Origin of the sequence: Vibrio zhanjiangensis (genome assembly GCF_030161235.1) — a bacterium.
In the GTDB taxonomy this organism is placed as follows: domain Bacteria; phylum Pseudomonadota; class Gammaproteobacteria; order Enterobacterales; family Vibrionaceae; genus Vibrio; species Vibrio zhanjiangensis.
The window spans coordinates 1-44,041 of sequence record NZ_BSPW01000090.1 but is presented as its reverse complement, the minus strand read 5'-3'; the positions used below and the strand labels follow the sequence as shown (position 1 = coordinate 44,041).

General features: G+C 42.1%; 44 protein-coding genes, 4 tRNA genes and 2 pseudogenes. 25 read left to right on the top strand and 25 right to left on the bottom strand.

The window, feature by feature from the left end:
* Positions 1–433: 433 nt before the first annotated feature.
* The 4 genes from QQK21_RS19605 to QQK21_RS19590 form a co-directional block, all read right to left on the bottom strand.
* Positions 434–1,141, bottom strand: a complete 708-nt coding sequence (locus QQK21_RS19605) for a class I SAM-dependent methyltransferase (protein ID WP_284193857.1) — start codon at positions 1,139–1,141, stop codon at positions 434–436.
* Complete coding sequence (locus QQK21_RS19600; protein ID WP_284193856.1) at positions 1,131–1,769, bottom strand: hypothetical protein; 639 nt, start codon at positions 1,767–1,769, stop codon at positions 1,131–1,133. Before QQK21_RS19600 ends, QQK21_RS19605 begins: the two co-directional genes overlap by 11 nt.
* A 120-nt stretch (positions 1,770–1,889) precedes the next feature.
* On the bottom strand, positions 1,890–2,825 hold the full coding sequence (locus tag QQK21_RS19595; RefSeq protein WP_284193855.1) for a 5'-nucleotidase: 936 nt from the start codon (positions 2,823–2,825) through the stop codon (positions 1,890–1,892).
* A gap of 545 nt (positions 2,826–3,370) precedes the next feature.
* Positions 3,371–4,234 (bottom strand): DMT family transporter, encoded by an 864-nt coding sequence (locus QQK21_RS19590; RefSeq protein ID WP_284193854.1) that lies wholly within the window; start codon positions 4,232–4,234, stop codon positions 3,371–3,373.
* A 103-nt stretch (positions 4,235–4,337) separates the two neighbouring features.
* Between QQK21_RS19590 and QQK21_RS19585 the strand changes: the two genes are divergently transcribed.
* Both QQK21_RS19585 and QQK21_RS19580 read left to right on the top strand, forming a co-directional pair.
* On the top strand, positions 4,338–5,231 hold the full coding sequence (locus QQK21_RS19585; protein WP_284193853.1) for a LysR family transcriptional regulator: 894 nt from the start codon (positions 4,338–4,340) through the stop codon (positions 5,229–5,231).
* Positions 5,232–5,710: 479 nt separating this feature from the next.
* Entirely contained in the window at positions 5,711–6,946 is a 1,236-nt protein-coding gene (locus QQK21_RS19580; protein ID WP_284193852.1) for a hypothetical protein, read from the top strand.
* A gap of 118 nt (positions 6,947–7,064) precedes the next feature.
* Here QQK21_RS19580 and QQK21_RS19575 read toward each other — a convergent pair whose 3' ends face one another.
* A complete protein-coding gene (locus QQK21_RS19575; RefSeq protein ID WP_284193851.1) occupies positions 7,065–7,688 on the bottom strand; it encodes a bifunctional 4-hydroxy-2-oxoglutarate aldolase/2-dehydro-3-deoxy-phosphogluconate aldolase in 624 nt (207 codons plus the stop codon).
* Positions 7,689–7,844: 156 nt separating this feature from the next.
* Complete coding sequence (locus QQK21_RS19570) at positions 7,845–8,387, bottom strand: outer membrane beta-barrel protein (RefSeq protein WP_284193850.1); 543 nt, start codon at positions 8,385–8,387, stop codon at positions 7,845–7,847.
* A 431-nt stretch (positions 8,388–8,818) separates the two neighbouring features.
* Here QQK21_RS19570 and dld point away from each other — a divergent pair, with 431 nt between their 5' ends.
* Positions 8,819–10,525, top strand: a complete 1,707-nt coding sequence (dld, locus tag QQK21_RS19565) for a D-lactate dehydrogenase (RefSeq protein ID WP_284193849.1) — start codon at positions 8,819–8,821, stop codon at positions 10,523–10,525.
* Here the strand turns inward: dld and QQK21_RS19560 are convergent.
* Positions 10,522–11,484, bottom strand: a complete 963-nt coding sequence (locus QQK21_RS19560; RefSeq protein ID WP_284193848.1) for a LysR family transcriptional regulator — start codon at positions 11,482–11,484, stop codon at positions 10,522–10,524. The genes dld and QQK21_RS19560 overlap by 4 nt on opposite strands.
* A gap of 103 nt (positions 11,485–11,587) precedes the next feature.
* Here QQK21_RS19560 and QQK21_RS19555 point away from each other — a divergent pair, with 103 nt between their 5' ends.
* Positions 11,588–12,937 carry an MATE family efflux transporter gene (locus tag QQK21_RS19555; RefSeq protein WP_284193847.1) on the top strand — a complete coding sequence of 450 codons (1,350 nt, stop codon included), beginning with the start codon at positions 11,588–11,590 and terminating at the stop codon, positions 12,935–12,937.
* Between the two features lie 23 nt (positions 12,938–12,960).
* Positions 12,961–13,425 carry a hypothetical protein gene (locus tag QQK21_RS19550; RefSeq protein WP_284193846.1) on the top strand — a complete coding sequence of 155 codons (465 nt, stop codon included), beginning with the start codon at positions 12,961–12,963 and terminating at the stop codon, positions 13,423–13,425.
* 9 nt (positions 13,426–13,434) lie between these two features.
* Here QQK21_RS19550 and QQK21_RS19545 read toward each other — a convergent pair whose 3' ends face one another.
* A complete protein-coding gene (locus tag QQK21_RS19545) occupies positions 13,435–13,938 on the bottom strand; it encodes a GyrI-like domain-containing protein (RefSeq protein ID WP_284193845.1) in 504 nt (167 codons plus the stop codon).
* 337 nt (positions 13,939–14,275) lie between these two features.
* Here QQK21_RS19545 and QQK21_RS19540 point away from each other — a divergent pair, with 337 nt between their 5' ends.
* The 3 genes from QQK21_RS19540 to QQK21_RS19530 are packed head-to-tail and all read left to right on the top strand — an operon-like array spanning position 14,276 to position 15,737.
* On the top strand, positions 14,276–14,782 hold the full coding sequence (locus QQK21_RS19540; RefSeq protein WP_284193844.1) for a helix-turn-helix domain-containing protein: 507 nt from the start codon (positions 14,276–14,278) through the stop codon (positions 14,780–14,782).
* Positions 14,769–15,089 carry a hypothetical protein gene (locus QQK21_RS19535; protein WP_284193843.1) on the top strand — a complete coding sequence of 107 codons (321 nt, stop codon included), beginning with the start codon at positions 14,769–14,771 and terminating at the stop codon, positions 15,087–15,089. Before QQK21_RS19540 ends, QQK21_RS19535 begins: the two co-directional genes overlap by 14 nt.
* A 3-nt stretch (positions 15,090–15,092) precedes the next feature.
* The gene (locus QQK21_RS19530) at positions 15,093–15,737 is read left to right on the top strand and encodes a queuosine precursor transporter (RefSeq protein ID WP_284193842.1); all 645 of its coding nucleotides are present in this window, start codon (positions 15,093–15,095) and stop codon (positions 15,735–15,737) included.
* 216 nt (positions 15,738–15,953) lie between these two features.
* On the opposite strand, the gene QQK21_RS19525 is transcribed toward QQK21_RS19530, so the two are convergent.
* The 4 genes and pseudogenes from QQK21_RS19525 to QQK21_RS19510 form a co-directional block, all read right to left on the bottom strand.
* The gene (locus QQK21_RS19525) at positions 15,954–16,745 is read right to left on the bottom strand and encodes a hypothetical protein (protein WP_284193841.1); all 792 of its coding nucleotides are present in this window, start codon (positions 16,743–16,745) and stop codon (positions 15,954–15,956) included.
* A gap of 152 nt (positions 16,746–16,897) precedes the next feature.
* A complete protein-coding gene (pheT, locus tag QQK21_RS19520) occupies positions 16,898–19,285 on the bottom strand; it encodes a phenylalanine--tRNA ligase subunit beta (RefSeq protein WP_284193840.1) in 2,388 nt (795 codons plus the stop codon).
* Between the two features lie 18 nt (positions 19,286–19,303).
* On the bottom strand, positions 19,304–20,287 hold the full coding sequence (gene pheS, locus QQK21_RS19515; protein ID WP_284193859.1) for a phenylalanine--tRNA ligase subunit alpha: 984 nt from the start codon (positions 20,285–20,287) through the stop codon (positions 19,304–19,306).
* Between the two features lie 344 nt (positions 20,288–20,631).
* A pseudogene (locus QQK21_RS19510) lies at positions 20,632–20,908 on the bottom strand (IS110 family transposase); the annotation flags it as partial.
* Between the two features lie 307 nt (positions 20,909–21,215).
* On the opposite strand from QQK21_RS19510, the gene QQK21_RS19505 reads away from it, so the two are divergent.
* The 3 genes and pseudogenes from QQK21_RS19505 to QQK21_RS19495 all read left to right on the top strand — a co-directional run.
* A complete protein-coding gene (locus QQK21_RS19505; RefSeq protein ID WP_284193839.1) occupies positions 21,216–22,631 on the top strand; it encodes a coniferyl aldehyde dehydrogenase in 1,416 nt (471 codons plus the stop codon).
* 34 nt (positions 22,632–22,665) lie between these two features.
* Positions 22,666–23,109, top strand: coding sequence for a hypothetical protein (locus tag QQK21_RS19500; RefSeq protein ID WP_284193838.1), 444 nt, complete (start codon positions 22,666–22,668; stop codon positions 23,107–23,109).
* Between the two features lie 68 nt (positions 23,110–23,177).
* Positions 23,178–24,158 (top strand): annotated as a pseudogene (locus QQK21_RS19495) (sulfatase-like hydrolase/transferase); the annotation flags it as partial.
* A gap of 58 nt (positions 24,159–24,216) precedes the next feature.
* Here QQK21_RS19495 and QQK21_RS19490 read toward each other — a convergent pair.
* From QQK21_RS19490 to QQK21_RS19480, 3 genes are all read right to left on the bottom strand, one after another.
* Complete coding sequence (locus tag QQK21_RS19490) at positions 24,217–24,786, bottom strand: TetR/AcrR family transcriptional regulator (protein ID WP_284193837.1); 570 nt, start codon at positions 24,784–24,786, stop codon at positions 24,217–24,219.
* Positions 24,783–25,139 carry a hypothetical protein gene (locus tag QQK21_RS19485; RefSeq protein WP_284193836.1) on the bottom strand — a complete coding sequence of 119 codons (357 nt, stop codon included), beginning with the start codon at positions 25,137–25,139 and terminating at the stop codon, positions 24,783–24,785. Before QQK21_RS19485 ends, QQK21_RS19490 begins: the two co-directional genes overlap by 4 nt.
* A 390-nt stretch (positions 25,140–25,529) precedes the next feature.
* Entirely contained in the window at positions 25,530–26,108 is a 579-nt protein-coding gene (locus QQK21_RS19480; RefSeq protein ID WP_284193858.1) for a TetR/AcrR family transcriptional regulator, read from the bottom strand.
* Positions 26,109–26,241: 133 nt separating this feature from the next.
* Here QQK21_RS19480 and QQK21_RS19475 point away from each other — a divergent pair, with 133 nt between their 5' ends.
* Positions 26,242–27,282 (top strand): alkene reductase, encoded by a 1,041-nt coding sequence (locus QQK21_RS19475; RefSeq protein WP_284193835.1) that lies wholly within the window; start codon positions 26,242–26,244, stop codon positions 27,280–27,282.
* A gap of 164 nt (positions 27,283–27,446) precedes the next feature.
* Positions 27,447–28,265, top strand: coding sequence for a substrate-binding periplasmic protein (locus QQK21_RS19470; protein ID WP_284193834.1), 819 nt, complete (start codon positions 27,447–27,449; stop codon positions 28,263–28,265).
* Positions 28,266–28,318: 53 nt separating this feature from the next.
* On the opposite strand, the gene QQK21_RS19465 is transcribed toward QQK21_RS19470, so the two are convergent.
* The 7 genes from QQK21_RS19465 to uvrY form a co-directional block, all read right to left on the bottom strand.
* Positions 28,319–28,394: transfer RNA gene (locus QQK21_RS19465), tRNA-Gly, on the bottom strand.
* Between the two features lie 13 nt (positions 28,395–28,407).
* Positions 28,408–28,494, bottom strand: a tRNA-Leu gene (locus QQK21_RS19460).
* Positions 28,495–28,564: 70 nt separating this feature from the next.
* Positions 28,565–28,640 (bottom strand) — tRNA-Gly (locus QQK21_RS19455).
* 3 nt (positions 28,641–28,643) lie between these two features.
* Positions 28,644–28,717 (bottom strand) — tRNA-Cys (locus QQK21_RS19450).
* A 233-nt stretch (positions 28,718–28,950) separates the two neighbouring features.
* Positions 28,951–29,508 (bottom strand): CDP-diacylglycerol--glycerol-3-phosphate 3-phosphatidyltransferase, encoded by a 558-nt coding sequence (pgsA, locus tag QQK21_RS19445; protein WP_160927001.1) that lies wholly within the window; start codon positions 29,506–29,508, stop codon positions 28,951–28,953.
* A 77-nt stretch (positions 29,509–29,585) separates the two neighbouring features.
* A complete protein-coding gene (gene uvrC, locus QQK21_RS19440) occupies positions 29,586–31,418 on the bottom strand; it encodes an excinuclease ABC subunit UvrC (protein WP_284193833.1) in 1,833 nt (610 codons plus the stop codon).
* Positions 31,418–32,062 carry a UvrY/SirA/GacA family response regulator transcription factor gene (gene uvrY / locus QQK21_RS19435; protein ID WP_284193832.1) on the bottom strand — a complete coding sequence of 215 codons (645 nt, stop codon included), beginning with the start codon at positions 32,060–32,062 and terminating at the stop codon, positions 31,418–31,420. The genes uvrC and uvrY overlap by 1 nt, the downstream gene beginning before the upstream one ends.
* A gap of 350 nt (positions 32,063–32,412) precedes the next feature.
* Between uvrY and QQK21_RS19430 the strand changes: the two genes are divergently transcribed.
* From QQK21_RS19430 to QQK21_RS19420, 3 genes are all read left to right on the top strand, one after another.
* The gene (locus tag QQK21_RS19430) at positions 32,413–32,898 is read left to right on the top strand and encodes a DUF3015 domain-containing protein (protein WP_284193831.1); all 486 of its coding nucleotides are present in this window, start codon (positions 32,413–32,415) and stop codon (positions 32,896–32,898) included.
* A gap of 108 nt (positions 32,899–33,006) precedes the next feature.
* Complete coding sequence (locus tag QQK21_RS19425; RefSeq protein ID WP_284193830.1) at positions 33,007–34,857, top strand: Lnb N-terminal periplasmic domain-containing protein; 1,851 nt, start codon at positions 33,007–33,009, stop codon at positions 34,855–34,857.
* A 53-nt stretch (positions 34,858–34,910) separates the two neighbouring features.
* Positions 34,911–37,274, top strand: coding sequence for a DNA polymerase II (locus QQK21_RS19420; protein ID WP_284193829.1), 2,364 nt, complete (start codon positions 34,911–34,913; stop codon positions 37,272–37,274).
* Between the two features lie 11 nt (positions 37,275–37,285).
* Here QQK21_RS19420 and QQK21_RS19415 read toward each other — a convergent pair whose 3' ends face one another.
* Positions 37,286–38,053, bottom strand: a complete 768-nt coding sequence (locus QQK21_RS19415; protein WP_284193828.1) for a nucleotidyltransferase domain-containing protein — start codon at positions 38,051–38,053, stop codon at positions 37,286–37,288.
* A 136-nt stretch (positions 38,054–38,189) separates the two neighbouring features.
* Here QQK21_RS19415 and efpL point away from each other — a divergent pair, with 136 nt between their 5' ends.
* Positions 38,190–38,756: an elongation factor P-like protein YeiP gene (gene efpL / locus QQK21_RS19410; protein ID WP_284193827.1), complete on the top strand. Its 567-nt coding sequence runs from the start codon at positions 38,190–38,192 to the stop codon at positions 38,754–38,756.
* 3 nt (positions 38,757–38,759) lie between these two features.
* On the top strand, positions 38,760–39,074 hold the full coding sequence (locus tag QQK21_RS19405; RefSeq protein ID WP_284193826.1) for an HI1450 family dsDNA-mimic protein: 315 nt from the start codon (positions 38,760–38,762) through the stop codon (positions 39,072–39,074).
* 96 nt (positions 39,075–39,170) lie between these two features.
* Here QQK21_RS19405 and ihfA read toward each other — a convergent pair whose 3' ends face one another.
* Positions 39,171–39,467, bottom strand: coding sequence for an integration host factor subunit alpha (gene ihfA, locus QQK21_RS19400; protein ID WP_114785549.1), 297 nt, complete (start codon positions 39,465–39,467; stop codon positions 39,171–39,173).
* Between the two features lie 566 nt (positions 39,468–40,033).
* Between ihfA and QQK21_RS19395 the strand changes: the two genes are divergently transcribed.
* From QQK21_RS19395 to QQK21_RS19370, 6 genes are all read left to right on the top strand, one after another.
* The gene (locus QQK21_RS19395; RefSeq protein ID WP_284193825.1) at positions 40,034–40,276 is read left to right on the top strand and encodes a hypothetical protein; all 243 of its coding nucleotides are present in this window, start codon (positions 40,034–40,036) and stop codon (positions 40,274–40,276) included.
* 182 nt (positions 40,277–40,458) lie between these two features.
* Entirely contained in the window at positions 40,459–40,992 is a 534-nt protein-coding gene (locus QQK21_RS19390) for a septation protein A (RefSeq protein ID WP_284193824.1), read from the top strand.
* Positions 40,993–41,155: 163 nt separating this feature from the next.
* The gene (yciA, locus tag QQK21_RS19385; protein ID WP_284193823.1) at positions 41,156–41,554 is read left to right on the top strand and encodes an acyl-CoA thioester hydrolase YciA; all 399 of its coding nucleotides are present in this window, start codon (positions 41,156–41,158) and stop codon (positions 41,552–41,554) included.
* A gap of 111 nt (positions 41,555–41,665) precedes the next feature.
* Positions 41,666–41,962, top strand: a complete 297-nt coding sequence (locus QQK21_RS19380) for a YciI family protein (protein WP_284193822.1) — start codon at positions 41,666–41,668, stop codon at positions 41,960–41,962.
* A gap of 1 nt (position 41,963) precedes the next feature.
* The gene (locus tag QQK21_RS19375) at positions 41,964–42,356 is read left to right on the top strand and encodes a GspS/AspS pilotin family protein (protein ID WP_284193821.1); all 393 of its coding nucleotides are present in this window, start codon (positions 41,964–41,966) and stop codon (positions 42,354–42,356) included.
* A 302-nt stretch (positions 42,357–42,658) separates the two neighbouring features.
* The gene (locus QQK21_RS19370) at positions 42,659–42,874 is read left to right on the top strand and encodes a hypothetical protein (protein WP_284193820.1); all 216 of its coding nucleotides are present in this window, start codon (positions 42,659–42,661) and stop codon (positions 42,872–42,874) included.
* 58 nt (positions 42,875–42,932) lie between these two features.
* Here QQK21_RS19370 and QQK21_RS19365 read toward each other — a convergent pair whose 3' ends face one another.
* Positions 42,933–43,184, bottom strand: a complete 252-nt coding sequence (locus tag QQK21_RS19365) for a DUF1289 domain-containing protein (RefSeq protein WP_284193819.1) — start codon at positions 43,182–43,184, stop codon at positions 42,933–42,935.
* Between the two features lie 186 nt (positions 43,185–43,370).
* On the opposite strand from QQK21_RS19365, the gene QQK21_RS19360 reads away from it, so the two are divergent.
* A complete protein-coding gene (locus QQK21_RS19360; RefSeq protein WP_284193818.1) occupies positions 43,371–43,817 on the top strand; it encodes an META domain-containing protein in 447 nt (148 codons plus the stop codon).
* Positions 43,818–44,041 lie beyond the last annotated feature (224 nt).

Below are 44,041 nucleotides of genomic sequence, written 5' to 3'. Positions count from 1 at the left end.
CATAAGCTGGATCAACCACTTAAGGAATTAGTTTATGTGTCCAACCATTGGGGTCCACTTCTGGGGTCAGGTCTTGCCTTTTGCCAATCATTAGCTTTTATATATCAAATCTAACCGATGATCTTTGCTCAAACTTCGACCTGTAACCCACTTCGGGGCATTTCTATGTTGTATGCCTCTTCAGAACATATCTGGACAATTCCACGTTACGATTTCTGGTGAATGTCGGACTTTCGGATAAATTTGGTTAGGGCAAAATGAAAGACCTGACCCCAAACATTCGTTCGGCTTATAACCAATTTTTCGATACTCAATATGAGCTTTAGAAGTCACTTCATCGTCCAAATATCGCCGAAACTGACCAGCAACATAACGCCCGCATTTACGGCTGTTTTGGAGCGCAGCTGAAAATCAGTCTGACAACATGTGTTTATTAGAGTTTTTTGCAAGTAAACACACAGTATCGTGGGAACTCCCATCTAGCACCATATTTTATTTGTATATCATCTTCTGGATAAATTTCATCAAAGCCATCAATAGCGAAATCAGACTTAACAAGCTTATTGAAGTACTCTGATAACGGCCTGTGATGATATGGCACTCCACTGATCGTATTTTGTGGATCTTTAGTGATTGTAAATGACACATTCTTGAACATTGGTGTCATATAGTTATACTCATCTCCGAAAAAACCCTTATATTCATTATAAAAACAGGGGTGCGGGATTGAAAAAATAAAATGACTGTTAGTTTTCAGGTGTTTCCCGATTGATTCAAAAAACTTAGTAAGGTCATCAACAACATGTGCAACAAGGTGGGTAAAAGCGAGCTCATATAAAGCATTTTTCTCTAATTCGAATGAAGCACAGTTCAACAACCTCACACCCGTTAAAGACAATACGTCTTTTGCTACCCTATACATTTCGGCAGAAGGCTCTATTGCTGTAACAGAAAATCCTAATTTAAATAATTCTTTGGAAATATGGCCAGTACCAGCGCCCACTTCCAGCACATTTCTAGGTGAAAGACTCTTAATTCGACTTACTAAAAGTGGCTTAAAGACTTCATTGAATGTTAAGTCTGCTCCTGACTCAATTTGCTCTCGACGTATCTGCGCTGAATTGCACCACCTATGCGGCATTAGACAACTCCTTGGATTTTCTAATTATGTCTTTCGCCATTGCAATTATTTGGGGGCCAGAATTGTTGTCAAAAATTGTAATCTCGTGGTCAGGATGAACACCACGAGCAATGGCGAGCTTTTCAGCGCCGCTACGGTCTCCGTTCACTAATGTAAACCTAGCTTCAGGTGATACACTTTCTCCTGTGACAATAAATGATGCACCTTTCAGGTTTTCTCTAAGTACCTCTGGGACTTCATTTGGCGTGATAATTTCAATGCGAGTACCGTTTTCAATTTTTGATTGAAAAATTGATATCAGTTTATTATCACCTACTAGCCAAGAGACTCTGTTACTCACAACCGTTGCGCTAGTGCCCGCAGAGATAAAACTTTCCATGAACTTAAGGGTATCTTTTGGTTCGTTATCAGTTTGTGTGTCCGGAAGATACTTCATCCCTTTTTTGGCAAGCATGACGATCACGGCAACTACCTCTATAAGTACAGACCCTATTAGCCACTCTAAATGGGGGAGTTCTTTCGCTTCAGAGAAAAACCAAGTATAACCGACACCTGCTAGCGTGATAACAGCGGTTAGACCTGTAATCCCTAGAAAAAGATAAAGCGTATGCCTTACGAGGTTTTGCATTTCATTCCTTTAATGATATTGGTACTCAAACGTAAAGTTTAGTTGAAAAAGATATGGCGCCATATTTGGGGGGACAAAATTCGTAACATATATTTTATCGACTGAAGCGCGTTGTCTGTGCTAACTGTCACCATTATTGGCTACACCAAATGGAATATGAACCATTGGGATATCACCAGCTCGTGATTTAAGGTGGCTTTTTTGATCATCAAAAAACATGTGAGGCTTCAACCTAGACAAAATGCGATCTTTCTCCATACCACCAAGGAAAAATATCTCATTTGCTTCGACTCCCCAATGTACCAAAGTTGTAATAACTCGCTCATGTGACGGTGCATTACGCGCTGTCACTATTGAAATTCTTAAAATACGTTGATAACCACTATCTTTTTCGACCTCTCTATCTTCGAGTTTTTGCATAAAAGACAATTTTTTGAATAGGTCAGCCAAGGGGCCTGGCTGATGAGGTATGTGTGAATTAGCTACCTCATATGCATGAAAGTCATCTAGTTTACCGTCTTTTTTAAAAACACGTTCAGATGCATCATCAGCAATCACAGCATCGAAGTCAAAAGCGACCCTCAGCTCATCCTCACCTTCATCATTTATATTTTCATTGGGTAAGACCACTCCAGCGGGGTAACCCGCATCAATAGCATTCTTTACATCTTCTTCATTTGCGGACAGGAATAGAGACGCATTGAATGCTGGAACGTATTCAAATGGAGATTTCCCTTCCATAAACGCAGCTCTAGTTATATTTAAGCCATAATGCTGTATTGAACGAAAAACTCTTTTCCCTGTCGCTGCTGAGTTTCTTGATAGGAGCACCACTTCTACTGGTTGCTGTTTTTCAAAATGGTTATTGATATTTAAAAAACGCTTGATAAACGGAAAAGCTACTCCTTTGTGTAGGACCTCATTTAAATGAGACTCTTGGTACTCTTTGTAAGCCTTTGCACCGTCATTAACGAAAACAGAATGTGACTCAGACAAATCAAACAGAGCACTAGATGAAACCGCTATTACTAACTTTCTTTCTATTGGATATGGCATATAGTCTCCTTTGCGCACAGCAGTATCTTTTAACCAGACACATTCCATACAAAACTGACAATATATTCAGTTATTAGGAAATATAGGTCAAATGATGACAAAGAAATGTGCAACAAATCTGAGGCTGGCTCATTTTGGGGCAAAAGCCAGTTAGCGCAGAACTGGTTTCGTGAGTTAAAACTATAAAAGACTTCATTTTATCAAGGTTTTGCGGGGCTATTCGGTATACATATGGTGATTGACTAGTCCTCCCCTCATCATTAGCGATCAAAGCCCCTGCCTATTCGACCTTTCACGGAACAAAGCCAGTATTAAGTGTGAGTTTTACCTCGATACCAATAGGTGTCAGCTAGACCAAATCCGCACCAAACTGTTAAATTGATTAATAGAAACCTAAACTATTGATAAACACACAAACTGAATTTGCATACTCATGCTGCTGTACTTTGTGCTGGAGGTTAATATGAAGATGAATCTACTCACAAAATGAAAGACCTGACCCCGAGCACTTTTTACAAAAGGTTTGGAATACTTATATTCCTGATTTACGTTGCTCTGACGGGAGAGCTCTTTTTGTTTATATTTGCCAAAAAGAATAGGGGAAGAATGATGATGGTAGATCCAATAATAGTCATCAAATCCGGTACCTCGTTGAACATAACGATCCCAACAATAATAGCACTCACCAACCCGCTGTATTCTGCAGCGGCAATCTTATGGCTTTCAACAGCACGATAGGCCAAAATACCAAAGCCAGCGTACACAAGAATAAAAGTTGTCGATGCTGCTGCTGGCCAGAATAAGTCAAATTGAATCGTAGCGTTTTCCCATGTTGTGGCTATCAGAGCACTGGGTATTCCAACTAAATTGGTCATAAATAGTGTTTGGGTTACAGATTGCTCCTTTGGCAATTTTCTGATCAACAGATTATTAATCGCGAGATAAAATGCGACAAGCAACGCCGATATCGCCGCCCAACTGAGCTCTGTTGGGCGTATTACAATGAGTACACCGATAAAACCCATGATGACGGAAACTATAGAGAAACGAGAGATCGTTTCTTGAAAGAAAAGTGATGCGAACATCAACATGATCAAAGGTGCTGCATAAAAAATGGCACTGGCCGTCGCCAGCGGTAAGGATGTTAGAGCAATCACGGTAAAGAACATGCCTATTAGCCAGACATGCCCTCTAAGTATATGCCACCATATCCCAACCTTGAAATTCTTAGCTGGTGAGCCATAACACCAAGGGAGTAATATTACTACTGCGGTTATTTGTCGAAATAGAATAAACTGAAAAATAGAATCATTGTTTCCGATAGTTTTTACCATTGCTTCAGAGAAAATTGAGCTTAGGTTACCGGCAACTAATAGCATTAGTGCTAACCCCGTTGAAATCTTACGCATTCACTTACCTCTAGGTTGATTTTTGAACGTTAGATTGAAGTCTATGGCTATCTGTTTATGATGTATAATGATAAATATTTCATTAGTATGAGATTTTTTTATAATGAAGCTACCACCAATGCGAGCCATTCAATATTTTGAATCTGTTGCTCGCTTAAACAGTTTCTCAAAAGCTGCCGAACACTTAAACGTTACCCAAAGTGCTGTTAGTCACCAGATAAAATTACTAGAGGATTACCTTGATGACCCCTTGTTTGAACGCCAAGGTAGAAAACTGTCACTGACAGAAAAGGGACAACGGTATTATGAGGAAGTGGGCGATGCTTTGATGAACATAGCACGCGCTAGTCATTGGTTCAAAGAAGGTGATCGGGGGCAAGTAAAACTAGCTGTGTATAGTTCACTAGCCGTGAAATGGCTTATGCCGAATATCGGGGCATTCCGTCAATCGCACCCCAACATTGAATTGACGTTAGAAATGTTTTCTGATCACCCGAATTTATCCGATGACGTTGCCGATTGTTTTATTTTAGCCTACGAAGCAGGAAAAAATTATCATTCAGAAAAACTCTACAATGAAGTAATCTACCCAGTGTGCTGCCATAAAATATGGCAGCAGCTCGAAAGCCTTCCTTTGCCTGAAGGTTTATGGCAATTTCCCTTGCTCTCTGTACAAAGCATGATGCCGAGTAAGAAAAAAGGGGAAGATTGGAAACAATGGTGTGACCTGGGAGGTTTTTCTTTACCTAACACGGCTCGTCTACACCACTTTAGTCATATGATTCTGGCATCGGAAGCAGCGAGGTATGAGCAAGGTATCACTTTTATAAACCCTTATTATATGAATGAAATTGATCGGCAGTTTTTAATACGAATACCTATGCATGAACTACCAACTGGGGATAGTATCTATTTTGTCTGCAAAAAAAAACGTGTGAGACAACCAGAAATATTAGCTCTTAGTCGCTGGTTAAAGAGGTTGTGTGTTGGGCACTGATCTCTTGTTAACGATTTGAAGTCCAATGGAACAAAAACGTACACTAAAAAATGTGAGGGGCGAACCATATATTGCCTTTTGCCAATCATTAGCTTTTCTATATCCAATCTAACCGATGATCTTTGCTCAAACTTCGACCTGTAACCCACTTCGGGGCAATAGTTAGCCAGCGCAGAACTGGTTTCGTGAGTTAAAGCTATAAAAGACTTCATTTTATCAGGGTTTTGCGTGGCTATTCGGAATACATATGGTGATTGACTAGTCCTCCCCTCATCATTAGCGATCAAAACCCCTGCCTACTCGACCTTTCACGGAACAAAGCCAGTATTAAGTGTGAGTTTTACCTCGATACCAATAGGTGTCAGCTAGACCAAATCCGCACCAAACTGTTAAATTGATTAATAGAAACCTAAACTATTGATACACACACAAACTGAATTTGCATACTCATGCTGCTGTACTTTGTGCTGGAGGTTAATATGAAGATGAATCTACTCAAGCGGTTCATTAAAGATAAAATTTTTGGAAAGACGTCCCAATCTGCTAGAGGGGTTCAAATTGCTGAAATGGCCGATGCTCGAATGGGCGCTATGTACATGCTGGCCAGTACAGAAATAACCAAAGTCGCCACCATATCCAACGCCCACTTTTTTAGTGCTTTTGTCGTGGGTACAGAACCCTTGTCAGATTTTAAGCAAGCGGCAGAAAGCCTCATAAGCAACACAGAAACAATGGCAAAGTTGAAGAAATCCAAAGCCGCAAAAAAGCTATCTAAAGCGGTCAAAAAAGCATCTGAAGTAACCACTGCGATGAAAAATAGCTTAAAGGAGCTGTTTGCCGATTTTTTCCGTACCTTACTTGATAAAGTAAAACATATTTATGGCGACTTGCTTCATGGGATAGAATGGCTATCCGAAATGGGCGCTTTTTTGATCAGTAAATTCGCCGGAACCTTAGCGAGTGTTGTTCCTGGATGGGGGCACGTGCGAGGCGCATCGGCTCTCTATTCTGACGTCAAAAAATCAGTCTTAAAATCGCGAGATCTCATCAGCCAAATCTATCAAGGACGAGGCGTTGAACTCTTGGGTGGTCATCCTAGTATTATATCGAGAACCCTCGCCCGCCACTCGGCAGCTGGTGCTCTTGGTGGCATCAAAGACTTTACATTAAGTGTTGCTGGAATTGCAGGTGCAACGGCTGTGGGTGTTGGTTCGCTGGTCAGTTTTATCATCAGTGTATTAGAGCGCATTATTAAATTGGTCGACTTTTTTGTCCAACGTTCACTACTGCAAAATACTTTAAGTCGCGCCAAAAAAGAATGGCTAAATCGCACATCTAATGCCAGTATGCTCAATGATCACAAGATGTTTTCAGAGTGGTTCCAAAGCGCGGTGGTAACAACCCCCATTATTGCTGCACTTGTTATGGGCAGTGGATTTGTCGGCCATCCCTACCGATTTGCTCAGCTCCTTACCCCGAAACTTGAAGCCGTCTCACAGGGCGAATTTGATAAAGCGGTCGTCTATATAGACAAGTTGAAATCGCTATCAACCAAATACGTACAAGAATATGTCGGCAGCTATAAGATCGATTTTTCCAGTACCGATGGCGTAGTAAACGCACGATTAAATGAACTCAAAAAGGGCAAAGGGTTACTCGATGGGCGCGAGTTCGCAGTACAAGCATCGCCTCAGTATCAGACCACCTCTGTCTAATTTTTAAAGCGAGCAACGTGGCCTTATGCGTAAGCGTAACCAATGAGACTACAAAGTTAGTATCAGTAGAGATATTTGCTCTTTAACTAAACTTCATTTTGTAGTGCGTTTTTTATAGTCAGCGGGTTACCGTGGACGCTTGCTTAACAAGATCTCCAATTTCGTGCCAGTCCCCTTGGTCAATTAGATTAGGTGGAACCATCCATGTCCCGCCACAGGCCAGCACAGAATCGATAGCAAGATAAGCATCAACATTGTCGATACCTATCCCACCGGTCGGCATAAACTTAACTGGGTAAACCGCTGACAGTGCCTTGAGCATAGCGGTGCCACCAGAGGGTTCGGCTGGAAAGAACTTCAACGTTTTAAGCCCAAAATCCATCGCCTGCTCGACTAAACTAGGATTGTTGACCCCAGGGATGACAGTGACATTGTTATCCAAACAGTACTGCACCGTTTTGGGGTTAAAACCAGGGCTAACGATAAAGTCAGCGCCCGCCTCTACTGCGTCATCCACTTGCTTTATGGTCAACACGGTACCCGCCCCAATTAACATATCCGGATAGGTCATTCGAAGCTGATGGATCGCTTGCGCAGCACAATCTGTACGAAATGTGATTTCTGCACATGGCAAACCATGCTCAATAAGTGTCCGCCCCAGAGGAATCACATCGTCTAGGTTGTTGATGGCAATAACAGGAATGATTTTCAGCTTAGCAAGTTGCTGCTCTATGGATGTCATAGACGGACTCTCACACTAATAGACAGGGTGTTAACAGTTTAACTCATAGTGTGAGTTGAAGTCTTGAGTGAAAGCAAACTCGATTTCCATTGCTATTAAAATGCTAAAGGCGTCGTGTTAGGTCATACCCAACAACTTTTGATGTAACCGGCTAGGTCAAAACCTAACGTTTATCCCTGTAAACACCACATCTGATTCAAAGTCATTAGCCAAAAAGAACTTTCGGTATTCCAAATTTAATCCCACATGGCTAAAAAATATTAAATCCGCACCAACGCCGTAGTAAGGATGAGTACCTGTGTGGGAATCGGTACGTTTTGCACCACCCGCTGGCGTATACGTTTTTTTGACTTCTGAATAATTCGCCCCACCTACCGCATAAAAATCAAGGAATGACATGGGAGATATCACCGCTTTCAATCCGGCAAAACCCGTCGAATAGCTAACTTCTTGTTCCGTTGTCCCAAACACGGCAGATACCAAATTACTTGTCATACCTTCAACACCTGCATAGCCAATCTCAGCGGCAAAATTGGGATGAAATTGATAGGCATAATCGATTTTGGCCGCAAAACCTGAATCACTCCAATTATCTGGCCCCTCAGTCCCACCGTACCCGACTGCTAAACCAAGTTGATGATTGGCAGCATAAACCGTCGAAGATAATAGTAAAGGTAATAGAAACAATGATTTTTTCATCTTGATGCTTTCTCATAAAACGCTAGTGGCCAAACACATTACATTAATCAACCATGAACTGGTATGACTTCTTTGTATGACTTTGTCAGCACTCTGTATAGAAATATGGTTCATATTTGCGGTAAGCAACTTGGGCCTATTACTTCACGCCTTTATATGAAGTGGCACAACAAAAACCATTGTTCAACAAGAAACTTAGGCCCGTTACCTAGAAGATTACATTCATTTAGGAAAAAAACATTGTCATTAGGTTGACTAATTTTCTGAACAAACTCGATATAATTCATTGATATTGAAGAAATTAGAAAATAATTTCCGGTCTTATCCACAAAACCATTCATTATTGCTCTAAGTATTGCGGTGGTGTGGTTTAAATTTCAACTTTAGACTGTCAAAAACTAAAACGTCTAAACTGCAAGTTAAGGAAACCTATGGATAAAATAGCGTTAATTCAGCAATTTATCGATATTGTTGGGAAACAACACGTATTAACCGGTGAAAAAAAAACCGAGTACTATCGTTCCGGTTTCCGGTCAGGTAGAGGGAAAGCGCTTGCGATAGTTTTTCCAGCTTCTCTTATTGAGCAATGGCAGCTATTACAAGCGGCCGTTCAATCCAACTGCATCATCATCATGCAGGCGGCCAAGACAGGACTCACTGAAGGCTCTGCACCCAGTGGCGAAGACTATGATCGTGAGGTCGTTGTGATCAACATCATGCGCATCAATACCCTTCACCTGATCGACAATGGCAAACAAGTAGTGAGCTTACCCGGAGTGAGCCTTCACCAATTGGAAAAGAAACTCAAATCAGTCAATCGAGCCCCTCATTCAGTGATAGGTTCTTCGTCTATTGGCGCGACTGTGGTCGGCGGCATCGCGAACAATTCCGGAGGCGCTCTTGTAAAACGAGGACCAGCTTACACTGAACTTGCTCTCTTTGCTCAAGTAACACAAGAAGGCAAATTGGAGCTGGTCAATCATCTAGGGATAGAGGGTCTAGGCGACTCGCCAGAGGAAATTCTGACCAATCTTGAACAAGGCAATTTTACCTCTGAAAATGTAAAACACACTAATGCAATGGCCTCAGATAAAGAATATGAAGCTAGAGTTCGTGATGTGGATTCGGACATTCCATCTCGTTTCAATGCAGACTCAAGGCGCCTATTTGAAGCCAGCGGATGCGCTGGAAAACTCGCTGTATTCGCCGTGCGTGTGGATACGAATCCTGTGCCTGAAAAGGAACAGGTCTTTTATATCGGCTGTAATGATCCAAACAGGCTAAGCAAGCTTAGACGCGATATGCTGAGTCAATTTGAACATCTCCCTGAAATGGGTGAGTATCTGCACCGAGATATATTTGACCTTGCTGCGAGCTATGGTAAAGATGTATTTCTGTCTATTCACCATTTGGGTACTGAACGACTGCCAAAATTCTTCTCTCTCAAGGCCAAGATAGAAGCCATCCTCAAGCGAATTCCCTTTGTTTCTGAAAAACTACCAGACCTTGCTATGTATTGGCTGAGTAAGTTATTTCCTCAGCATCTACCACAACGCATGTTGCAATTTAGGGACAAGTACGAGCACCATTTGATTCTTAAAATGAGTGATGGCGGGATTGAAGAAGCCAAAACCTATTTAGAAGAGAAGTGGTCGAGTTACACAGGTTGTGACTTTTTTATCTGCAGTGATGAAGAAGGCAAAAAGGCTCTGCTTCATCGCTTTGCCGCAGCGGGCGCTGCCATGCGCTATGAAACCGTACATTCAAATGATGTCGAGGACATCCTTGCACTCGATATCGCACTGCGTCGCAATGACATTCATTGGGTTGAGCAGCTACCTGAAGAAATAACAAAAGACTTAGTTGTTGCCCTCTACTATGGGCATTTTATGTGTCACGTCTTTCACCAAGACTATATTTTCAAAAAAGGGGCTAACACCAAAAAGATTAAACAAAAAATGCTCGAACTACTGACTCAAAAAGGCGCTAAATATCCGGCTGAGCATAATGTGGGGCATCTCTATGAGGCTGAAAAACAGTTGCAAAAGTTTTATCATTCATTAGATCCGACCAATACATTTAACCCAGGTATTGGAAAAATGAGCAAATATAAACGTAACTGTAGTTGTTGCAATTAACAATAAGGCAACTCTACTTTGGTACTATCCCAACCAAAACTTTTGCACATTGCTTTGAGTTGACCCAATTCACTTTGGGTTTGCTCAACCAACCAATCGTGAATTTCATCGATGACAGAACTTCGGTTAGGTTGGTAGCAGAAATACTGCCACTGGCTGTGCTGCAAAACCACATCGTCGGGACATTTAAGAAACTCCCTATTGAGCTCCGGTAACACCAATAAGAGGTCAGTCACTGTGACTCCTTGACCAGCTAAACACGCACTCAGCGCCAAATCTAAGCTATAGAAAACCGTATCTCTACGTCTCTTGGTTCCTTGAAGATTTGCTTTCGTTAACCAATATTTCCAATCTTGATGATCGAGCGTCGAATGCAAATGAGGTAAGGTGAGCACATCTTGCAGCGGAATATTATGTTCAGATAGCGATTTTGCGTAAACCGGTGCCATATATTCTTCACGCAAAAACGTCACCCCTTTCTTACCTATGTATCGCTCTCTTTGGCAGGTATTTACTATCAGCAAATCGCAGTCTTCTGTCTCCAGATCGGGGCTTTCCTCGATGGAGGGTATAATAACAATCTCGTACTCAGGGTACCTTTCATTTAATCGGACAACTTGCGGCATCAACGTTCTAGTGGCATAACTGAGCGCACTTTTTATTACGATTCTTTGCTTGTGCGTGGTAGACCATTCTCTAAACAGCGCATCAAGTTCACGATAGTGACTATTTAACCTTTGATACAGATCTCGCCCTTTCTCTGTTAAGGCTATCGCTCTATGTCTACGCACCACCAATAAAACGTTCAAATCATTTTCCAGCTGCCTCACCTGCCGACTCACAGCACTTTGAGTTACGTTTAATTCTTCCGCAGCCTTAGTGAAGCTCATCAAACGCGCAACACATTCAAAAACTTTAAGCCCATTGTGTGAATAGGGAAGATATTGATAACCAGACATTGCTTTCTCACATGATCTCAACTTATGCAAGGATGACATAAATATCATTTGAACGCCAGACAGTAAAAGCATACCTTATGTACATTCAGACACGAGGCATACAATGAAAAAAATTCTCTCCTTGGCATTACCACTAATCATTTCACAGCTGATCACCATGGCGTTGGTTCTAACTGATGTTTGGATGATGTCGCAGCTAAGTGTCTCTGCGCTAGCCGCGGGTGGATTGGGAGCCTCAGTGTATAGTTTTGTCTTTATCATCGCGAGCAGTTGCGTGGGTTGCGTTGCAAACCTGATTGCTATTGCATACGGCCAACGAATAGCAAGACCAGTGTTTGGCAACCAGCAAATTCGCTTTGCGATCAAGGGAGCAGTCATGCTGTCGTTTATTCTTACGTTGGCGCTCACATTCAGTTTTGGCTACTTTCCTAACTTACTGCTTGTGGCAAATCAGCCTGAACCGTTGATTGAGCCAGCAATGAGCTATCTCAATACGTTAAAATGGGCCATGTTACCCTCACTCATTTTGCTTGTACTTCGTGGTCTAACCAGCGCTCTAGGTAGCACTCGATCTATTATGGTTATGTCCCTTTCGACAGTTTTACTCAACATTCCTCTGAGCTATTTGTTCGCGTTCACCTTTGAGCAAGGCCTTGCGGGCCTCGGTGCGGGTACTGCGCTTTCGTCTTTTCTCGTAATGCTAGGTTATGGTTACTGGGTATTTAAACGGGCAGAATATCGTTCATTTTCTCCATGGCTGAACATAGAAGAGTACTCTTTATCTTTGCTCAAGCCTCTATTGTCACTTGGCATACCCATTATGATTGCCTCATTGCTTGAGCACGGACTCATCTATGGCGGCACTCTAATGGCTGGAGCGATCAGCATCGCAGCACTAGCCCTGCATCAGATCCTTATTCAATGCCTAAGCTTTACTTGGAATATAAATTTTGGATTCTCTCAAGCTGCAGCCATTCTGGTTGGCCGAGATTTTGGCTCAAGTAACTTTGATGGCATTAAACATACGGTAAAGCGCAGCTTCTTTATTACGACGATACTCAGCGCTCTACTAGCTGGGCTTTTCATTGCTTGGCCAGAGGTCATCACTGTACTATTCAATCTCGATACACAATTATCCATACTTTTAATTAGCGTGCTTTGGGTCGTGGCGTTATCATTCGTTGTTGATGCATGGCAGTTGCTGGCAATCAACCTACTTCGCGGGATGAAAATAGTCGTAGGTCCCACTTTTGTTACTGCTGTAGGTTATTGGCTATTTGGTTTACCTGCGGCTTGGTTACTGCTTCATGATCACGGTTTAGCGGGAGTTTGGGGTGGTATAGGTATTGGGCTTGGTGTTTCTGGTGTACTATTGCTCGTGCAACTTCTTTGTGCAATCCATAAATATAGAAGCATACATTCTAATGCTAACAACCCAAGTTATGTATCCTAGCTATAGAACTGATAAGATTAATCGTGACAGATATTGACATTGAACTTGACCACATTTTTCTCGAAGCCCAAGCGCAGCGATGGACGTGTATAGAGCGCTTCCTTTTCAGTTACTTTTGCTTTCGAGAAAACTACCTGACAAGCAAAGGTAAACCCGACTGGGAAAGCGCACGCCATAATTGTATGCGTTCTTCTCGAGTGACGACTATCGAAAATGGCGTATTAGAGCCCTTCGTACCTCATAGTGTAATTATCGGTGAAATAAAACGACATTGTCGCGATGGCTCACTGACAAGGCAAGCTCTCAAACGTATTCTTAACCAGTTACTAGATTATGCTTTAATTGCCCCGCAGGACAAAGCGGCTCTAAAGGCCGCTAGGTTAAATGAAGCTATGCCTACAGATTGGTACCATAGCGCTAGCAGGCCTGTTTTTCAGCGGCTTGACACTGTGAATATTACATTAGTGCCATCCAGAGAAACACGGTGAAACGAGACTTCAGAATCCGTTGATGGCAATACAAATTTCAACCGATTGCTCGTCAAGGTAACGTTCATAATCGTACGTGTATGCCCGCTCATGCGGACAGTCACTATTGCCAAAATACGACCAAATTTCTCCCCACAAGCCAATGACCGTTTTGGGCATTTCTCCTTTAGCGGTGAATACTAAGTACTGCCCAGCAGGAATATGCACATGTTTTGCCCCTTCTAAACGGTCAGCGGAGAGCTCTGTTGCTCCTACGCTAATGTCATATTGGCCTTCAGCATCCGACTCATAGTTGCTGTATACCCCATAGACACATGACTGCTCACCCAAGCTTGGTACTGCATGTTGATAAAAGTGCTGCCAAAGGGGGGCTATTTTCGCCGTAGTCGGTTCTAGCTCATCTGCATTACAAGTTCGAGCAGTAAAGCCTGTTACTGTAAATTCTTCCAAAGAACGAGCTTCCATTGTGATGAAATCCTCAGTTAATATTTTAATCGCTATATTTTCAATCATTATGAAAATACCAGCAATGCCACTGTGAAGCTACTAAATAAATTTATACCGTTTTCTACAAGGATAAAGGAACTATATACTTATACGCCCCAATCCTATTGATGATAGACAAAATTAACTATATCTATGCTCATTGGGTGCACATACTTACAAGCTATATTGACAAAAATTATCATTAATAAAACAAACCGTTTATATGATAAATTATTACTGGATAATTTGTAAGAAAACATTAGAATCCAATAAAAATTATAAGATCACATAATGTTAGAAATAGATTAATAATCGTTCTGACAAACTTTAAACATGAATGTTATCACACTTTGGCTAGATTAGAATGATAGATAAAATAATAAGACTTATAACAGATAGTAAACATGATACTGGCGGTGTAAAATTTCTCGCTCAAGAAATGGGAATAAAGTACAGCACCTTGTATAGCCTGTATTCAGGAAAAAATAGTAATCCAACCATTGAAACGTTAGGGAAAATTTGTAATTACTATAACATTACTTTTTCTGATCTTTCGGATGATACCGCCCCTCCATACCATTTTGAGCGCCTGAATAGTGACATCGTAACTCTGTCTGAACAGACAGATACTGATATATACATCAAAAACAATTCACTGATAGACAGTTTGCCCAAAAGTAGCCAATTAATTTTTGAAAAATTTGTGCCTCCGCTAAAAAATAAAAATCACTATATCTGCACTACTCAGTCTGGAGATGTAGTCCTTAGAAAAGTGATAGAAGAAGACCATAGGCTTATTTTCATATCTTCTAATGGAGTCATTCACGAAGATAGTTATCCAATTATGCAACTGAAAAATGTCAAAATTTAACGTATTTAAAATAAGGAAAAAACGTTCCAATTTATATTCCATTGACGGATTAGTGGGGTTTATAGGTAAAGAAATGTTCCATCATGCCTACATTGATAGGCATGATGTTGGACTTCACAAAGGAAGGTACTCGATTTCTGACAAGCGTATCAAAGCCGTTAATATACAAGATAAAACCGTAGAAATGGTGATTTCTGATATTCCTGTGAGCGTATCAATCAACAGTTTACTGAGGCCGTCTATCAGGAAAAAGCTCAAGATAAATAACGAAGATTTCATTGCGATTTATCATATTATGGAGCGATAATACGTGAAAATCACTGAAGCTGCGACTTTGCTCGCTACTCTTGGTCTTTCCTGCTTTCTTACCGCTTCGAACCTTTCAGCAATGAAAGTGGTGGAAGTATATAATATTCATTTAACCGCTGGTTTTTTTACCTATCCATTTGTCTACTTTTTCTCAGCTATAATTATTGCAATTCGCTCACCAAGAGCCTATTACCAATGTATCATTATTGCTTATATTGGCTATCTTACTTTTATTAGTTTAATGTATTTGTCTTCAATAGCGCCTGGATTAGAAATAGAGTCAAACTTAAATCAAAGCTTTAACTCAATATACAGTTTAAGCAATTATCGAGTCTACTTATCATCGCTTTGTGCTTACTTTATTTCTATGTTTCTTTTTGGAGTATTATTTTCATCTTTGAAAATAAAAAGTATTGCATATAGAATAACGGTATCAACATTTATAGTCGCTTTAGTCGATGTGAAATTATTTCTAACTTTAGCTTTCTTTGGTGTCAAAGAAAATAACTTATTATTCAGTATAATGCTATGGTCTAGTATTACTAAACTAGTAGCACAGCTAATTTTTATCCCCCCAACCATTTTTGTTATTAATGCTATTAGAAATAGGAGTGAGTACTACGTAGGAAAAAATGAATATAGGTAGAACTATAATAGTCCCAGTTGTAGTCCTGGGGTTGTTTTCTGCCCTATATTCCGTATGAGTTGGCCAACCTATATTTTCTGAAAAATAATCTTTCAAATTAGTTGACAGTATACTGGTGATAAATGATTAAATTCGCTCTTCCAGCAAAAACAGCGAAAGCTTAGAAACTAATCCAGCTCTTAGAGCCAGATTAGATTACTTTCAATGAGGAAATAATTACTGAGGACTTAAAGAAAGTTGGACACTAGAAATATCCACCCATTGTTCTGTTCCAGTATAGTCGTTGGGGTTATCATCGATTTTTCCATCGACTTTCTGACTGAACCCTCCATCTGGGGCTGTGTCTAGGTTATCTTTATCATGTACCGCATAAGCCTTCATAGGAGTAGATAAGTTAATCGATTTTAATATTCGTTTGAGTTCATTAACAATCTCTAATTCCTCTGAACTAATATTTCCTTCAATCGAAAAATTCCTATTAACACGTAGAATTAGCGATCTTTCCGGGGTTTGCCCACTTACTGATTTTTTATAAGACCAAACTCCACCAAGATCTTTGGAAAAAATAGTTCCTTCATCTTCTTCCTCGAAAAAACTTGCATTCGAATGAATGACATAATTTTGGCCACCTTTGTGGTAATAAATAACAAAATCAGCACCATTTTCCCAACTGGTAAGACTTTCATTTTCTGAAAGATTAGCTGCTCCTATGGAAAATTGGTCCTTATCACCAAGTCCGAGACTCGTTGGCTCAAAATCGACACCTAAGTATGAGTGACCAATGGTTTCCTTCCAAGGATTGTTAAAGCTCATTCGTACATCAATATAATCGGTCAAAGAAGAGGTACTTTCCGACTGATAAGTTTGAGTAGATTGACTATCATTAGAACTATCTGAACCACCACACCCAAATAACATTAAAGAGGCTATTGCAAGAGCCACACTTGATTTTTTATACATATTAAATTTTTCTATTATTTTAAAGTTAGAGATAGATATGTGATACAAAATTGTATCCAAGCCTTTTTAATATGAACTTAGTTTTAAATCAACAGGTTTCTCAATTAATACCCATAAACTCAAATACAAGACAGATGCTGTAATTGCCTACAAAAAAACCTGCCTTGTGGCAGGTTTTTTATTATAAGCACTAAGTCTGGTTAATCTCTAAGAGAAGCGCCAAATTTTCCGGAAACATGCGCAACAATAGCATCAACTGCGCCTGCAATATCCGAGTCTTCCAACGTACGTTCTACTGATTGGAGGCTTAGAGCAATGGCAAGGCTCTTCTTGCCTTCCTCTACCCCTTTGCCAACGTAAACATCAAAAAGACGCGCGTCAGTGAGGAATTCTCCCCCTTTTTCAAGGCACGCCGCAACAATATCGCCAGATGCAATTGTGTCATCAACAACCAGTGCAATATCACGACGGTTTGAAGGAAACTTAGAAAGCTGCACCGCTTCTGGGATAACCTTAGCACTGATAGCTGACCACTCGATTTCAAACACAATGGTGCGACCGTTTAGGCCAAATTTACGCTCAAGCTCTGGGTGTACAGTGCCTATTACGCCGACTTCTTTTCCATCAATCATGATTGCCGCCGATTGGCCTGGATGCAATGCTGGATGCTTGACCGCAGCGAAAGAGTAGGCTTTTTCATTCGCAGACAATTCCAGAATCGCTTCAAGATCACCTTTCAAATCGAAAAAATCAACCGTGTTAGTTTCGATATCCCAATGCTCTTCACTGCGAGCACCAGCGATCACACCGGCTAACATAGGATCTTGGCGCATCCCGTTTTCTGCAGACTCACATGGGATGAAACGCAAGCCATATTCAAATAAACGAACACGCGGCTGCTGACGCTTTTGGTTGTGGACAACCGTGTTGAGAAGACCTTGAATCAAACCCAGACGCATCGCTGACATATCAGCAGAAATCGGGAAAGGTAACATCAGAGGCTCAATATCTGGAACAATCAGTTTTTGCTGCTCTGGCTCAACAAAGCTATAAGTAATGGCTTCTTGGAAACCACGGTCTACAAGCAAGTTACGAACACGTTTGAGTGGAATATTCGCTTCTACATGATCGTGCATTTTTAGATCAGCGGCTGGGCTCTGATTTGGAATATTGTCATATCCATAGATACGGCCTACTTCTTCAACCAGATCTTGTTCGATAGCAATATCAAAGCGCCATGTCGGTGCAGTTGCTGTCCAGCCGGCTTCGGTTGTCGCAACCTGCATACCCAAACGCTCCAAAATCTCAACGACCTCTGCATCAGCAACATGATGACCCAATAGGCTATCGAGTTTAGTACGGCACAGTGCAACAGTATTCGGTGTAGGCAAATCGCTGGTTGATTCTACAGCAACCACAGGAGCTACTTCACCGCCACAGATTTCAACCAGCAGCTCTGTAGCCCGCTCCATCGCACTTGCTTGCAGTGCGTAATCAACACCACGCTCAAAACGCATTGATGAATCTGTGTGTAAACCGTAGCTACGAGCACGACCACGAATATGATCCGGTGCGAAGAAGGCACACTCTAGTAACACATCTTGGGTTTCAGACGTTACACCAGAATCTTGACCACCAAAAATTCCCGCAATGCCGAGTGCTTTATTATGATCTGCAATAACCAATGTATCAGCATTCAGTTCCGCTTCACTGCCATCGAGAAGCGTGAGTTTTTCACCCTGCTCTGCCATACGTACCACAATACCAACATCGATTTTGTTCAGATCGAAAGCATGCATTGGTTGGCCTTGCTCTAGCAAGATGTAGTTCGTAATATCAACCACTGGATCGATAGAACGGAGACCACAGCGGCGCAGTTTCTCTTGCATCCAAAGCGGTGTCTGAGCATTAACGTTAACGTTTTTAACCACGCGACCCAAGTAACGAGGACATGCTGCTGGCGCTTTAACGTCAATAGAAACCGTATCGTCAATGGCTGGGGCAACTGGATTAATTGCTGGTTCGGTGACATCCGCACGATTCAGTACACCAACTTCACGAGCTAGGCCTCGAATGCTAAAACAGTCTGCGCGGTTTGCGGTCAGATCAACATCTACTGTCACATCATCTAAGCCCAAGAATTCTCGGAAGTCTGTACCTATCGCCGCATCTTCAGCAAGTTCCATAATGCCATCTGAGTCAACATCGATACCAAGTTCTGTAAATGAACAAAGCATACCGTGAGACGGTTGACCACGCAGTTTTGCCTTCTTAATTTTAAAGTCACCCGGCAGCACTGCACCAACAGTGGCAACCGCTACTTTCAGACCCTGACGGCAGTTTGGTGCACCGCAGACAATATCAAGTAAGTCAGCTTCGCCAACATCCACTTTCGTCACTCGCAGTTTGTCTGCATCAGGGTGTTGACCACATTCAACAACATGACCAACTTTAACGCCTGTAAAAGAGCCAGCGACAGGCAGAACATCGTCAACTTCAAGGCCTGCCATAGTAATTTGGTGAGTCAACTCATCTGTTGAAACCGAAGGGTTTACCCACTCACGAAGCCAAGTTTCGCTAAATTTCATAGTGATGGTTCCCCTAGATTACTTGAACTGTTTTAAGAAACGCAGATCGTTCTCGAAGAACGCTCTTAAATCGTTTACGCCATAGCGAAGCATAGTTAGACGCTCTACACCCATACCAAATGCAAATCCTGAGTATTTTTCCGCATCAATACCTACACTGCGAAGAACATTAGGGTGGACCATGCCACAGCCCAATACTTCTAGCCATTTGCCATTCTTACCTTTCACATCCACTTCAGCTGAAGGTTCCGTGAATGGGAAGTATGAGGGTCTGAAACGTACTTCAACTTCTTCTTCAAAGAAGTTACACAGAAAGTCATGGAGAATCCCTTTAAGCTGAGCAAAATTAACGTTTTCATCAACCAACATACCTTCCACTTGGTGGAACATAGGTGTGTGAGTCTGGTCGTAGTCGTTGCGATAGACACGTCCCGGAGCAATGAAACGAAACGGTGGTTTTCCATTTTCCATTGTGCGAATCTGAACACCTGAGGTGTGCGTACGCAGCATAAGATCTGGATTAAAGAAGAAAGTATCGTGATCAGTACGTGCAGGGTGATCCTCTGCGATATTCAGCGCATCAAAATTATGAAACGCGTCTTCAATCTCAGGACCTGATTCGGTATTAAAACCGAGTTCACCAAAGAACTGTTCAATACGTTCAACTGTACGAGTCACTGGGTGTAGACCACCATTTTCTATGCGGCGACCAGGTAGAGTCACATCAAGAGTTTCAGCTGCCAATTTGGCTTCAAGCTCGGCACTCTGTAATGCATCTTTGCGGGCTGCGATCGCTTGCTGGACAACACCTTTCGCTTGGTTGATCTCTTGACCTGCGCTGCGGCGCTCTTCTGGTGGCAGTTTTCCTAGGCTTTGAAGTTGAACCGTTAGCTCACCTTTTTTACCCAAATACTGAACTCGCACTTCGTCGAGTGCGACTAATGAATCTGCTGTGTCAATCGCAGCGTTAGCATTAGCAATAATCTCTTCTAGATGTTGCATCGTTTCCTCATCTACCTTTTGGTAGTTTCCATAAGGTTTCCCGATAGGGATTTCAGGCTTCATAAATAGCTCTACATAGTAACGAAAGCGTCGACTAAAGCCAATCTGAAATCCGCATTGAGCGATAATTTAGTCCAAGTTTTTTCCCTGTGGGCCATGCTCTGGCGCTGCGACATAGGCTAGCAGCAGAAAAACATGTTTCTGGGAGCGGAACTTATCCCCCAGATGAGCAACAAGTTGTATAAAGTAGAAAGCTGTCTAGAGTTTGATAGAGGTTTATGTTCAGAGTAGATGGGGAGTTGCCAGTGATAAGAACCAATTCGGTTCATCGTTACTATCCTTTATCGAATATAACCAACTCTAACACGCCGAATAACAACGCCTAATTGAGCCTGCTCACTCTTCGGAGAAACGAACCTCATATCGGGTCTTGTAGATGCCTCAGCAATAGCAGCCGCATCGATAAAATCATTCTTATGCGCTTTACCGTAAGATTTTACATATTGAGGAAGCATAAGTCTAACTTGATGCCCGTATTTTTGACACTTTCTTACAAGCCTCCATTGCTATCAATGTTGGTTCATGAGCAGAGATAAACTGTAGCAATTTATCTTTAGATATTTAGTGCCAATGCATAGATCTCTATGCTGTGTTGTCATTATGAAGGAGACTTCGCTTCTGATATATCGCTAGCATCAGCAGAACAAGCAGTCCAAAGCATACCGAGACATAAAATATTCCTTTTTTCCACCTCTTACTTTTCTCCTTGTGAGTGTTGATTCATATTTTTAAGGTAGTTCATATTTGCTGAACTGATTAGAAAATCCCCTTTTTCAGTAAAAACCTCTGACATACAATTGACAATACTTATATAGACCGACCGGTTTGTTTTATTTATTGTGTATGCAAATTAACCACGAGGTGATGTATGAAATATGATCTAACACCAGTGCAAATGGAAAATGCTCTTAGCTCTATGAAGGAAGCATTTACAGCTAACCCGATGCCAAATCAGGCGAGCAGAATCAAAAAACTAATGGGGATTAAGTCCGCGCTAATCGAATATACAGACAAACTTTGCACAGCTGTCAGCCTAGATTATGGGCACCGAAGCCAACTGGATACATTGATGGCAGACATCGTGCCTTGTATCAGCAATATTGATCATACGATTGACTGCCTGCCGCATTGGATGACGTCGTCAATTCGCCACTCCGGCGCTTTGCTTTCTACGTCTCGAGTTGAAGTGGTTTACCAACCTAAGGGTGTAGTTGGGATTGTTACACCATGGAATTTTCCTATTATGCTGTCCGTGGGGCCACTAATATCAGCGTTGGCAGCGGGTAACCGAGCAATGATAAAAATGAGTGAATTTACCCCATACACCAACCAGGTGCTGGGTGAAATGCTCGCAACGGTATTTGATCACAGTGAAGTTCAAATTGTGGAGGGTGAAGCCGATATCGCCGCATCGTTTACGGCGTTAAGTTTTGATCACATGTTGTTTACGGGGTCAACGCAAGTTGGTCGCCACGTAATGAAAGCCGCTGCGGCCAATTTAACACCTGTTACTCTTGAATTAGGCGGAAAATCGCCGGTGATAGTGGCAGAAGACATGCCAATCGATATTACGGTAGAACGCATTATTTATGGCAAAAGTCTGAACAATGGGCAGGTCTGCGTAGCCCCGGATTACATATTGTTGCCAGAAAGCAAAATTGAACAGTTTATTGATGAGTACAAATCTCAGTACCAAAGCTTATTTGTAGAAGGGGTGTATTCGAACAACCTGACCTCAATGGCCAACCAAAGGCAGTACGAACGCGTCATGGCGCTGTTGGATGAAGAACAGCAGGCAGGAACTCGAATTGAAGCCTGCCATAGCGATGCGCTTGATCCTAGTAACCATAGGCTAGTGACCCACTTATTGGTTGAACCAAGTTTGACCTCTACTGTTATGACAGAAGAGATCTTTGGCCCTATACTGCCAATTATCGGATATAAAAATATCGAAGAGGTGTTTTCCATCGTCAATAGCAAACCTCAACCTCTCGCATTATACCTGATGACTTTTGATCGAGACTTGCAAGCGCAAGTGAAAACCAAAGTTCATTCCGGGGGAATGTGTATCAATGATTGTGTGTTCCACTTGGCTGTGGATGACGCACCGTTTGGTGGCGTTGGAGAATCTGGGTTAGGACATTATCACGGTAAAGAAGGTTTTTTAACTTTCTCTCATGCTAAAACCGTAATGGAAACAGGCGTGGACCATAGAGTAAAACACTTGTTTTCAGCGGAAGATAACGAATTGAAATCAGCAGTCATGAATATGCTTAGAAAATAGCAAGTGATTTAAATTAAATTTTAGGTTTATTTATATGTTGGAACGATTTTTTGAAAAAACGATCAAATCCTATTTGATCATCACAGGTCTACTGACTGCCACTGCATTCTCTACGTTTTTGGCACCAGAATGGAGTATGAAAACTTTGTTTTCCTACAGTGACGTCATGATGATAAATAAGGAGTACTTGCAAGGAGCCTATCAGCATTGGGGAGTGATGGTAGGTTGTATCGGTGTTCTGCTCATGTTCTCGGCGAAATACAAACAGCTTAGAACCTCGACAATGATTTACAGCGCGTTCGAGAAATCCATGTTTGTTGGTATTTTCTTGTACAACGTTTGTATCAATGATTACCAATGGTTCTACGGTTGGAGTGGTGTGTTCGCGCTCGATGCGTTCGTCACGATTTATTCGTTGGTATATCTGTATTACTACTTGAATAGAGATAAATCTAAAATGCCAGCGCACCTTCGTTGATCACCTTGTTAAAGATAAGCCCGAGTACTGCGTAACACCATTCAGTTAAGAGATTCTTCTCTTAGAAGTTTGCGCCTCGTAATGTGATTCATGTAAAATCTGATGGCAAAGGGAAACAAACCATTAAAGACGACGGGCCACTGACGATTGAACGGATGAGAACCCTTGATGACGAAGTGAATAAGCACGCTATCGACTTCATTGAAAGAGCAGTCAAGGCCGATAAACCTTTCTTTACGTGGTATTGTCCTTCGAGAGGCCATGTGTGGACGCATTTGTCGCCAGAGTATGAGGCTATGCTTGGAAAAAATGGCTGGGGGCTTCAAGAAGTGGTCATGAAAGATCTCGATGACCATGTAGGGGAGATGTTTGCCAAGTTAGAAGAGCTCGGCGTAGCAGACAATACTATCGTGATATTCACCTCGGATAACGGCCCTGAGATCATGACGTGGCCTGATGGCGGCATGACACCATTCCACGGTGAGAAAGGGACTATCTGGGAAGGGGGTGTTAGAGCACCTGCTTTAGTCAGCTGGCCAGACAAAATCCCAGCAGGCTCTGTGAACAACGGCATATTTGATGGCATGGATTGGTTACCAACGCTAGTCGCTGCAGCGGGAGGTCCTACCGACCTCAAAGAAAAACTACTGAAAGGCCACGATGGCTTCAAGGCCCACCTTGATGGTTACAATCAATTAGATATGCTCACGAAAGATAGCCAATCGAATCGTAATGAAATTTTCTATTATGAGCGTGATAAACTTCAGGCGGTTCGTGTTGGTGATTGGAAAGCCCACTTTGTGGTTCAGAATCATGGATGGAGTGGACCAAAAGAAGAGTTAAATGCGCCTTTGCTTTTTAACCTTCGCCGAGACCCTTACGAAAGGGCGGCGGAAGAATCTGGGATGTACCTAAAGTGGATGGGGCAAAAAATGTGGGCATTTGGTCCTGCGCAGGCAGCAGTGCAGCAACACTTAGCGACCTTTAAAGAGTGGCCGCCTCTCACTCCGGAAATGCCAGCTACAAATAATGGTGGTGTGGGTAACTAACCTAAAGCACCAACGAAAAGGACCCGCATCGCGGGCCCTTTGCTATATGGGAGCTAGTCTAGCTAACTAAGGACATCGTCTCTTGCATGGCAGTCTCTAGAATCGCGCGATTTCTTTGCATTGCCGCCATGAGAGTAGAGCCAAGCCAAAGCCCATAAATCGTACGAGACAGCGCTTTAGGATCGGCGATATTAAAGTCGTCATCTTCATTTCCTTCAATAAACAGATCCGCCATTCGCTGGATGATTTTCTCGGCACCCTCCGACATTGTTGACTGCATTCGGTTGGAAGTGCCTGAAATCTCACCTGCCAGTTTGACGACCAGACACTGAATTCGAAAGTCGTCCGTTAGCTTGGATTCGCTCCAGAATGTAAAGTACTCTATCACTCTTTGTTGGCGAGTCATTGTATCATCACTTAAGTAGCCATCTAATATCGATAAGTGATTATCAAAGTAATCCCCAAGTAGGATTTCGCCAAAATGCTCTTTTGATTTGAAGTAGTGGTAAAAAGAACCTTTGGTGCCCTCTGCTTCGTTGATGATCTTCATAAGCCCAACACCGGTAAACCCATGTTCATTAATTAGCTTGAAGCCCGCATCCAACATGGCTTGACGCATATCTTTCACTGGTTATTACTCTCTATATGACATAGTCTAGATAGTATACCAACCGATTTGTCTAGTGGGAACATAGCAGCTGCGCTGCAATTGAGATGCTCGCTAACGATACAACACTTCGCGATGTTGAAATCTCTGAAGTCACTAAAACACTCGCCTGCGGCAAATCCGTCTTGGGCGGTAAAACCCTCCATTGTGAAAGCGACGACTGCTCCTATGTTAAAGACATTTGGTTTACCTGCTCTAGCCGCGCCAGCCCTCGCTGTGGCAAAAAATCCACCGATAACTGGATAGTTCAACAGGTGAATCGACTCCCTCAGTGCTCTTGAATGCACATGACGTTCACCATGCCTTATGGTCACCTTTTCTCCACAACCGTGCGCTTCTCGATACACTCTGCCAGCCGGCCGTTGACGATCTGCTTTACGCCGCTACACAACGGGGAGTGAAGATTGGGATTTTCTGCTTTCTCAGTATGAATACCTTAACGGCGTGGCGAAGCCATCACATAGGGGAGATCTATCAAAAACCCAGCTTACCGACAATAATAATGATAAGTCTCACTCCAACCATCAATCTTATGGATGGGTAGGCTAGCATGTTCCACCGATAAGCCATCTTTATCATCAAAAAGCACCGTCTGGAGTACTTTGAAATCGCTAAACATGGATCAGACATATTCCCGTGAGCCCAAAAGATGAGATTATTTTTAGTACCGGTCAAGGCAATATATATCGTATTATAAAAGGCAACTAACTGGTAAGGTAATGAATCAATTCTTGCTTTAACTCTTTCAACACACCCGGTTTGGGTTGGGTATGTGAAAGGGTGCGCATCCCGTAAATACCCATCACAAGAAACTGGGTCAATTGTCCGGCAGATTTATTTTTGTTCGCATATCCCTCATCTTGAGCCTGAGAAATTTTATTTTCAATCGAGCGATGCCAATCCTGTAGCATAGAACTGATGAGCTGCTCAATCTCCGAGTCTTGCTGCGCTAATTCACTCAAAGATTTTTGCAATAAACAATCTTTGATCGCCTCTTTTTCACACTCATCTACCACAGAATCTAAATAACGACTTAAACCAGAGAAAACGTTCTCTTGCTCTTTGAACAAGGTTTCAAATTCACGAGATTTGTCATCACGATACTGGCCAAGCGCTGCGATCAAGAGTCCACGCTTGTTTTCAAACGCGCAATAAATTGAGCCAGGATGTAGTCCTGTTGCGGCTTTAAGATCCTGCATACTGGTTTTGGAATACCCTTTATTTACAAAGGCTTCCATTGCAGAACGAAGCACTGTTTCACGATCAAATTCTGCGCTGCGCATCATTACTCACATTTAAATTATCAACAACACCCGATTCTAACGGATTTTGAACAGACATTCAAAAAAGATGTTGAATGTTCATTCAAATTAGACTAACTTGAATGAGCATTCAAGAAATTATCGAGGAAAAACCATGCAACATTTATTCGAACCCATCAAACTTAATGACGCTATTACCCTTAACAATCGTATTGTTATGGCGCCACTCACTCGCTGCATGGCTGATGCCAATCTTGTCCCCACTGATGATATGGTGAAATATTATGCTCGCCGCGCGGATACTGGGCTTATCATCAGTGAAGCAACCATCATACGACCTGATGCGCAAGGTTATCCCAATACTCCTGGCATCTACACTCAAGAACAGATATTAGGATGGCGTAAAGTCACTGATGCCGTTCACCAAAATGGAGGCAAGATTTTCCTTCAGTTATGGCACACAGGCCGAGTCGCACACCCGCACTTCTATGACGGTGATTATGTACTTGCTCCTTCGGCAATCGGTGTTGAAGGTTCGGTTCCACGTATGCGAGAACTTGAATACATCACACCAAAGCCAGCAAGCCGAGAAGAGATAGAGGAGCTGGTTGAAGATTATCGTCAGGCAGCAATTAATGCGCTTGAGGCTGGGTTTGATGGTGTAGAAATCCACGGAGCCAATGGCTACTTAATTGATCAATTTTTACACTTTGCCAGCAATCAGCGCGAGGATGAATTTGGCGGAAATGCCGAAAATATGGCTCGATTTGCCTTGCAAGTGGTCGATGCCGTATCCGAGGCCATTGGCTCAGAAAGGACCGCGCTTCGTCTCTCACCTGGAGCGTATTTCAATATGGAGTCCGATCCAAGGGACAAACAGGTTTTTGACTACTTGCTACAAACTTTAGAAAGCAGAGAATTATGTTATCTGCACGTTGGCATATTCGACGACAATATGACTTTTGATTACTTGGGAGGCAAGGTGTCTGACTATATGCGAGCCCATTACAGCAAAACCTTAATGGGGGTTGGTGGCTTTACCCCTGAGTCAGGTAATGCCGCTTTAGCCGCTGGGAAATTTGATTTATTGGCCATAGGGCGTCCATTAATTGCTAACCCAGACTATGTTGCTAAAGTCAAAGCTGGCGAAGCACTCACCGACTATTCAGATGATATGCTCGCAGAGCTTGTGTAACACGGTGTAAATACTAGACCATGTAACCACATGGTCTTAAATTTGCCTAACTGTGCAACTCGAAAATTCATCTTTTACTGTATGTTAAATTTGGTATACGGCCCTGCAGCTAATTCATTCCCTACTATAGTTAGGTTATTGGTATCAGTAAGTAGGGTGTATATATGAAGTTGCTATTAGGTTCAATTCTAATATTTTTGTGCCTCTTACCATCCAAAACATGGGCTGTTTCTGAGTCTTCAGCACAGACTAATAAAAAAGTGACTATTTATTACTACGATCGAGAACCACTCCGTTTTAAAACTAATAGTGACTATGTAACTGGGATACTTATCGACATCAATCGGCTAGTTTTTGAAAATGCAAATATTTCCTTTGACTTCAATAAGCGTCCTTTCAAAAGAATAATGGAAGAACTTAAAAAACCAAGTATCAAAGGATGTATTTCTGGAATCTATAAAACATCTGAAAGAGTGAGCGAATATTGGTATAGCGATGAACCTTTATTGATTGAAAAGCCTTTCGTTGTTGTAATAAATAATGAAAAAATTTCTGAAATACCCAAAACACCAACAGTAGCTGACGTATTTACTTCAGACCTTAAGTTAGGTACGTACAGTGGTTTTTCATATGGAGCGTGGTTTGACAAGAAAATGGAAGAGTACAATGTGAATAGGCGCGATGTTAGCTATGTAAAAGACATAAAACTAACCAAAAGCGCACATTTACTCCACCTATTAGCCGAAGGACGCGTGGATTTCGTGCTTATGCCTTATGTAGAAGCAAAGTGGATCCTAAGTCACAATGAAGGAATATCTAAATACGTCAGTATTGTTAATGTCACTGACGCGCCCGAACAACATTCACGCTACCTTGTTTGCAGTAAATCAATATCTACAACTGAGGCCACGATGATCAATAAATCCCTTGGCCAAACACTAGAATCTACAGAATATAAGAACATTCTAGATAAATATTATTAGAGTTTAAGGATTCCATTTTTATAGAAAAAACCGCCTAAAAGGCGGTTTAATTTTGGAGCGACACACGAGGTTCGAACTCGTGACCTCAACCTTGGCAAGGTTGCGCTCTACCAACTGAGCTAGTGTCGCGTATAAGGTTAGATGGTGCCCCGGGCCGGACTTGAACCGGCACAGCGCGAACGCCGAGGGATTTTAAATCCCTTGTGTCTACCAATTCCACCACCAGGGCACGCAAATCTAAAACTTGCGATGGAGACACCATCTTGATAATGATTGTTGGTTATCACTATCTTAAAATTTGGAGCGACACACGAGGTTCGAACTCGTGACCTCAACCTTGGCAAGGTTGCGCTCTACCAACTGAGCTAGTGTCGCAAATGGAGGCGCGTCCCGGAGTCGAACCGAGGTCCACGGATTTGCAATCCGCTGCATAGCCACTCTGCCAACGCGCCGCCGTAACTCCAATCGTTTCGCTTTTTTTGCTGCGTTCCTCTTGGGTACGGGATGCATTCTACGGATTCGAACTAATCAGTCAACACTATTTTTTATTTTTTGAATCGTTTGTCTAATTAAGCGTCAAAAAGCGCTAATTTGGTTATTTTAGTCGCATAAATCCGTTGAATTTAACTAAGTTAGCTGTCGTAAAGTCTATGCGATAACAAAAAAACGGGCATAAGCCCGTTTTTCAGTGGTGTTCCTCATTGAGGAGATCATCCTTAGCAGCAATCAGGTATTGAGCCATTGACCAATAAGTCAACACTGTAGCCACATATAAGCTGATATAACCTAGCCAAACCATCCAATCATCGTATCGCCAAATAAGCACCCACAAGGCAAACATCTGGCTGAGCGTTTTGACTTTCCCCACCCAAGAAACAGCCACACTGGCGCGTTTACCTATCTCAGCCATCCACTCCCGAAGCGCCGAAATAATGATCTCACGGGCGATCATAGTCACCGCAGGAATCGTTACCCAAATACTATGGTAATGCTCGGTAATCAAAATCAGTGCACTTGCGACCAGAACTTTATCAGCCACTGGATCGATAAATGCGCCAAAGCGAGACATTTGTCCAAGCTTGCGTGCCAGCATCCCATCTAACCAATCGGTAAAGCCTGCGACCCAAAACACCATTGCAGCGGCAAAAGGGGCCCAACTATAGGGGAGATAAAATACGACGACAAACACCGGAATAAGAAGAAGTCGTAATAATGATAAAATGTTCGGGATAGTTAAACGCATATTTATTGGGGCTCTTATCGTGTGCGTATTGCTCTGTTCACTGCTTAACAACGGGACTCTATGGTGCGTGATTTTTTCTATTGTTTCAATGCTTGATAAATGTTTTCTGCCAAAGAGATACTAATCCCCGGAACTTTAGCGATTTCCTCTGCACTGGCACGGCGAAGTTCTTGCAGTCCGCCCATATACTTAAGTAAAGATTGTCGACGTTTGGGCCCGATGCCTTCGATACCTTCTAACGCACTCGTTTTTCTCGTCTTCCCACGCTTTGCTCTGTGACCAGCAATGGCATGGTTATGGCTTTCATCCCGAATATGTTGCATTACATGCAGCGCAGGGTCATCGCTTGAAAGATGAAACTCTTCTCCTTCCGGCGTGATGAGTGTCTCTAACCCTGGTTTACGAGTCACTCCTTTAGCAATACCAATCAAACGAGGACGTTTGGGCCAATCCTGCCAATACTTAGCGATGATCTCGACAGCGCGATTAAGCTGCCCTTTCCCACCATCAATAAATACAATATCTGGGATTCTTTCCACATCGATCTGTTTCGAATAACGACGCTCAAGCACCTGCCCCATAGCGGCATAATCATCACCACCTGTGATACCACTAATATTATAGCGGCGATACTCTTGCTTCACTGGCCCATCTTGGTTAAACACCACACACGATGCAATGGTACTTTCACCTTGAGTATGCGAGATATCAAAACATTCCATGCGCAAAATACTGTCCATATCGAGAAGTTCACGCAGGGCTTTAAAACGCTGAGAAATCGTCATCTTATGGTTGATTTTGCTGGTTACAGCCGTCAAAGCATTGGTATTAGCCAGTTTTAGATATCGCGCCCTTGGACCAGTTGGATTCATATGAAAATGAATCTTACGTCCTGCGATATCACCCAAGGCTTGTTGCAATGGTTTCGCATCATCTATCAAATCAGCATTAGCAATAATTATTGCAGGAATAGTACGTGCTTCGTTGTGACTCAAGTAGTACTGACTAAGAAAGCTATAGAAGACTTCTTGCTGGCTTGTATTACTGGGGATTTTGGGAAAATGACTTCGACTGCCAAGGACTTTACCTTGGCGTATCATCAAAATATGAATACATGCGACCCCGTTTTCCTGAGCAAAGCCAAGCACGTCCATATCCTCTTGCGAATCATGAGAAACAAACTGCTGTTCTTGAACACGGCGTATGGCTTGTATTTGGTCACGTAGCTTTGCGGCATCCTCAAACCTTAGCTGATGACTCGCTATTTCCATCTTTTCAACGAGTGTAGATAGGACTTGCTGATCTTTACCTTGCAGAAATAATCGAACAAGATTGACCAGCTCAGCGTAATCTGTGTCAGAGACAATGTCACTCACACAGGGACCTGCACAACGCCCTATTTGATACATCAAACAAGGGCGAGTACGGTTACTGTATACGGTGTCTTCACATTGTCTTACGGGAAAAATTTTTTGAACTAAATGCAGTGTTTCCCGCACCGCCCCTGAGTCAGGGTAAGGTCCAAAATACTCCCCTTTACGCTTTTTCGCCCCGCGATGCATCGAGAGCCGAGGGTGTTTGTGCCCACTGATAAAAATGTACGGATACGACTTATCATCGCGAAGTAACACATTGTATTTAGGTAAATATTGTTTGATGTAATTGTGTTCTAGTATCAGGGCTTCTGTTTCTGTGTGGGTCACAGTGACATCAATTTGAGTAATATTACTCACTAACGCGCGAGTTTTCTCACTATCAACTTTGGTGCGGAAGTAACTAGAAAGGCGTTTTTTGAGGTCTTTGGCTTTTCCTACATAGATCACCACAGCCTCAGCGTTATACATTCTGTACACGCCGGGCTGATGAGTAACCGTCTTTAAAAAAGAAGCCGAATCAAAGGGGTCGGTCACTACAAAGTCTCAGTATCTAACATTCCATGGCGAATGGCTAAATGGGTCAGCTCAACATCACCATTGATACCAAGTTTATTAAATAACCGATACCGATAACTGTTCACAGTTTTCGGGCTTAAGCTAAGTTGCTCTGATATGTCGGTAACTTTCTGCCCTTTCGTTATCATCATCATAATTTGCAGCTCACGCTCAGAAAGCTCCGCAAACGGGTTCTCTGAAGCAGAAGCAAACTGGCTCAATGCCATCTGCTGCGCAATATCAGGCGAGATATAACGCTGGCCACTATTTACGATACGTATTGCGTTGACCATTTCATCTGGCCCCGCCCCTTTTGTCAGATACCCTGCCGCACCTGCTTGCATCACTTTGGTTGGAAACGGATTTTCCGTATGAACCGTTAAAACGATGATTTTCACGTCAGGATTGAAACGCAAGATTTTTTTGGTCGATTCTAAACCACCAATTCCTGGCATATTCATATCCATCAAAACAACGTCGGCATGATTTGCCCGACACCATTTCACTGCGTCTTCACCGCTTTCAGCTTCCCCTGCTACGTTCATTCCACGGACGTCTTCAATAATACGTCGTATCCCTGTGCGAACCAGCTCGTGATCATCTACAAGGAAAACATTTATCAAACTTGTATCTCCACACTTTTTGTTTGGCTCTGCACCCACTTTTTAACAGTGGATAACAGCATGGCTGCCTATTCTAACCTAATTATGGTTTGTTACTTACTCTGAATATGTGCCCAAACGCAAACTTTAGCAAGTACTTATTTTTATAACTGCCGCTTACCACTCTAATAACACAAATATTGATAAGTCTAGCTGTATATTACTGTAATGACTACAAATTCGGCTTATAAACACATTCTCTTATCAGGCGCTTTGCAAGCGGCCAAAATCTAAACTATGAATACAGGGTGCACTTCTAACAGGCACATATTATATGGAATCATCAAGAGATAATTTTATAAGGATCTATTATGAAAAAGCTTTTAGCGGCGACAGTGTTGGCATCCACTCTACCTATGTCTGGTATCGTACTCGCAGACACTGATATCGGCTGTGGTTTTGGAACCATGATTTTTGATGGTAGTGAAGGAAAGGTACCCAAAATTCTTGCGGCAACAACAAATGGCCTTTTGGGCAACCAAACTTTTGGTATCACGTTTGGCACGCTAGGATGTGACGGTACTGGTAAAGTCACTTCTGCGGAAAAACTAACCGTATTTATTGACGGAAATATTGATAATCTCGCTCGCGATATCGCGAAAGGCCAAGGTGAGACACTGGCCACTCTTGCTGAAATCTGGGGCTTAGATGATGCTGACAAAGCTAAATTTAACTCGTTAGTGCAACAAAACTTCGCACACGTTTTTGTTTCTGAAAACGTTACATCTAAGGAAGTGTTTGTCAATCTCAATCAAGTGATGTCAAAGGATACGGAACTTGCTGGCTACGCTATCTAACATATAAAAGATTTCAGTGCCACTTGCCCAGTGGCATTTTCTCTGTCGTCATCCATACCGATACATGGCACCCCTTTCACTGCTAACCAATATAAGAACCTCCCCTTTATGAAGGCCGTACCAACAACAATTGCTCAACTGCTTAGCTTAAGTCTCTTTACATCCAGTATTGTAAATGCCACCGAGTTCGATATCGATAGGCTTGCTCAGGATTCATACTGGTTAAAACTTGGTCATTACCTGCCTGGTTTTTTGTCCGGTTATAAAAGCACCATAGATAGTGCTTCATTTTTTATTTCACCAGAAGGTAAATATTCACCAACAAAGGAGTTGCAAGCCACCATTACCAAGCTTTACTCACAAGATAAGCGTATAGCCGAGCAAGCCCAATGCCGCTATCCAGCAAGGTACTTTTGGTTAGAAAGTCTGCAAGGTAGGCAAGCTGTTCTTTCATGTCCTGAGTTAGAAACTTGGCAAAACATTATTGATCCTGAGGGGCTGACGCTCGTGTTTCCAACGGCATTTATGAATAATCCCTCTTCAATGTTCGGCCACACCTTACTTCGCATCGATGCTAAAGACCAAACACGCCATAAGGAGCTGGTGGCATTTGCTGTCAACTTTGCTGCTGAGCCAGATTCGCAAGACAATCCAGCGCAATTTGCTATAAAGGGTCTTATCGGCCAATATCCGAGTCGATTTGCCATCATGCCCTACCATATGAAAGTTCGAGAATACAACGATATTGAGTCAAGAGATATCTGGGAATATAAACTCAAACTTTCCCCACAGGAAGTCGAGAGAATCATGCTTCACTTGTGGGAAATGCAAAATGCCGAGTTTGATTATTATTTTCTAGATGAAAATTGCTCTTATCAATTGCTGTCTCTGATCGAATTGGCGCGTCAGGACCTCGCTCTGACCAAACACTTTTCTGTCCAAGCTATTCCCTCAGACACGGTTCGTATTCTGGCGGAAAGCGATTTATTAGACAGTCCGGAATACAGAGCTGCATTTGGTACAAGGCTTTTGCACCAAGCCAATGAGATAGATGATCAACTCTTCCTTGCGGTAGAGAAAGCCACCAAAGGGGATTATCCAAACCAAGAAGACTATTCCGATACACAACGAGCAGCGATACTGGAATTGGCGTACGAGTGGCTTAACTTCCAATTGTATGATCAGGGTTTAGAACGCAATCCAACCGCTAAACGACTCACCGAAATACTTTACCAAAGGAGTAAAATACAAGTCGCCTCTCCTTTTTCACCCGTTAAAAAGCCTTTGGTTTCGCCAGAGCAAGGCCACGCTTCAGCTCGTTTGGGATTGAGTTATCAATATTGGGACAGCAAAAACAATCAAACTACATTAGAATGGCGCGCAGCTTATCACGACTTACTTGATTCTCAACAAGGCTTCGTAGCGGGCGCACAAATCAATTTTCTCGATACTCAATTGAGCATCGACAATGTGGGCTCAACAAGACTGGACCGATTCTACTTGTTTGATGCTATGGCTCTAGCCCCTAGCAATAAGGTCTTCGACAGTTGGTCATGGAATTTACGCACTGGATTTGACCGTCAGCCAGTTTCAAAAGCAACATCTGAACGCTGGTTTGCTCAAGGCGGTTATGGTAAATCATGGGGGGCCTCAGACAAAACACACTTTTATACTTTAGCCTCAGGGGAGCTTAATGGTGGAGAAATCACGCACTATGATTTCACTCTCGGCCTAGGCATTGAAGCCGGCGCTTTATTTCAAATCCACCCGAAACATAGACTTGGAATACAAGGGCAATATCTTGCACTGATTGACTCAGAAGATAGCAACCACTCAGACGTAAACATCAGCTGGAATTGGTCATTTAACCAGCACTTCGCTCTAAGAACTCAAGTGAACTATCAGCAATGGCAATCAGAGGATATCGGCGCAAAAATAACTGGCTTCATTTATTACTAGCCGATAATAGGCTTGTGATAAGCTAAACAACGAATTTTTTGAGAGTACTTTTCATGTCAATCCAACAAGGATTTTTATTGACACGCCAAGCGAGAGACATATCCGGTCAAGCTCAGATTGATCTCTGGCTATCAACCGACCACGGGCCTGTACAATTAATCATCCAAGGAGAACAGCCAGTTTTTTTTATCTCTCAAAAAGACAGCGCGCAGTGCCAAGTTCTTATCCAAGCGATGGGAATTCAAGCAACGACAAAAACTGTCTCACTCACAAGTTTTGATGGTACCGAGCTTGCAGCATGTTATTGTGCGACCATAAGAGACTCTCAGCAACTTAGCCAGCAACTCAAACAGCGAGATGTTTTGGTGCTTGAAGATGATATCCGTCTGGCTGATCGCTATTTAATGGAACGTTTTATTCAGGGGAGTCTTGAGTTTACGGGCACTTCTCAACTAAAACGAGGTTATACAAGGCTCTACAAGGCTAAGTGTCGAAAGTGTAACTATACGCCTCAGCTCAAAGTGGTTTCATTAGATATAGAGTGCTCAGAGAAAGGCGTACTGTACTCTGTGGGCCTTGATAGCCCAATGGACAGCCGAGTGATAATGATAGGCGAGCGTCAGGAGGCAGAGACCAATATCGAATGGGTTGAAAACGAGCAGCAACTCTTACTTGCCATGCTACGTTGGTTTGAACAATTCGATCCTGATGTCATTATTGGCTGGAACGTCATCGACTTTGATTTTCGAGTTCTGCACAAACGCGCCGATTGGCACAAAATCAAATTAACGCTTGGGCGTGCCAGCCAAAATAGCTTTTTTCGAACATCGACTAACACTCAACAGGCTTTTGTTGCCATTCCGGGCAGAGTGGTAATGGATGGTATTGACACGCTTAAAACTGCAACATATCACTTTCGCAGCTGGTCTCTGGAGTCTGTGTCACAAGAACTGTTAGGCGAAGGAAAAAAAATCCACAATGTACACGATCGAATGGATGAAATTAATCAGATGTTTGCCGAGGATAAACCCTCTTTGGCAAAATATAATCTCCATGACTGTGTTCTTGTCAATAAAATTTTCGCCCAAACTCATCTATTAGAATTTGCAATCGAACGCTCAAAACTCACTGGAGTTGAACTGGATCGTGTGGGAGGCTCGGTCGCCGCATTCACTAACCTCTATCTGCCTCGAATTCACCGTTCTGGCTACGCTGCGCCAAATTTGGAATCTGAAAATTGGCTAGCAAGTCCAGGTGGTTACGTTATGGACTCGATACCCAACCTTTATGATTCTGTTTTAGTTCTTGATTTTAAAAGTCTCTATCCATCAATCATTCGATCATTTCTCATTGACCCTATGGGTTTAGTCGAAGGGCTTAAACTGGATATAGGTAAACAGGAGCACCAAGCTGTGCCAGGTTTTCGCGGAGGACAATTTCATCGTAGCAAACACTTCCTACCTGCTATGATTGAGCAGCTCTGGGCCGCTAGAGATCAAGCCAAACACAATCATGAGAAGGTATTTTCACAAGCGATAAAAATCATCATGAATTCATTTTATGGTGTGTTAGGTTCATCTGTCTGCCGCTTCTTTGATACACGCTTGGCATCAAGTATTACTATGCGTGGGCATGAAATCATGAAGCAAACCCAAAAACTCATCGAGGACAAAGGCTATCAAGTCATCTATGGTGACACAGACTCCACCTTCGTGTCGTTAAATGGAAAATTCTCCCAGCCACAAGCCGATGAAATAGGGAAAAAACTCGTAGACGATATTAATTCGTGGTGGACCACGCACCTTAAGGAAGAATATAACTTAACGTCGATTCTTGAATTAGAGTATGAAACCCATTATCGGAAGTTTTTGATGCCAACGATTCGGGGTCAGGAAACTGGATCAAAAAAGCGTTATGCTGGACTGATTGGCGAAGGCAAGTCAGAAAAAATTGTGTTTAAAGGCCTAGAAAGCGCCCGTACCGATTGGACTCCCCTGTCGCAACGCTTTCAATATCAACTTTATTCGATGGTTTTTCATGAACAAGATCCGACCCATTATATCATAGAGTTTGTTGAACAAACGTTAGCGGGTGAGTTTGACTCAGAACTTGTCTATCAAAAACGTCTGCGACGCAAACTCCATGAATATCAGAAGAACATTCCTCCTCAAGTAAGAGCAGCCCGCCTAGCCGATGATATCAATGCTCAATTAGGAAGACCTCTTCAGTACCAGAACAAAGGTAGAATTGAGTATGTGATAACAATTAACGGACCGGAGCCACTGGAATATTTAAAAAGTCCGATAAACTACCAACATTACATCGATAAACAACTTAAGCCCGTCGCAGAAGCCATTTTGCCATTTGTAGGGATCAATTTTAGGAGTCTATGTGAACCTCAATTAGGTTTGTTCTAATTCTAAACGACCTAGCCAATACGAAATTCTGTTTTTTGATACTGTTTAACCAGCCATTCTCCATAACCGTCGAGAATTCCTATCACGGAACGTTTTGCGATAAAACGTCCAGATAACAAAATCCCCAATCGTTCAATTTCTACCTGTTTCTCTGGGTAATAACATAAGAAATGGTTGCCACACTCTATAGGATCTTCAAACCAGTTTTTGTCTTTATACATCACCAGAGAATAGCTGGCTCTGAGTAGTTTTTTCGCAATAATAACTTGAGATTTGATTTGTTCTTCTGGTGTTGCTGAACGAGCAATTCGATTTCTATAGACTGCAACCCAATTCTCTACATCCATATTCCAGTGTTTGGCAACTTCCCAGCTTGGCTCGTAATCGCCAAAACATTCAGCGAGATTTTCACCGTAAACACAAACCGAGCAATGACGTAGCTGAAATCCCCAAGAAAATATACTGTCTAAGCTCGCAATCTCTTCCGCCAACGTATTGGTGATGGCTACGCCATTAATAAACGGGTAAGATTTTTGAAAGCGCCATTTTATTGAATTGAAGAGGGTCGTTCTTACATCACTGAAGCTCTCTTTCGATACCACAATTACATCAAGGTTTGATAAGTTTGGCTCAGCTCGTTTTCGCGCAACACTTCCATAGATGTAAACACTGTGTAGGTTCTCGCCCAGCCCACTCTTGAGAAAACTCACGAGTTCATCTATCGCTGGCTGATACATTTCCTGAAACGGTTGGTTAGGATCAATAACTGAAAGACGCATATCCCTGATTACAATAATTTTTAGACATTCTATCCTCTAATGTTCGCCCACACATTGGCACGAATCAAGATATTCCTTCGTTTAAACTCTATGTATATAATACACCAGTCCCATTTCATACTAAGGAAATACATTCATGCCAAAGGCAAGTGAGCTTAAAAAGGGTTTTGCTATCGAATCAAATGGTAAAACACTACTAATCAAAGATATTGAAGTGACAACCCCAGGTGGTCGAGGCGGTGCAAAAATATACAAACTACGCTGCGTGGAACTGTCTACTGGAGCTCGCGTCGATGAAAGATTCAAATCCGATGATGTTGTCGATACTGTTGACATGTTCAAACGTGCGGTCGCATTCTCTTATATCGATGGTGAAGAGTACATCTTCATGGACAACGAAGACTACACTCAATTCACGTTTAAGAAATCAGACATTGAAGATGAATTGCTCTTTGTGACTGAAGAAATTCAAGGGCTGCATGTCATCGTGGTAGACAACAACGCCGTGGGTCTTGAACTTCCCGCATCCGTTGAATTAGTGATAGAAGAAACCGACCCTTCGATAAAGGGAGCTTCCGCGTCAGCAAGAACCAAACCCGCTCGATTTGCCACAGGTCTAACAGTGCAAGTACCTGAGTATATTGCCACTGGTGATCGGATTATCATCAATACAGCAGAACGCAAATATATGAGCCGCGCTTAGTTTATGCTGATTTCGTATGATGACGCTATCGAAGCAGCTTATGACATATTTCTCGAGATGGCTGCAGATAATCTCGAACCGGCAGATGTCATTCTCTTCACCGCTCAGTTCGACGAACGAGGTGCGGCTGAGTTGGTAGAAACTGGTGATGACTGGTCACAACATGTTGGATTTGATATTGACAAAAATAGCTATGCCGAAGTTCGGATAGGACTAATCAATGAAGACAGCGATATTTTAGACGACGTCTTTGCCCGTTTGCTCATAAGTCGAGACACAGAACATAAGTTTTGCCATGTTCTCTGGAAGCGAGATTAACCGTAAGGTCAAACGACGCAAAACAAATAGAAGACGGGTTACAACTAACTCCGTCTTCTAGAATTTTTAGGTCCTGACTGGTGAGCAGTTCGCTTATTAGCCTTTGACCTTAGCATTTTCCACTCGAGCTTTTAGTTTCTGCCCAGGACGGAAGGTGACGACACGGCGAGCACTGATTGGAATGTCTTCACCCGTCTTTGGGTTTCTACCCGGTCGTTCATTTTTTTCACGAAGATCAAAATTTCCGAATCCAGACAGTTTTACCTGTTCGCCACTTTCTAGAGCCTTACGAATCTCTTCGAAAAACGCCTCAACCGTTTCCTTGGCATCCCGTTTACTGTATCCAAGCTTTTCAAACAGGTTCTCAGCCAAATCGGCCTTTGTGAGCGCCATAAAACTTTCCTCAAAGCTATGTTTAACATTGCTGCTTTGCAAGCAGCGCCAAAGCATTTTGCTCAGCCAATCAACAACATATCGGCCATACTTGGGAAAGTGTATGCCAACCTTCTGATTTTCGCCAACTTTTTTATTGGTTGAATACGGCTTTAATGTTAATTTTATCATGTAATTAGGGAGGCTTTCTTTGTGCAAGCTTTATTAAAAGCTTATTTTTCAATACATTAAAATAAAAACCTACTATAAACTTCGATAGTAAAAGAATCTCATCTCAGACAATAAAATTTTTGTTTTTTTAATCTCAAAACGACTCGCAATATGAGCATGACACCGAAAAATGCAACATGATTCATATCTGGTCCCATTCTTTGTTTACTATCTCAAAAGAAAACTCCTACTTAACTGTATGAAATAAAGACAAAATAATAAAAACTAGCCCTCTAACATCACTATGGCACCCTATATGCTTTATCAAAATTATTAATCACAAGTGGCAACATTTTGTCGAAGCCACGTCCCAATCTGCAACATGATCAGATTGGATTAGCTAGGAGAAGCTGGATATGGAACTTCATCGACACACATACTACCGACTCATTCACCACGGAATAAAATGTTTGCTGGTCGACCGAATCGGTCACTTTACTGAACATGAGTATCATGACTACCTCAATCACATGATGGGCAAATCGAGCTGTTTCTCAATGAGCAACGAAGAGCTGCAGGTTGCAGTCTCCAATTTGCGAGAGGAAGGGTATCTGGAGGATATCAAACCTCTTGTATCGGCACTGGAAATGTATTGGTAATCGGTACTTAGCACTGTGCGCTGAATCGATGTCATTACATGCAAACCATAATAATTTAAGTCGGTTATTCATAAGCGGCTTAAATTATTCCAACAAGTTTGTATCATAATACGTCTAAGGCCTATGTTCGAAGGCCATATTTAGTTAAACTATGCGCAATATCGAAACTTTAGATTTTTGCAATGAAACAACTATTAGACTTTATCCCACTGATCATCTTTTTTGTTCTTTACAAGATGCAGGACATATATGTCGCGACTGGTGCGCTTATTGTGGCCACTGCAGTTCAAGTTATTCTGACCTATTTTCTGTTCAAAAAAGTAGAGAAAATGCAATTAATTACCTTTGTCATGGTCGCTTTGTTCGGTGGTATGACTATTTTTCTTCATGATGATAATTTCATTAAATGGAAAGTAACTATCGTTTATGTGCTCTTTGCTCTTGGCCTTGCCATTAGCCATGCGATCGGTAAATCGGCTATTAAAGGAATGCTAGGTAAAGAAATTAGTTTGCCCGATCACGTATGGGCCAAAGTCACCTGGGCTTGGGTGATATTTTTTTCTTTGTGTGCAGGAATTAACATCTATGTTGCCTACGAACTTCCTCTCGACGTATGGGTTAACTTTAAAGTATTTGGTCTGTTAGCGGCCACCTTTGGCTACACTATCATCACTGGTATCTACATCTATAAGCATTTACCAAATGAAAAATCGTAGTCAAATACTGGTGAATAGTTAATTGATATTGATATAATCCCCGATAGTCAACCTGTTGAGATTAGACCTTTCTCAAGAGGGGCATAAGTAAAGCTAACGCTTCCCTTGGTGGGATTTTCAGCGGCCATAATAGGTCGCTGTTTTATTTTATGGATGTCTATTTATGAGTCAAAAAATCACCTCTCCACGTGGGCAGCTTCTGCTGCGCACTCTCGCTATGCCTGCTGATACCAATTCCAATGGTGATATATTCGGTGGTTGGATTATGTCACAACTCGATTTGGCAGGCGGTATTCTGGCAAAAGAAATTTCGGGAGGACGCATTGTTACCGTGTCGGTATCAAGCATCACATTTAAAAAACCCGTTCGTGTCGGTGATGTTGTGTGCTGTTATGGAGAATGTAAGAAAATTGGCACAAGCTCAATGAACATTGATCTCGAGGTGTGGGTCAAACCTGTAAAAGAAAATGGCATCGGAGAACGCTTTATGGTCTGTGATGCAACATTTAATTATGTGGCAATCGATACAGAAGGCAAACCACGCGCAATCAAACGGCACTAATTTCACAGTTTCTTGTCAGACCCCCTTTTAAAAACCGTTACATTCTGTACAGTTGAGTTTCACAGACTTTAACCAATGTCTCTCGACATATTCGAACATGAGGACAACAATATGTGGTACGTGATTTTTTCTCAAGACGTTGAAAATTCTCTCGAAAAAAGATTGAGCGTTCGACCAGCTCATTTAGCTCGTTTACAAAAACTTCAAGATGAAGGACGTCTCCTAACTGCAGGTCCTATGCCTGCAATTGATTCCAACGACCCTGGAGATGCTGGTTTTTCAGGTTCTACTGTCATCGCTGAATTTGACTCCCTTCAACAAGCCCAAGATTGGGCAGACAGTGACCCATATGTCGATGCGGGGGTCTATGAACAAGTCATAATTAAGCCGTACAAAAAAGTGTTCTAATATGAAACTGAAACTCTCTCTAGCTATGCTAACCGCCATTTTGGTTACAGGGTGTTCTTCGTCAGGAGAGCAACGTCAACTTGAGATGTTAGCTCATAGCCGAGCCAATATTATTGCTGCAGAGCTGCCAATGGAGGTTGGCCCTCTCACTATCATGAGAGCAAACTCTAATGGCACTATGATAGAAATAATGATGGTCTACAACCAAGATGCTTCAGGCGCCAAACCCATTCAACAGGTGCTTAAGACCAGCATTAAAAGTTATTGTAGTGGGCAAGAGACCAAAAACAACTTAGATGTGGGGCTAAGTTATAGGATTAAAATGCGAAATACTCGCGGTCAGTTAATGATCGATGAGATTGTTACAAAGCAAACTTGCCAAGCATACAAATAGTACCTGTTTTATACACTGTCCGGAGCCTAATATATTTGGCTCCGGATAAGTCTTCAAGATCCCATCACACTAAAAACTTTTATATCAATTAATTTATGAAGTTTTTATGACAATAAAAGCACCTCTCTCCGATAGTCATATTATCTAACTACCAGTTCAACAACAATATTATCAGTTTGTCGTAAATTGTATCTTGCCACTTACCCGTCAAATCATCTACAGCCGACACTTTTGCCATGTTGACGCACAACATCCCTACTTCTAAGGTTTTATCGTAAGGGTCATTGCAGAAGGAGGTACCAATGAAGCGCGCAAGTAATTCCTATCGTTTACAACTAATAAAGGAAATAGCGACAAGGAAAGAAAGATTAGATTGCGGTGATCCTATGGCCAGTTATATCCAACAACTTCTTGATAACAAGTCAAACTCCGAACATCAGAAAGAGCATATTCAGAGATTTCATGGTAATCATTTTGATGAACACATTGGGGGTTGGGTAAGCGATGATTGGGAGTAACTGTATCGTGGAGAATGTTAAACTCCTTAAAACATAACGATAATCGCATGGAAGCAAGTTAAAACAGATCTTGCTGCGGGTCATTTTGTGACATTGTCACCTTCGTCTCCGAATTTCTATTCTCAAGCATCTTCCTACGATAACGTTGGCGACACAACTTTATGATGTGAAGCTGCTCTGCTGGCGAAAATTCTAGCCAATTGAAACGCTCATCTCTCTTGCGCATGCAGCCTTTACAATACCCTTTTTCGTCAACAGTACAGACACCTACGCAAGGGCTAGGGACTGAAAAAAGCTCTAGCTGTTCCATAATACATCTCTCTGCACCTGTGCATCACTACCAATTGTAAGTTCAAGACTCCTACCGTCTTGACAATGGAATGATGAATAAACAATGACTCTAAACTGACAAAAAACAAGTGCTTTCACCTATACTTTGAGTCATAAAAATTGTCTAGCTGATTATATGGCTTTATATATTCCGGAGTTTATTATTATGAAGTTTAGTCCAAAAACGTTACTTGTAGCTGCCTCTCTACCTTTTATAATGACAGCGTGTGCAAGCAATGGGGGTGGCGTCAAAAAAGTTACAGCTCAAGATCTCCAGCACCATAATTGGGAACTGGTCAGCATAGACGGAGAAAAGATCCCCTCTAACGAACAACAAAAGAGACCACGTCTTGAAATCGGTGAGAAACTGATGGCAAACGGTAACGCCGGATGTAACAATTTCTTTGGTCAAGCCGAGCTAAAGGATCATCAATTCCGTATCGAAAAAATGGGAATGACGATGAAGATGTGTATCGGAGAATCAATGGGACTAGAGCAAACATTCTCTCAGACGTTATCACAATGGAGTGACATTACCTTAACCAAAGACACTCTGGTTTTGTCAAATGACTCTCATACCTTAACTTTCGAGCTTAAAGACTGGAAGAAATAATCCCCCCAAAAAAGAAAGTCGAGCCCTTACAAAATCTCTCTTGTTCGTAAGGGCTTTTTGTATCTCTAGCTCACTAAAGAGTAACCACTCTTTTAAACTGGATGATGAGTTCTTTTAGCAATTCTTTGTATCAAGCGTATCATTCACTAGATATATCACCTTGTAGTGGCATAGTGAATTTGGCCACCTGATTAGAGGTGTTAAGATACACCTCGTACACAACA

Bases quoted from the DNA above. Each gene is read 5' to 3' on its own strand.
- QQK21_RS19605 (WP_284193857.1), bottom strand. From the start codon at position 1,141: ATGCCGCATAGGTGGTGCAATTCAGCGCAGATACGTCGAGAGCAAATT.
- QQK21_RS19600 (WP_284193856.1), bottom strand. From the start codon at position 1,769: ATGCAAAACCTCGTAAGGCATACGCTTTATCTTTTTCTAGGGATTACA.
- QQK21_RS19595 (WP_284193855.1), bottom strand. From the start codon at position 2,825: ATGCCATATCCAATAGAAAGAAAGTTAGTAATAGCGGTTTCATCTAGT.
- QQK21_RS19590 (WP_284193854.1), bottom strand. From the start codon at position 4,234: ATGCGTAAGATTTCAACGGGGTTAGCACTAATGCTATTAGTTGCCGGT.
- QQK21_RS19585 (WP_284193853.1), top strand. From the start codon at position 4,338: ATGAAGCTACCACCAATGCGAGCCATTCAATATTTTGAATCTGTTGCT.
- QQK21_RS19580 (WP_284193852.1), top strand. From the start codon at position 5,711: ATGAAGATGAATCTACTCAAGCGGTTCATTAAAGATAAAATTTTTGGA.
- QQK21_RS19575 (WP_284193851.1), bottom strand. From the start codon at position 7,688: ATGACATCCATAGAGCAGCAACTTGCTAAGCTGAAAATCATTCCTGTT.
- QQK21_RS19570 (WP_284193850.1), bottom strand. From the start codon at position 8,387: ATGAAAAAATCATTGTTTCTATTACCTTTACTATTATCTTCGACGGTT.
- dld (WP_284193849.1), top strand. From the start codon at position 8,819: ATGGATAAAATAGCGTTAATTCAGCAATTTATCGATATTGTTGGGAAA.
- QQK21_RS19560 (WP_284193848.1), bottom strand. From the start codon at position 11,484: ATGTCTGGTTATCAATATCTTCCCTATTCACACAATGGGCTTAAAGTT.
- QQK21_RS19555 (WP_284193847.1), top strand. From the start codon at position 11,588: ATGAAAAAAATTCTCTCCTTGGCATTACCACTAATCATTTCACAGCTG.
- QQK21_RS19545 (WP_284193845.1), bottom strand. From the start codon at position 13,938: ATGATTGAAAATATAGCGATTAAAATATTAACTGAGGATTTCATCACA.
- QQK21_RS19540 (WP_284193844.1), top strand. From the start codon at position 14,276: ATGATAGATAAAATAATAAGACTTATAACAGATAGTAAACATGATACT.
- QQK21_RS19535 (WP_284193843.1), top strand. From the start codon at position 14,769: ATGTCAAAATTTAACGTATTTAAAATAAGGAAAAAACGTTCCAATTTA.
- pheT (WP_284193840.1), bottom strand. From the start codon at position 19,285: ATGAAATTTAGCGAAACTTGGCTTCGTGAGTGGGTAAACCCTTCGGTT.
- pheS (WP_284193859.1), bottom strand. From the start codon at position 20,287: ATGCAACATCTAGAAGAGATTATTGCTAATGCTAACGCTGCGATTGAC.
- QQK21_RS19505 (WP_284193839.1), top strand. From the start codon at position 21,216: ATGAAATATGATCTAACACCAGTGCAAATGGAAAATGCTCTTAGCTCT.
- QQK21_RS19500 (WP_284193838.1), top strand. From the start codon at position 22,666: ATGTTGGAACGATTTTTTGAAAAAACGATCAAATCCTATTTGATCATC.
- QQK21_RS19480 (WP_284193858.1), bottom strand. From the start codon at position 26,108: ATGCGCAGCGCAGAATTTGATCGTGAAACAGTGCTTCGTTCTGCAATG.
- QQK21_RS19475 (WP_284193835.1), top strand. From the start codon at position 26,242: ATGCAACATTTATTCGAACCCATCAAACTTAATGACGCTATTACCCTT.
- QQK21_RS19470 (WP_284193834.1), top strand. From the start codon at position 27,447: ATGAAGTTGCTATTAGGTTCAATTCTAATATTTTTGTGCCTCTTACCA.
- pgsA (WP_160927001.1), bottom strand. From the start codon at position 29,508: ATGCGTTTAACTATCCCGAACATTTTATCATTATTACGACTTCTTCTT.
- QQK21_RS19430 (WP_284193831.1), top strand. From the start codon at position 32,413: ATGAAAAAGCTTTTAGCGGCGACAGTGTTGGCATCCACTCTACCTATG.
- QQK21_RS19425 (WP_284193830.1), top strand. From the start codon at position 33,007: ATGAAGGCCGTACCAACAACAATTGCTCAACTGCTTAGCTTAAGTCTC.
- QQK21_RS19420 (WP_284193829.1), top strand. From the start codon at position 34,911: ATGTCAATCCAACAAGGATTTTTATTGACACGCCAAGCGAGAGACATA.
- QQK21_RS19415 (WP_284193828.1), bottom strand. From the start codon at position 38,053: ATGCGTCTTTCAGTTATTGATCCTAACCAACCGTTTCAGGAAATGTAT.
- efpL (WP_284193827.1), top strand. From the start codon at position 38,190: ATGCCAAAGGCAAGTGAGCTTAAAAAGGGTTTTGCTATCGAATCAAAT.
- QQK21_RS19405 (WP_284193826.1), top strand. From the start codon at position 38,760: ATGCTGATTTCGTATGATGACGCTATCGAAGCAGCTTATGACATATTT.
- ihfA (WP_114785549.1), bottom strand. From the start codon at position 39,467: ATGGCGCTCACAAAGGCCGATTTGGCTGAGAACCTGTTTGAAAAGCTT.
- QQK21_RS19395 (WP_284193825.1), top strand. From the start codon at position 40,034: ATGGAACTTCATCGACACACATACTACCGACTCATTCACCACGGAATA.
- QQK21_RS19390 (WP_284193824.1), top strand. From the start codon at position 40,459: ATGAAACAACTATTAGACTTTATCCCACTGATCATCTTTTTTGTTCTT.
- yciA (WP_284193823.1), top strand. From the start codon at position 41,156: ATGAGTCAAAAAATCACCTCTCCACGTGGGCAGCTTCTGCTGCGCACT.
- QQK21_RS19380 (WP_284193822.1), top strand. From the start codon at position 41,666: ATGTGGTACGTGATTTTTTCTCAAGACGTTGAAAATTCTCTCGAAAAA.
- QQK21_RS19375 (WP_284193821.1), top strand. From the start codon at position 41,964: ATGAAACTGAAACTCTCTCTAGCTATGCTAACCGCCATTTTGGTTACA.
- QQK21_RS19370 (WP_284193820.1), top strand. From the start codon at position 42,659: ATGAAGCGCGCAAGTAATTCCTATCGTTTACAACTAATAAAGGAAATA.
- QQK21_RS19365 (WP_284193819.1), bottom strand. From the start codon at position 43,184: ATGGAACAGCTAGAGCTTTTTTCAGTCCCTAGCCCTTGCGTAGGTGTC.
- QQK21_RS19360 (WP_284193818.1), top strand. From the start codon at position 43,371: ATGAAGTTTAGTCCAAAAACGTTACTTGTAGCTGCCTCTCTACCTTTT.